This is a genomic window from Streptomyces sp. NPDC047315 (assembly GCF_040643215.1).
GTDB lineage: Bacteria > Actinomycetota > Actinomycetes > Streptomycetales > Streptomycetaceae > Streptomyces.
On sequence record NZ_JBEYTZ010000002.1, the window covers coordinates 280,863 to 334,479 of the forward strand.

The 53,617-nt window shown below is 71.1% G+C and carries 61 protein-coding genes and 3 pseudogenes (2 of these 64 only partly in view); 28 read left to right on the forward strand and 36 right to left on the reverse strand.

What is annotated here, in order from left to right:
* A protein-coding gene (locus ABZ842_RS03190; protein WP_361530695.1) for a MaoC/PaaZ C-terminal domain-containing protein crosses the window boundary here: on the forward strand, positions 1–683 show its 3' portion. The gene continues 229 nt to the left of window position 1, outside the view; the window shows 683 of its 912 coding nt (coding positions 230–912); its start codon lies beyond the left edge, outside the window; its stop codon occupies positions 681–683.
* On the opposite strand, the gene ABZ842_RS03195 is transcribed toward ABZ842_RS03190, so the two are convergent.
* From ABZ842_RS03195 to ABZ842_RS03250, 12 genes and pseudogenes are all read right to left on the reverse strand, one after another.
* On the reverse strand, positions 652–1,251 hold the full coding sequence (locus tag ABZ842_RS03195) for a TetR/AcrR family transcriptional regulator (protein WP_361530978.1): 600 nt from the start codon (positions 1,249–1,251) through the stop codon (positions 652–654). The two genes, ABZ842_RS03190 and ABZ842_RS03195, sit on opposite strands and share 32 nt — an antisense overlap.
* Before the next feature lie 710 nt (positions 1,252–1,961).
* On the reverse strand, positions 1,962–3,326 hold the full coding sequence (locus tag ABZ842_RS03200) for a dicarboxylate/amino acid:cation symporter (protein WP_361530698.1): 1,365 nt from the start codon (positions 3,324–3,326) through the stop codon (positions 1,962–1,964).
* A 411-nt stretch (positions 3,327–3,737) separates the two neighbouring features.
* On the reverse strand, positions 3,738–4,460 hold the full coding sequence (locus tag ABZ842_RS03205; protein WP_361530701.1) for a polysaccharide deacetylase family protein: 723 nt from the start codon (positions 4,458–4,460) through the stop codon (positions 3,738–3,740).
* Positions 4,461–4,698: 238 nt separating this feature from the next.
* Positions 4,699–5,058, reverse strand: coding sequence for a DUF4229 domain-containing protein (locus tag ABZ842_RS03210; protein ID WP_361530704.1), 360 nt, complete (start codon positions 5,056–5,058; stop codon positions 4,699–4,701).
* Between the two features lie 74 nt (positions 5,059–5,132).
* Positions 5,133–5,657: a GNAT family N-acetyltransferase gene (locus ABZ842_RS03215; RefSeq protein ID WP_361530707.1), complete on the reverse strand. Its 525-nt coding sequence runs from the start codon at positions 5,655–5,657 to the stop codon at positions 5,133–5,135.
* 14 nt (positions 5,658–5,671) lie between these two features.
* The gene (gene mqnE, locus ABZ842_RS03220) at positions 5,672–6,835 is read right to left on the reverse strand and encodes an aminofutalosine synthase MqnE (RefSeq protein ID WP_361530710.1); all 1,164 of its coding nucleotides are present in this window, start codon (positions 6,833–6,835) and stop codon (positions 5,672–5,674) included.
* Positions 6,836–6,956: 121 nt separating this feature from the next.
* Positions 6,957–7,412, reverse strand: coding sequence for an Lrp/AsnC family transcriptional regulator (locus tag ABZ842_RS03225; RefSeq protein ID WP_361530713.1), 456 nt, complete (start codon positions 7,410–7,412; stop codon positions 6,957–6,959).
* 189 nt (positions 7,413–7,601) lie between these two features.
* A complete protein-coding gene (locus tag ABZ842_RS03230) occupies positions 7,602–8,285 on the reverse strand; it encodes a UbiX family flavin prenyltransferase (protein WP_361530981.1) in 684 nt (227 codons plus the stop codon).
* Positions 8,286–8,403: 118 nt separating this feature from the next.
* Positions 8,404–8,568: pseudogene (locus ABZ842_RS03235) on the reverse strand (type II toxin-antitoxin system RelE/ParE family toxin); the annotation flags it as partial.
* An 84-nt stretch (positions 8,569–8,652) separates the two neighbouring features.
* Positions 8,653–8,925, reverse strand: a complete 273-nt coding sequence (locus ABZ842_RS03240) for a type II toxin-antitoxin system prevent-host-death family antitoxin (RefSeq protein WP_361530716.1) — start codon at positions 8,923–8,925, stop codon at positions 8,653–8,655.
* A gap of 53 nt (positions 8,926–8,978) precedes the next feature.
* Entirely contained in the window at positions 8,979–9,914 is a 936-nt protein-coding gene (gene mqnP, locus ABZ842_RS03245) for a menaquinone biosynthesis prenyltransferase MqnP (protein ID WP_361530719.1), read from the reverse strand.
* Positions 9,914–11,359, reverse strand: coding sequence for a menaquinone biosynthesis decarboxylase (locus ABZ842_RS03250; protein WP_361530722.1), 1,446 nt, complete (start codon positions 11,357–11,359; stop codon positions 9,914–9,916). The genes mqnP and ABZ842_RS03250 overlap by 1 nt, the downstream gene beginning before the upstream one ends.
* Positions 11,360–11,446: 87 nt before the next feature.
* Here ABZ842_RS03250 and ABZ842_RS03255 point away from each other — a divergent pair, with 87 nt between their 5' ends.
* A complete protein-coding gene (locus ABZ842_RS03255; RefSeq protein WP_361530725.1) occupies positions 11,447–11,815 on the forward strand; it encodes a PLD nuclease N-terminal domain-containing protein in 369 nt (122 codons plus the stop codon).
* 94 nt (positions 11,816–11,909) lie between these two features.
* Here the strand turns inward: ABZ842_RS03255 and ABZ842_RS03260 are convergent, their stop codons facing one another.
* The 8 genes from ABZ842_RS03260 to hemL form a co-directional block, all read right to left on the reverse strand.
* On the reverse strand, positions 11,910–12,035 hold the full coding sequence (locus tag ABZ842_RS03260; RefSeq protein WP_361530728.1) for a hypothetical protein: 126 nt from the start codon (positions 12,033–12,035) through the stop codon (positions 11,910–11,912).
* A gap of 260 nt (positions 12,036–12,295) precedes the next feature.
* Entirely contained in the window at positions 12,296–13,387 is a 1,092-nt protein-coding gene (gene ccsB / locus ABZ842_RS03265) for a c-type cytochrome biogenesis protein CcsB (RefSeq protein WP_361530731.1), read from the reverse strand.
* On the reverse strand, positions 13,384–15,288 hold the full coding sequence (locus tag ABZ842_RS03270) for a cytochrome c biogenesis protein ResB (RefSeq protein ID WP_361530734.1): 1,905 nt from the start codon (positions 15,286–15,288) through the stop codon (positions 13,384–13,386). The genes ccsB and ABZ842_RS03270 overlap by 4 nt, the downstream gene beginning before the upstream one ends.
* A 4-nt stretch (positions 15,289–15,292) precedes the next feature.
* Positions 15,293–16,072, reverse strand: coding sequence for a cytochrome c biogenesis protein CcdA (locus ABZ842_RS03275; RefSeq protein ID WP_361530737.1), 780 nt, complete (start codon positions 16,070–16,072; stop codon positions 15,293–15,295).
* 4 nt (positions 16,073–16,076) lie between these two features.
* On the reverse strand, positions 16,077–16,676 hold the full coding sequence (locus ABZ842_RS03280; RefSeq protein ID WP_361530740.1) for a TlpA disulfide reductase family protein: 600 nt from the start codon (positions 16,674–16,676) through the stop codon (positions 16,077–16,079).
* An 87-nt stretch (positions 16,677–16,763) separates the two neighbouring features.
* Positions 16,764–18,026, reverse strand: coding sequence for a hypothetical protein (locus ABZ842_RS03285; RefSeq protein ID WP_361530743.1), 1,263 nt, complete (start codon positions 18,024–18,026; stop codon positions 16,764–16,766).
* Between the two features lie 384 nt (positions 18,027–18,410).
* Entirely contained in the window at positions 18,411–19,124 is a 714-nt protein-coding gene (locus tag ABZ842_RS03290; protein WP_361530746.1) for a histidine phosphatase family protein, read from the reverse strand.
* The gene (gene hemL, locus ABZ842_RS03295) at positions 19,121–20,437 is read right to left on the reverse strand and encodes a glutamate-1-semialdehyde 2,1-aminomutase (RefSeq protein ID WP_361530749.1); all 1,317 of its coding nucleotides are present in this window, start codon (positions 20,435–20,437) and stop codon (positions 19,121–19,123) included. The genes ABZ842_RS03290 and hemL overlap by 4 nt, the downstream gene beginning before the upstream one ends.
* A gap of 283 nt (positions 20,438–20,720) precedes the next feature.
* On the opposite strand from hemL, the gene ABZ842_RS03300 reads away from it, so the two are divergent.
* Positions 20,721–21,320 (forward strand): hypothetical protein, encoded by a 600-nt coding sequence (locus tag ABZ842_RS03300; RefSeq protein ID WP_361530752.1) that lies wholly within the window; start codon positions 20,721–20,723, stop codon positions 21,318–21,320.
* Between the two features lie 79 nt (positions 21,321–21,399).
* Here the strand turns inward: ABZ842_RS03300 and ABZ842_RS03305 are convergent, their stop codons facing one another.
* Positions 21,400–22,425: a helix-turn-helix domain-containing protein gene (locus ABZ842_RS03305; protein ID WP_361530755.1), complete on the reverse strand. Its 1,026-nt coding sequence runs from the start codon at positions 22,423–22,425 to the stop codon at positions 21,400–21,402.
* 133 nt (positions 22,426–22,558) lie between these two features.
* Between ABZ842_RS03305 and ABZ842_RS03310 the strand changes: the two genes are divergently transcribed.
* The gene (locus tag ABZ842_RS03310; RefSeq protein ID WP_361530758.1) at positions 22,559–23,458 is read left to right on the forward strand and encodes an NAD(P)-binding domain-containing protein; all 900 of its coding nucleotides are present in this window, start codon (positions 22,559–22,561) and stop codon (positions 23,456–23,458) included.
* A 318-nt stretch (positions 23,459–23,776) separates the two neighbouring features.
* Here the strand turns inward: ABZ842_RS03310 and ABZ842_RS03315 are convergent, their stop codons facing one another.
* Positions 23,777–23,992, reverse strand: a complete 216-nt coding sequence (locus ABZ842_RS03315) for a hypothetical protein (protein WP_361530761.1) — start codon at positions 23,990–23,992, stop codon at positions 23,777–23,779.
* Entirely contained in the window at positions 23,989–24,246 is a 258-nt protein-coding gene (locus ABZ842_RS03320; protein WP_361530764.1) for a hypothetical protein, read from the reverse strand. Before ABZ842_RS03320 ends, ABZ842_RS03315 begins: the two co-directional genes overlap by 4 nt.
* Before the next feature lie 179 nt (positions 24,247–24,425).
* Between ABZ842_RS03320 and ABZ842_RS03325 the strand changes: the two genes are divergently transcribed.
* The 4 genes from ABZ842_RS03325 to ABZ842_RS03340 all read left to right on the forward strand — a co-directional run bounded on the left by ABZ842_RS03325 (position 24,426) and on the right by ABZ842_RS03340 (position 27,115).
* The gene (locus ABZ842_RS03325; RefSeq protein ID WP_361530767.1) at positions 24,426–24,959 is read left to right on the forward strand and encodes a GNAT family N-acetyltransferase; all 534 of its coding nucleotides are present in this window, start codon (positions 24,426–24,428) and stop codon (positions 24,957–24,959) included.
* A gap of 73 nt (positions 24,960–25,032) precedes the next feature.
* On the forward strand, positions 25,033–25,770 hold the full coding sequence (locus tag ABZ842_RS03330; protein ID WP_361530770.1) for a Mut7-C RNAse domain-containing protein: 738 nt from the start codon (positions 25,033–25,035) through the stop codon (positions 25,768–25,770).
* Positions 25,771–25,898: 128 nt separating this feature from the next.
* Positions 25,899–26,234: a YnfA family protein gene (locus ABZ842_RS03335; protein WP_361530773.1), complete on the forward strand. Its 336-nt coding sequence runs from the start codon at positions 25,899–25,901 to the stop codon at positions 26,232–26,234.
* A gap of 107 nt (positions 26,235–26,341) precedes the next feature.
* On the forward strand, positions 26,342–27,115 hold the full coding sequence (locus tag ABZ842_RS03340) for an SDR family oxidoreductase (RefSeq protein WP_361530776.1): 774 nt from the start codon (positions 26,342–26,344) through the stop codon (positions 27,113–27,115).
* Between the two features lie 17 nt (positions 27,116–27,132).
* Here the strand turns inward: ABZ842_RS03340 and ABZ842_RS03345 are convergent, their stop codons facing one another.
* Positions 27,133–28,338 (reverse strand): RtcB family protein, encoded by a 1,206-nt coding sequence (locus tag ABZ842_RS03345; RefSeq protein ID WP_361530779.1) that lies wholly within the window; start codon positions 28,336–28,338, stop codon positions 27,133–27,135.
* A gap of 181 nt (positions 28,339–28,519) precedes the next feature.
* Between ABZ842_RS03345 and ABZ842_RS03350 the strand changes: the two genes are divergently transcribed.
* The 3 genes from ABZ842_RS03350 to ABZ842_RS03360 all read left to right on the forward strand — a co-directional run bounded on the left by ABZ842_RS03350 (position 28,520) and on the right by ABZ842_RS03360 (position 31,945).
* Positions 28,520–29,326 carry a DUF3558 domain-containing protein gene (locus tag ABZ842_RS03350; RefSeq protein WP_361530782.1) on the forward strand — a complete coding sequence of 269 codons (807 nt, stop codon included), beginning with the start codon at positions 28,520–28,522 and terminating at the stop codon, positions 29,324–29,326.
* 164 nt (positions 29,327–29,490) lie between these two features.
* Positions 29,491–30,321, forward strand: a complete 831-nt coding sequence (locus tag ABZ842_RS03355) for a DUF3558 domain-containing protein (protein WP_361530785.1) — start codon at positions 29,491–29,493, stop codon at positions 30,319–30,321.
* A gap of 163 nt (positions 30,322–30,484) precedes the next feature.
* On the forward strand, positions 30,485–31,945 hold the full coding sequence (locus ABZ842_RS03360) for a DUF2637 domain-containing protein (RefSeq protein WP_361530788.1): 1,461 nt from the start codon (positions 30,485–30,487) through the stop codon (positions 31,943–31,945).
* A gap of 169 nt (positions 31,946–32,114) precedes the next feature.
* Here ABZ842_RS03360 and ABZ842_RS03365 read toward each other — a convergent pair whose 3' ends face one another.
* Complete coding sequence (locus ABZ842_RS03365; protein WP_361530791.1) at positions 32,115–32,318, reverse strand: hypothetical protein; 204 nt, start codon at positions 32,316–32,318, stop codon at positions 32,115–32,117.
* Between the two features lie 134 nt (positions 32,319–32,452).
* Between ABZ842_RS03365 and yhfZ the strand changes: the two genes are divergently transcribed.
* From yhfZ to ABZ842_RS03405, 8 genes are all read left to right on the forward strand, one after another.
* Entirely contained in the window at positions 32,453–33,400 is a 948-nt protein-coding gene (gene yhfZ / locus ABZ842_RS03370) for a GntR family transcriptional regulator YhfZ (RefSeq protein ID WP_361530794.1), read from the forward strand.
* 92 nt (positions 33,401–33,492) lie between these two features.
* Complete coding sequence (locus tag ABZ842_RS03375) at positions 33,493–33,936, forward strand: transcriptional antiterminator (RefSeq protein ID WP_361530797.1); 444 nt, start codon at positions 33,493–33,495, stop codon at positions 33,934–33,936.
* Positions 33,933–34,292, forward strand: a complete 360-nt coding sequence (locus ABZ842_RS03380; RefSeq protein ID WP_361530800.1) for a DUF2620 domain-containing protein — start codon at positions 33,933–33,935, stop codon at positions 34,290–34,292. The genes ABZ842_RS03375 and ABZ842_RS03380 overlap by 4 nt, the downstream gene beginning before the upstream one ends.
* Before the next feature lie 109 nt (positions 34,293–34,401).
* Complete coding sequence (locus tag ABZ842_RS03385; RefSeq protein WP_361530984.1) at positions 34,402–35,754, forward strand: YhfT family protein; 1,353 nt, start codon at positions 34,402–34,404, stop codon at positions 35,752–35,754.
* Between the two features lie 90 nt (positions 35,755–35,844).
* Positions 35,845–36,930: a phosphotriesterase gene (locus ABZ842_RS03390; RefSeq protein WP_361530803.1), complete on the forward strand. Its 1,086-nt coding sequence runs from the start codon at positions 35,845–35,847 to the stop codon at positions 36,928–36,930.
* A complete protein-coding gene (locus tag ABZ842_RS03395; RefSeq protein WP_361530806.1) occupies positions 36,927–38,084 on the forward strand; it encodes an aminotransferase class V-fold PLP-dependent enzyme in 1,158 nt (385 codons plus the stop codon). The genes ABZ842_RS03390 and ABZ842_RS03395 overlap by 4 nt, the downstream gene beginning before the upstream one ends.
* Positions 38,085–38,087: 3 nt before the next feature.
* A complete protein-coding gene (locus tag ABZ842_RS03400; protein WP_361530809.1) occupies positions 38,088–39,302 on the forward strand; it encodes an alanine racemase in 1,215 nt (404 codons plus the stop codon).
* Positions 39,299–40,477, forward strand: a complete 1,179-nt coding sequence (locus ABZ842_RS03405) for a phosphopentomutase (RefSeq protein WP_361530812.1) — start codon at positions 39,299–39,301, stop codon at positions 40,475–40,477. The genes ABZ842_RS03400 and ABZ842_RS03405 overlap by 4 nt, the downstream gene beginning before the upstream one ends.
* A gap of 11 nt (positions 40,478–40,488) precedes the next feature.
* On the opposite strand, the gene ABZ842_RS03410 is transcribed toward ABZ842_RS03405, so the two are convergent.
* Entirely contained in the window at positions 40,489–40,758 is a 270-nt protein-coding gene (locus tag ABZ842_RS03410; protein ID WP_361530815.1) for a DUF2087 domain-containing protein, read from the reverse strand.
* A 105-nt stretch (positions 40,759–40,863) separates the two neighbouring features.
* Between ABZ842_RS03410 and ABZ842_RS03415 the strand changes: the two are divergent.
* Positions 40,864–41,070 (forward strand): annotated as a pseudogene (locus ABZ842_RS03415) (IS5/IS1182 family transposase); the annotation flags it as partial.
* 90 nt (positions 41,071–41,160) lie between these two features.
* Here the strand turns inward: ABZ842_RS03415 and ABZ842_RS03420 are convergent.
* The gene (locus ABZ842_RS03420; RefSeq protein WP_361530818.1) at positions 41,161–42,294 is read right to left on the reverse strand and encodes a serine hydrolase domain-containing protein; all 1,134 of its coding nucleotides are present in this window, start codon (positions 42,292–42,294) and stop codon (positions 41,161–41,163) included.
* A 266-nt stretch (positions 42,295–42,560) separates the two neighbouring features.
* On the opposite strand from ABZ842_RS03420, the gene ABZ842_RS03425 reads away from it, so the two are divergent.
* From ABZ842_RS03425 to ABZ842_RS03435, 3 genes are all read left to right on the forward strand, one after another.
* Positions 42,561–42,851, forward strand: coding sequence for a hypothetical protein (locus ABZ842_RS03425; RefSeq protein ID WP_361530821.1), 291 nt, complete (start codon positions 42,561–42,563; stop codon positions 42,849–42,851).
* A 78-nt stretch (positions 42,852–42,929) separates the two neighbouring features.
* Positions 42,930–43,769, forward strand: a complete 840-nt coding sequence (locus tag ABZ842_RS03430; RefSeq protein WP_361530824.1) for a protein kinase — start codon at positions 42,930–42,932, stop codon at positions 43,767–43,769.
* A gap of 33 nt (positions 43,770–43,802) precedes the next feature.
* Positions 43,803–44,363: a GNAT family protein gene (locus tag ABZ842_RS03435; RefSeq protein WP_361530827.1), complete on the forward strand. Its 561-nt coding sequence runs from the start codon at positions 43,803–43,805 to the stop codon at positions 44,361–44,363.
* 13 nt (positions 44,364–44,376) lie between these two features.
* On the opposite strand, the gene ABZ842_RS03440 is transcribed toward ABZ842_RS03435, so the two are convergent.
* Positions 44,377–44,691: a hypothetical protein gene (locus tag ABZ842_RS03440; protein ID WP_361530830.1), complete on the reverse strand. Its 315-nt coding sequence runs from the start codon at positions 44,689–44,691 to the stop codon at positions 44,377–44,379.
* 332 nt (positions 44,692–45,023) lie between these two features.
* On the opposite strand from ABZ842_RS03440, the gene ABZ842_RS03445 reads away from it, so the two are divergent.
* The 3 genes and pseudogenes from ABZ842_RS03445 to ABZ842_RS03455 all read left to right on the forward strand — a co-directional run bounded on the left by ABZ842_RS03445 (position 45,024) and on the right by ABZ842_RS03455 (position 46,630).
* Positions 45,024–45,272, forward strand: coding sequence for a hypothetical protein (locus tag ABZ842_RS03445; RefSeq protein WP_361530833.1), 249 nt, complete (start codon positions 45,024–45,026; stop codon positions 45,270–45,272).
* Positions 45,259–45,772: pseudogene (locus ABZ842_RS03450) on the forward strand (DUF6879 family protein). Before ABZ842_RS03445 ends, ABZ842_RS03450 begins: the two are co-directional and overlap by 14 nt.
* Positions 45,773–45,775: 3 nt before the next feature.
* Entirely contained in the window at positions 45,776–46,630 is an 855-nt protein-coding gene (locus ABZ842_RS03455) for a helix-turn-helix transcriptional regulator (protein ID WP_361530836.1), read from the forward strand.
* 14 nt (positions 46,631–46,644) lie between these two features.
* On the opposite strand, the gene ABZ842_RS03460 is transcribed toward ABZ842_RS03455, so the two are convergent.
* From ABZ842_RS03460 to ABZ842_RS03485, 6 genes are all read right to left on the reverse strand, one after another.
* Positions 46,645–46,959, reverse strand: a complete 315-nt coding sequence (locus ABZ842_RS03460; RefSeq protein ID WP_361530839.1) for a hypothetical protein — start codon at positions 46,957–46,959, stop codon at positions 46,645–46,647.
* 127 nt (positions 46,960–47,086) lie between these two features.
* Complete coding sequence (locus ABZ842_RS03465; protein WP_361530842.1) at positions 47,087–47,398, reverse strand: hypothetical protein; 312 nt, start codon at positions 47,396–47,398, stop codon at positions 47,087–47,089.
* Positions 47,399–47,462: 64 nt separating this feature from the next.
* On the reverse strand, positions 47,463–47,792 hold the full coding sequence (locus tag ABZ842_RS03470) for a hypothetical protein (protein ID WP_361530845.1): 330 nt from the start codon (positions 47,790–47,792) through the stop codon (positions 47,463–47,465).
* 81 nt (positions 47,793–47,873) lie between these two features.
* The gene (locus ABZ842_RS03475; RefSeq protein ID WP_361530848.1) at positions 47,874–48,695 is read right to left on the reverse strand and encodes a transcriptional regulator; all 822 of its coding nucleotides are present in this window, start codon (positions 48,693–48,695) and stop codon (positions 47,874–47,876) included.
* A gap of 51 nt (positions 48,696–48,746) precedes the next feature.
* Positions 48,747–49,067, reverse strand: a complete 321-nt coding sequence (locus ABZ842_RS03480; protein WP_361530851.1) for a helix-turn-helix transcriptional regulator — start codon at positions 49,065–49,067, stop codon at positions 48,747–48,749.
* Positions 49,068–49,162: 95 nt separating this feature from the next.
* A complete protein-coding gene (locus ABZ842_RS03485) occupies positions 49,163–49,816 on the reverse strand; it encodes an HAD family hydrolase (RefSeq protein WP_361530854.1) in 654 nt (217 codons plus the stop codon).
* A 113-nt stretch (positions 49,817–49,929) separates the two neighbouring features.
* Here ABZ842_RS03485 and ABZ842_RS03490 point away from each other — a divergent pair, with 113 nt between their 5' ends.
* A complete protein-coding gene (locus ABZ842_RS03490) occupies positions 49,930–50,466 on the forward strand; it encodes a flavoprotein (RefSeq protein WP_361530857.1) in 537 nt (178 codons plus the stop codon).
* Positions 50,467–50,683: 217 nt separating this feature from the next.
* Positions 50,684–51,562, forward strand: a complete 879-nt coding sequence (locus tag ABZ842_RS03495) for a glycosyltransferase (protein WP_361530860.1) — start codon at positions 50,684–50,686, stop codon at positions 51,560–51,562.
* Between the two features lie 183 nt (positions 51,563–51,745).
* Here ABZ842_RS03495 and ABZ842_RS03500 read toward each other — a convergent pair whose 3' ends face one another.
* Positions 51,746–52,252 (reverse strand): hypothetical protein, encoded by a 507-nt coding sequence (locus tag ABZ842_RS03500; protein WP_361530863.1) that lies wholly within the window; start codon positions 52,250–52,252, stop codon positions 51,746–51,748.
* Positions 52,253–52,480: 228 nt separating this feature from the next.
* On the reverse strand, positions 52,481–53,617 hold the 3' portion of the coding sequence (gene lysS, locus ABZ842_RS03505) for a lysine--tRNA ligase (RefSeq protein WP_361530866.1). The gene runs 600 nt beyond the window's last position; the window shows 1,137 of its 1,737 coding nt (coding positions 601–1,737); its start codon lies beyond the right edge, outside the window — the gene reads right to left on this strand; its stop codon occupies positions 52,481–52,483.

Here is a 53,617-nt window from a genome sequence, read left to right on the forward strand (position 1 = left end):
TGCGGATCCTGGCCGCGCGCGACTTCCCGCTGCCGCTGCTGGGGCTGGTCCACACCTGGATCGACGTCCGCGCCCGGCGCGTCCTGCACCGTACGGATTCACCCGAACTGACGGTGTACGCCACGGCGCTGACCCCCCATCGGCGTGGCACGGAGGTCACGGTGGTGACGGAGGCGCGGTTGGACGCCGCGCTCGCCTGGGTCTCCCGCAGCAGGTACCTGTGCCGGCACCGGACCGCCCCGGAGCGCAGCGGCGCGCCCGCGGACCACGCCGTCGGCGCCCCCGACTACCTGCAGGAGCGCGCCGAGTGGCAGCTGCCGGCCGGGCTCGGCCGGCGGTACGGCGCGGTGTCCGGCGACCGGAACCCGATCCACCTCCACCCGCTGACCGCGCGCGCCTTCGGCTTCCGCACCGCGATCGCGCACGGGATGTGGAGCTTCGCGCGCTGCCTGGCGGAGGCGGTGCCCGATCCGTACGCGCTGACGTACGCCCGCGCCGAGTTCCGCGCGCCCGTTCCGCTGCCGGGGGCGGTGACGTACGCCGCGGCGCCGGCCGACGAGCACGGCACGGCGTTCCAACTCCGCCGCGGGGCGCGGATCCACCTCGTCGGCGCGGCGGAAGCCGGCGACGGCGCGGGGGGCGCGGCGGCGGTCAGCGAGGGGACCAGCGCTCCCCGGCCATGAGGTCGCCGAGGCCGACCCAGGCGAAGTTCATCAGCGTCGCGGCGGCTTCCTTCGCGGAGACGGACCCGCCGTCGTTCATCCACCCCGCGAGCGACTCCGCAGCGCCCACCAGCGCCTGCGCGAGCGCGACCACGTCCCGCTCGGCCAGTTCGCCGGGCTCCGGCAGCGGCGCGGCGTCGCCCTCGCGGGCGGCGGCGAGCAGTACGGCCACATAGTCGACGATCTTGTCGCGCATGGCCGCGACTTCGAGGGCGAACGGCTCTCCGTGCGTCCGCGCCTGCCGGTGCAGTACGGCCCAGCCGTCAGGGTGCTCGGCGGCGTGCGTGAAGAACGCGGCGAGCCCGGCCCACAGTTGGCGGTCGGCGGGCAGCTCGGGGGCGACGGCGCGCGCGACGGCGGCCAGCAGGGCGTCTGCCTCGCGGCGGATGCAGGCGGTGAAGAGGTCTTCCTTGGAGTGCAGGTAGAGGTACACCAAGGGCTTGGAGACGCCGGCGAGTTCGGCGATCTCGTCCATGGAGGCGGCGCGGTAGCCGCGCTGGCCGAAGGTGCGGACGGCGGCGTCCATCATGTGGCGCTCGCGTTCGGCGCGGGGAAGGCGCTTGGGTTTGGGGGAGGTTTGCGCTTTTGGTGCCGCTTGCGGCTTCGCCGTGTCTGCGTTCACCGTGTCCGTGTTCACCGCACTCATGCCAGACGTCCCTCCGCTGCGCCGATGTGCAGGCCCCCTCCTACTGCCGGGTAAGCCTACGGCTTACCCGACGCCCCCGTTTCCCCACGACCCCCTGCGGCGTGCGCTGCGGCGTGCGCTGCGCTTGGGGATGTGCGCGCCGTTTCCCTGCGGGTGCGCTGGCCGCTGCGGCCTGGTGGTGGTTGTTCGCTCAGTTCCGCCCCCTGTGCCCTACAGGCACGGGGGGACCCCCAGCGCCCCAACCTCCCGCCGTAGCACCGCAGGAACATTCATCCCCTCGGCCCGGTGGTGGGCTGTTCGCGCAGTTCCCCGCGCCCCTGATTCGCTGCCCCCGTCATTCATCTGCGGGCTGGGGCAGGTTTTTAGGGGCGTGGGGAACTGCGCGAACAGGCCCCACCGGGCCGCAGGGGTACGGCGGGAATGTCAGGGCGCTACGGGTCCCGCGGCAGGGCCCGTGGCCGTGCCGCGCAAGGGGAGGAACCGCGGCAAGGCCACCGCCGGGGTGCGGAGACCTGTTCGGGCCGCAAGGGGAACGGCGGCGGCGCGCCGCGCCCCGAGGGGGGCGGCGCGCCGCAAAGAGGTTGAGGGAAGGGCTACGCCGTCGCGGGGGACGGGACCTTCGGGGCCGGGGCCGACGCGGGCGCGGGCGCGTCCTCGTCGATGTCGATCGGAGAACCGCTCGCCGCGTCGTACTGGTCGCGGTCGAGGATCTTCTCGCGCGCCGCCACGATCACCGGCACCAGCGCCTGACCCGCCACGTTCGTCGCCGTGCGGATCATGTCCAGGATCGGGTCGATCGCCATCAGCAGGCCCACGCCCTCCAGCGGGAGCCCCAGCGTGGACAGGGTCAGCGTGAGCATCACCGTCGCGCCGGTCAGACCCGCCGTCGCCGCCGAGCCGACGACCGAGACGAACGCGATCAGCAGGTAGTCCTGCACGCCGAGCTGCACGTCGAAGATCTGCGCGATGAAGATCGCGGCGAGGGCCGGGTAGATCGCGGCGCAGCCGTCCATCTTCGTCGTCGCGCCGAACGGCACCGCGAAGGACGCGTACTCCTTCGGCACGCCCAGCCGCTCCGTGACCTTCTGGGTGAGCGGCATGGTGCCGACGGAGGAGCGGGAGACGAAGGCGAGCTGGATCGCGGGCCAGGCGCCCTTGAAGAACTGGATCGGGTTGACCTTGGCGACGGTGGCCAGCAGCAGCGGGTAGACGCCGAACAGCACCAGGGCGCAGCCGATGTAGACGTCCGCGGTGAAGGTCGCGTACTTGCTGATCAGGTCCCAGCCGTAGTCGGCGATCGCGTAGCCGATGAGGCCGACGGTGCCCAGCGGCGCGAGGCGGATGACCCACCACAGGGCCTTCTGGAGCAGTTCGAGCACGGACTCGCTGAGGGAGAGGATCGGCTTCGCCTTCTCGCCGAGGGCGAGCGCGGCGATGCCGGCGACGGCGGCGAGGAAGACGATCTGGAGGACCTTCAGCTCGGCGAACGGCGTGATGATGTTCGTCGGGACGATGCCGGTGAGGAAGTCGATCCAGGAGCCGGTGTTCTCCGGGGCCTTGCCGTCCTTCGGGGTCAGGCCGGTGCCCGAGCCCGGGTCGGTGATCAGACCGATCGTGATGCCGATGGCGACCGCGATCAGCGAGGTGATCATGAACCAGAGCAGGGTGCGGGAGGCCAGCCGGGCGGCGTTGTTGACCTTCCGCAGATTGGTGATCGACACCAGGATCGCGAAGAACACGAGCGGCGCGACGGCCAGCTTCAGCAGCCGGATGAAGATGCTGCCGACCTGTTCGAGGGTGTCCTTCAGCCACCCGATGTCCTGGCCTCTGGCGAGCCAGCCGAGGAGCACGCCGAGCACCAGACCGGCGACGATCTGGGCCCAGAACGGGACCTTCGGCAGACGGAGACCGGAGCCGGACGGCTTCTGGTCTACGGGGGACGTCGTGTTCGCGGACACGGACACACTCCAGTGGTGACTGAGGGCGGGGAACGAACGGAAGGCGGCGCCCGTGCGCGAGGAGGTTCAGGGATCGGGGGGCCGCTGTGGTGCCGGGGTCAGGCCGAGCGGGGACAGACCGCGGACATGCAGCGACAGAGGTCGACGTGCAGGCGCGCCACGAGCGGGGGGCTCGCGGCATCGTGGAGGCGCACTGCTGTCTGCATGCCGAATACGTTAACACTGCATCTTTGATGTCCTCAAAGGTCACCTTGGGGTATCGGGGCGCTCCCACCAAGGAATCCTCGACAAAAGCCGCACAAAACCCCATGAAACGCAGAAATCCCGGGCGGAGCTCCGAACGCCCCCACCCGGGATGTGTGACTTATCCGATATTTAGGTGCCGTGCCCCAGGAGTCGGGCCGGGCCGTCTCACCAGGGCGCGGCCTTGGCGTGGTACGTCATGCCGGGCCACGCCTGGACCGGCATGGCCGAGAACACCACCCGGCCCGCGCACATCCCGCGCTGCTCAAGCCCTTCGACGATCTTCGGGATGGCGGCGATCGTCGCCGGCGGCCCCTCGTGGAGCAGGACGATGCCGCCGGCGCGCACCCGGAGCGCGTTCGCCACGATCTCGTCCGTGGGGATGCCCCGCCAGTCGAGCGAGTCCACCGTCCAGAGCACTTCGAGCATCCCGAGCCGGGCCGCGTCCAGCCGTATCCGCGGGTTGGTGCTCCCGTACGGCGGCCGGAACAGCGTCGGCGCCCGGCCCGTCTCGGCCTTGATGGCCCGGCTGGCGTCCCGCAGCTCCTTGAAGGCCGCGTCCGGGGTGAGGGTGTTGAGGTCGGGGTGGCTGTACGAGTGGTTGGCGATCTCGTGCCCGTCGGCGGCGATGCTCCGGGTGTGCTGGGGGTGGGCCTTGACCATGCCGCCGGCCAGGAAGAAGGTCGACCGGACCGAACCCGCGTCGCGCAGCGCCTTCAGCACCTCGGGCGTCGCCTCCGTCGGACCGTCGTCGAACGTGAGCGCCACGTACCCGCCGGGACACCGTTCGCCGGAGTCGGCCTGGGCCACCCCCGGCGCCAGCACCAGGGACATCGCGGTCGCCACCAGCGCGCCGAGCCACGCGCGCGACCTGCTGCGCCTCGTCGTCATGGGGAATTCTCCTCTCGATCGACGTGTGGTGGCCATTGAAACGAGCGGGGCCGGACGGGTCAGTGGTGTTCACACTTTTCGGCTGATCGATACCGGGCGACGGCGCGATAGCGCGCCCCGAGCCGTACGAAAGCACCGCACGCAACGAGGGCACCGCACGCAACGAGGGCCGCACCCGTGACGGGTGCGGCCCTCGTGTCCCAGCCGGCCGTCGGCCGGTACGGCTGGAGCGGAAGCGTTACGCGGAAGCCTGCGGCGCCGCAGCGGACCCCGTGGCGGACCGGCTCGCAGCGGCGGCAGCCGCGGCGTCCACCGCCTCGTCCTCCTGCGACCTGTTCGCCGCCAGCCGCTCCTTCGCCTCGTCGACCTTGCCGGCGATCTGGTCGGACATCGCCTCGCGCTGCTTGCGCAGCAGGACGAAGCTGAGCGGCGCGGAGATCACCAGCGCCAACAGCACGACCCAGACCGAGTTGGACTCGCCGAGGCCCTTGGGCAGGATGCCGAAGTGGACGAGGACCGCCACGACGGCGAGGGAGCCCGCGAAGACCGCGAGACGCATGCCGGTGTACTTGAGCGCGGCGTTCGACTTGGCTGACACGGGTGCCCCTTCTCTCGTCTTTCGTCTTTCGTCGTCCGAGGACGTCACTCCAGTGAAGCACGCACCGGTTTCGATCAGTGCAGCGGTAGCAGCATAAAAACGTCGTCCCGGTCGTCACCGGGCGCGACGCGGATCGCGCCGGGCACCCGACCCACTTCCTTGTAGCCGCAGGAAGCGTAGAAGTCCTCCAGGCCCAGGCCGCCCCGGCAGGTCAGCCGGATCGCCTCGATGCCCTCGAAGCCGCGGGCCGCGTCGGCCGCCGCCGCCAGCAGCCCGCGGCCGTGGCCGCCGCCCTGGAGCCGGGGGTGGACCATGACGGTGTAGAGCCAGACCCAGTGCTTCATCAGCCGGTGGTCGTTGAAGGTGAAGAACGCGGTGGCCGCGACCTCCCCGTCCGGGTCGTGGCCGACGACCAGTCGGGTGCGGCCGTCCACCATCGCGGTGAGGTGCCGCCGCAGCTCCGGGCGGATCTGCTCGGGGGTGGCGGGCGGTACGAAGCCGACCGCGCCGCCCGCGTTGGTGACGTCCGTCCACAGCTTGAGGACGCCGTCGCGCAGCACGGGGTCGACGGGCGGGTCGAGGGTGTACGTGAGGTGCACTGCCGCTGCTTCCCTCACACCCGCATCGGCTGCGGCGACTCGCGCCGGTCCCCGTCCGGGCCCGGGTACTCCCGGATGACCTCGTACCGGGTGTTGCGCTCGACCGGCCGGAAGCCGGCGTCCCGGATCAGCTCCAGCAGGTCGTCCCGGGTGAGCTTGTTGGGGGTGCCGTAGTTGTCCGCGTCGTGGGTGATCTTGTACTCGACGACCGAGCCGTCCATGTCGTCCGCGCCGTGCTGCAGCGCAAGTTGCGCGGTCTGCACGCCGTGCATCACCCAGAAGACCTTGACGTGCGGAACGTTGTCGAAGAGGAGCCGGGAGACCGCGAAGGTCTTCAGCGCCTCCGCGCCGGTGGCCATGGTGGTGCGGGCCTGGAGCCGGTTGCGGACCTTGCCGTCCTGCATGTCGACGAAGTCGTGCTGGTAGCGCAGCGGGATGAAGACCTGGAAGCCGCCGGTCTCGTCCTGGAGTTCGCGCAGCCGCAGCACGTGGTCGACGCGGTGCCGGGGCTCCTCGATGTGCCCGTACAGCATCGTGCAGGGGGTCTTCAGGCCCTTGCTGTGCGCCAGCCGGTGGATGCGCGACCAGTCCTCCCAGTGGGTCTTGTGGTCGACGATGTGCTGGCGGACCTCCCAGTCGAAGATCTCCGCGCCGCCGCCGGTGAGCGATTCGAGGCCGGCCTCGATCAGCTCGTCGAGGATGTCGGATGCCGACATGCCGGAGATCGTCTCGAAGTGGTGGATCTCGGTGGCGGTGAACGCCTTCAGGGAGACGCTCGGCAGGGCTTCCTTGAGGGCGGACAGCGAGCGCGGGTAGTAGCGCCAGGGGAGGTTGGGGTGGAGGCCGTTGACGATGTGCAGCTCGGTGAGGTTGTCGTTCTCCATCGCCTTGGCGAGGCGGACGGCCTCCTCGATGCGCATGGTGTACGCGTCCTTCTCGCCCGGCTTGCGCTGGAAGGAGCAGTAGGCGCACGAAGCGGTGCACACGTTCGTCATGTTGAGGTGACGGTTGACGTTGAAGTGGACGACGTCGCCGTTCTTGCGGGTGCGGACCTCGTGCGCGAGGCCGCCGAGCCAGGCCAGGTCGTCCGAGTCGTAGAGGGCGATGCCGTCCTCGCGGGTCAGCCGTTCGCCGGCCCTGACCTTCTCCTCCAGCTCGCGCTTGAGCCCAGCGTCCATGTGCCCGCCTCCCATTTTTCTCCGTCCATCGGGCTAGGGCGCTTCGCCCTCACCCACGGTACTTCCCCCGCCCGCGGCGGCCCGGGGTGCCCCCGCCCGCCGCACCGGGCGGGGCGTCCGCTCACTCCTCTTCGGGCAGCTCGCCGACCCGGTTCTCCCACTTGGTGGAGAGCACGATCGTGGTGCGGGTGCGGGAGACCCCGCGGGTGCCGCTGAGCCGGCGGATGGTCTTCTCCAGACCGTCGACGTCGCTGGCGCGCACCTTGAGCATGTACGAGTCGTCGCCGGCGATGAACCAGCAGTCCTCGATCTCCGCGAGGTCGCGCAGCCGGCGCGCCACGTCCTCGTGGTCGGCGGCGTCGGAGAGGGAGATCCCGATCAGGGCGGTGACGCCGAGACCGAGGGAGGCCGCGTCGACGGTGGCGCGGTAGCCGGTGATGACGCCCGCGGCCTCCAGTCGGTTGATCCGGTCGGTGACGCTGGGGCCGGAGAGTCCCACGAGCCGTCCCAGCTCGGCGTAGGAGGCCCTGCCGTTCTCCCGGAGGGCCTGGATGAGCTGCCTGTCCACCGCGTCCATAAGCCTGGAGCCTTCCATTGTTCAGCAATCCAGCGAAGTATCAGAAAGAAACTAAGGCACGCAGGGTAGAACCCCTACGATTCCCCGAGAAGTTCTGGTGGTCTGAAGCCGCACGGCGGCACGGGGACGGGACCGAGGCGCGAACCTGGGCCGATGCCTGGGGCCTGGGCCGGGCCTGGGCCGGTGGCACTACGGTGTGCCCCGGTCGGCGCGGTACGCCGCCCCCAATTCCCCCTCCCAGCGGCGGTAGAGGGTGTGCGCCACCCCCACCGCGTCCAGCGCCCGCCCGGCGACGAAGTCCACCAGGTCCTGGATGTGCGTGGCCCCGGCGTAGAAGGCGGGCGACGCGGGCAGCACGACCGCCCCGGCGTCGTCCAGGGCCACCAGGTGTCGCAGCGTCTGTCCGTGCAGCGGCGTCTCGCGCACCGCGACGACCAGGGGCCGCCGCTCCTTGAGCGTCACGCTCGCCACCCGCTGGAGGAGGTCCTTCGAGAGACCGAGCGCAACGCCCGCGACGGCCGCGGTCGACGCGGGGACAATCAGCATCCCCTTCGCCGGGTACGACCCGGACGACGGCCCGGCCGCGAGGTCCCCCGCGCTCCAGTGCCGCACCCCCGACACGTCCACGTCGAAGGTCCCCGGCGCGCCGTCGGCGCCGCGGGCCAGCCACTGCCGCAGGTCGTCGCGCCAGTGCGCGTCCCGGAAGGAGATCCCCGTCTCGTCGAGCAGGGTCAGCCGCGACGCCCGCGACACGACGAGGTCGACGTCCTCGCCGGCGTCGATGAGCCCCCGCAGCACGGCGGCGGCGTACGGCGTCCCCGACGCCCCCGACACCCCCACGACCCAGGGCCGCCGGACGCGCTCGCGCGCCACCTCGGGCGCTTCCCCGCTCGCTTCACTTCGTGCTGACTCCACACCGGGAGCCTATCCGGGCCCACCGAGGGCGTCCCCACCGTCCCGGTCCGTCCCGGTCCTGTCCGGTCAGGGTCCTTCAGCCGACGCGGCCGACCTTGACGACGGTCACCGTGATCGTCTCGTCCTCCGCCTGATAGAGCACTCGCCAAGCTCCCACCCGAAGTCGGTAGAAGCCGGACCCGCCCAGAGGTCGCGCCGCATCAGGATGTGGCGCCTCCGCCAGTCCCGCGATCGCCGCCCAGGCACGCCTTCGCGCCGACGGGGTCGTCGGCGCGAAGGCTCCTGAGTTCCTTGAGAGCGCGTAAGTCCCAGACGATGGTGCGGTTCACAGTCCGGCCTGCCGATCGTCTTCCTCCAGCAGCGCCGCGACCTCTTCGTGGCTGAGCAGTGTCTTGTGAGGGTCAGCCGCACGCCGCCTGGCCTCTTCGAGGTCGGCGGCGTCCCGCAGCCGCTCCAGCTCTTCCAGTTCCTCTATGGGAACGAGCGCCGCGGCGGGCTTCCCGTACTCGCTGATGACGAAGTGTTCTTGCCCGTGGCGGACCCGGCCGACCAACTGGCCCAACTGGTTCCGCGCCTCGACCAACGGAAAAGTCTCCATGCCAAAACTGTACACAGTTGCGGGTCCGTACGGCTTTGGGTTTCGGACGGCGACTACACCGTCAGACCACGCACCACCAGATCCAGCAGCGCGCACACGAAAAGGGTAATTCCGATAAACCCATTGACCGTGAAGAACGCCCGGTTCAGCCGGGACAGGTCGTGCGGGCGCACGATGGTGTGCTCGTAGACGAAGGCGCCGGCCACGATCACCAGGCCCACCCAGAAGAAGGCCCCCGCGTCCGTCGCGAGGCCGAACCAGACCAGCAGGGCCGTGGTCACGACGTGGCAGGCGCGGGCGCCGTGCAGGGCCGCGGGGACGCCGAAGCGGGCGGGGACCGACTTCACGCCCTCCACCCGGTCCGCCTCCACGTCCTGCGCGGCGAAGATCAGGTCGAAGCCGCCGATCCAGACGCCGACCGCGAGCCCGAGGATCACCGCGTCCCACGACCACGCGCCGGTGACCGCGAGCCACGCCCCGATCGGGCCGATCGCCTGCGCCAGGCCCAGGATCGCGTGCGGGTAGTTCGTGAACCGCTTGCCGTACGGATAGACCACCATCGGGACGACGGCGACCGGCGCCAGCGCCAGACAGAGCGGGTTCAGCGCGGCGGCGGCGCCCAGGAAGACCACGAGGGCGATCAGCGCGCCGGTCCAGGCCGAGCGCACGCTCACCGCGCCGGTGACCAGCTCCCGGCCCGCGGTGCGCGGATTGCGGGCGTCGATCTCCCGGTCGATGATCCGGTTGCACGCCATCGCGAAGGTGCGCATCCCCACCATCGCGACCGTGACCAGGCCCAGCTCCGCCCAGTGGACGCTCTCGTCCGCCTGGTACATCGCGGTCAGGGCGGCGATGTACGCGAACGGCAGCGCGAAGACCGAGTGCTCGATCATCACCAGCCGCAGGAACGCCTTGACCTTGCTGCCGCCGGCCGGACGGGCGGGCCCGGCGGGGCCAGCGGCGTCCGCCGCGTCGGCCGCCGCCGCCATCACAGCCCGTATTCCTTCCAGCGCCGGTCCACCAGCGCCGCCGTCGACGGGTCGGACTCCACCATGTTCGGCCAGCCGCGGGTGTAGCCCTCCTCGGGCCACTTCTCCGTGGCGTCGATGCCGGCCTTACCGCCCCAGAACTGCTGGTACGAGGCGTGGTCGAGGTGGTCGACCGGGCCTTCGACGACGCTGAGGTCCCGGGCGTAGTCGGTGTTCCCGAGGGCCCGCCACGCGACCTCGTGCAGATCGTGCACGTCGCAGTCCGAGTCCACGACGATGATCAGCTTCGTCAGGGACATCATGTGCGCGCCCCAGATCGCCGACATCACCTTCTGCGCGTGCTTGGGGTACCTCTTGTCGATCGAGACGATCGCGCAGTTGTGGAAGCCGCCCGCCTCGGGCAGGTGGTAGTCCACGATGTCCGGCACGATGATCTTCAGCAGCGGCAGGAAGAAGCGCTCCGTGGCCCGCCCCAGCGGCCCGTCCTCCGTCGGTGGCCGGCCGACCACGATCGACTGGAGCAGCGGGCGCTTGCGCATCGTCACGCAGTCGATCTTCAGCGCGGGGAACGGCTCCTGCGGGGTGTAGAAACCGGTGTGGTCGCCGAACGGCCCCTCCGGCAGCATCTCCCCCGGCTCCAGCCAGCCCTCGATCACGACCTCCGCCTGCGCCGGCACCTGGAGCGGCACCGTCTTGCAGTCGACCATCTCGATCCGCTTGCCCTGCACGAAACCGGCGAACAGGTACTCGTCGATGTCGCCGGGCAGCGGCGCGGTGGAGGAGTACGTCACCGCCGGCGGGCAGCCGAAGGCGATCGCGACCGGCAGCCGCTCGCCGCGCCTGGCCGCGACCTGGTAGTGGTTCGCGCTGTCCTTGTGGATCTGCCAGTGCATCCCGATGGTGCGCTTGTCGTGGCGCTGGAGCCGGTACAGACCGAGGTTGCGCACCCCGGTCTCCGGGTGCTTGGTGTGGGTCAGCCCCAGGTTGAAGAAGGAGCCGCCGTCCTCGGGCCAGGTGAACAGCGCCGGGAGCTGGTCGAGGTCGACGTCGTCGCCCTGGAGGACCACCTCCTGCACGGGCGCGTCCTTCACCTTCTTCGGCGGCACGTGCACCATCGAGCCGAGCTTGCCGAACGCCTCGCGCACCCCGACGAAGCCGTGCGGCAGCTCCGGCTTCAGCAGCCCGCCGATCTTGTCGCTGATGTCCTCGTACGACTTGAGGCCAAGCGCCTTCAACAGCCGGCGGTCGGTGCCGAAGACGTTCATCGCGAGCGGCATCGAGGCCCCGCGCACGTTCTCGAACAGGAGCGCCGGGCCGCCCGACTTGTTCACCCGGTCGACGATCTCCCCGACCTCCAGGTGCGGATCCACTTCCACCTTGATGCGCTTGAGGTCTCCCTCGCGCTCCAGAGCCCTGAGCAGGGAGCGAAGATCGTCGTAAGCCATGGGCCCAGTATCCGGTACCGGATACCCTGGGGGAGTCACCGGGGCCCTCGCCGGCTCCGCCGCCTCTAGCTGGGGGACCGTTCGGCCATGCTCAGGACTCTTCTGCCCCTCCTGGTCCTGGGGATGTGGATCTACGCCTTCATCGACGTGCTGAACACGCCGGAGAAGGAGGTCCGCAACCTCCCCAAGGTGGCCTGGGTGATCATCGTCCTCCTCTTCATGCCGCTCGGCCCCATCGCCTGGTTCATCGCCGGCCGCCCACGCAGGGCGGTCGCGGGCGGCGGCCTCGCCGCGGCGTTCGGCGGCGGCGGGTCCCGGGGCGGCCGGGGCGGCGGTTGGGTGGCCCCCGACGACAACCCGGACTTCCTGAAGTCGCTGGGCGACGAGGGCAAGGACCGGGGCCGGGAGAAGAAGGACGAGGGCGAGCCGGACGAGGCGAAGGGCGACGAGAAGTAGCGGTCGCGGTCGGAGCCCGGATTCGCGGGCTGACCGACGGGCCCGCCGGTCGCACCGACGGGCCGGTGGCAGAGGGTTGGTACGGCGGCGCAGGTCAGCCGATGTTGACCCAGGGGGACCAGGCGGACAGGGCCCCGCCCCCGTGCAACCGGATCCTGATCTTGCCGGTCTCCCGGAAGTTGTGGTTGCAGGTCTTGACCGTCCCCGCACCGGTGGACACGGTGCACTTCCCGGTCCCGCTGGTGTAGTTGAGGTCGTACTCGACGGCCGCGTAGTGGCCGTCGGCCCTGGTGTCGCCACGGCGTGGGGCTTTCCGCGCCCGTCGGACTTCTCCCGGGCGTTCCGCGCCCGCTACGGCCGACCGCCGAGCGACTTCCGCGCCGCGGCGTTGGCGGCGAGGCGCAGAGCGTGAGGAAAGGCGAACGCCCCGCTCGGTCGTGGTGACCGGGAGGGGCGTTCGGCAACGGGCGTGGGCGGGCGTTACGCGTAGGAGTGGAGGCCCTGGACGAACATGTTCACGCCGTAGTAGTTCCACAGCCAGCACACGAACGCGATCAGACCCAGCACCGCAGCCTTGCGGCCCTTCCAGCCGGCGGTGGCGCGGGCGTGGAGGTAGGCGGCGTAGACGACCCAGGTGATGAAGGACCAGACCTCCTTGGGGTCCCAGCCCCAGTAGCGGCCCCAGGCGGACTCCGCCCAGATCGCGCCGGCGATGATCGCGAACGTCCACAGCGGGAAGACCGCCGCGTTCACCCGGTACGCGAACTTGTCGAGCGTCGCGGCCGACGGCAGGCGCCCCAGCACGGAGACGGCGAAGTTGCTCGGCTTCTCGCCGCGGGCGAGCTTGGCCTCGTGGAAGTCGCGGAAGAGGTACAGCATCGAGCCGACCGCGCCGATGTAGAAGACCGCACCGCAGATGATGGCCGTGGAGACGTGGATGACCAGCCAGTACGAGTCGAGCGCCGGGACGAGCTGGTCGCTCTCGGTGTAGAAGACGGCGACGGCCAGGCCCAGGTCGGCGAGGATCGTCAGGATCAGCGGCAGGCCGAGCCAGCGGACGTTCTTCTTCGCGACGAGGAGCGCGAGGTAGGTGCCGACCGCCACCGCACCGAAGGTGATGGAGAACTCGTACATGTTCCCCCACGGCACCCGCTTCACGGAGATCGCGCGGGTGATGACGCCGCCCGCCTGGAGGATCCAGGCGAGGGCGGTGAGGGAGATGGCGATGCGGCCGTAGAGGTCGCCCTTGAACGTGCCGCCGGCGGCGCCGGGTCCGTCGGGGACGTCACGGTTGCCGGCGGCGGAACGGGTGACCACCTTCGGCTTGTCGAGGACGGCGGTGGAGCCCTGCTGTCCCTGCTTGCCGCGCACCTGGACGGTGACGGCGGAGGCGGCCGGGGCGGCGGCATCCGAGGTCAGGAGCGCGGCGGTACGACCGACCTTGCTGCGGCTGCCGAAGATCCACTCGGCGATGTGCGCGAGGAAGGCGAGGGTGTAGACGGCCATCGCCGAGTAGATCAGGATGTTGCTGATCTCGGCGAAGGTCTCGTTGGTAGCGGCGGCGAGAGTCACTTCTCAGCCCCTTCGGCGGAAACTTCGGTGTGATGAGGGTCGGTGGCGTCGGCGGTGTCTTCTGATGCTGGTGGTGCTTCGGCGTCGGCGGATGCGGATGCGGACGGTGCGTCCGGCGCGGTGTCCGACTCTACGTCCGCACCGCTCCCCGACTCCGCACCGGCCTCGCGCTTCGAGCCGGCTTCGGATTCCTGCTCCGGCTCCGGCTCCGCTGCCGGCGGCGCCTGCTCGTACAACCGCAGGGCCAGCGCGCCCAGCTCCTCCGGCAGCTTCGGCGACTCGCTGCGGCCCAGGCCGGCCATCTCGACGACCGTGACGCCGTCCTTACCGGTGACGACCCGCACCCACACCCGTCGCCGCTGGACGAAGAGGGAGACCGCGAGGCCGACGACCGCGGCGACCGCGCCCGCGAGCGCCCAGCCGGTGCCCGGCTGCTCGGAGATCTGGAAGCTGGCCCACTCCTTGATGTCCTTCTCGAAGGTGATGGAGCCCGCGCCGTTCGGCAGCGTCATCGTCTCGCCGGGCAGCAGCAGTTGCTTGAAGATCTCGCCCTTCTCGTCCTTGAACTGCTCCAGCTTGGCGGTGTCGAGCTGGTAGACGTTCTGCGGGATGCCCGAGCCGCTGCTGATGGTGCCGCGGTAGGCGTTCAGCGCCAGGACGGGGAAGTCCAGCCCGGGGAACTGCGAGAACATCGAGCTGACCTCGTGCCCGCCGAACGTCGGGACGAACCACGCCTTGAAGCCGAGCTGGTCCTTCTTGCCGTTCTTGTCGGTGTAGCCGTCCAGCACCTTGATCGCGCCGGACGAGGTGATCATGCCGTCGACCGGCAGCAGCGGCACCGGCCGCTTGTCGACGACGATCTTCCCCCGGCCGTCCCGGACGGTGACGACCGGCGCGTAGCCGTGGGCGAGCAGATGGACCTTGGTGCCGTCGACTTCCAGCGGCTCGTTGACCTTTATGACGGCGTCCTGCTCCTTGCCGTCGGGCTTGCCCCAGCGCACGGACGCCTCGAAGGTGCGGGCGGTGCCCTTCTGCGGGCCGGTGCGCTCGTACGTCGCGTCGAAGCTCTTGAGGTCGAACCAGAACGGATTCAGGTCGTCCCGGTCGTACAGGGCGCCGGAGCGGAAGTCGTCGTACTGGGTGAGGGTGTTGGCGAAGCCGTCGCCCTCGATGATCAGCTTGCCGCCCTCGGACTTGAAGAGCTGGCCGGCGGCGAACGCCAGCAGCATCACGATCAGCGCGACGTGGAAGATCAGGTTGCCGGCTTCGCGCAGGTAGCCCTTCTCTGCGGCGACCGCGTCACCGACGACGTGCGCGCGGAAGCGGCGACGCTTGAGCATGCCGAGCGCGGCCTCGCGCACCTGCTCGGGGTCGGCGTCGGTGCGCCACGTCGTGTACGCGGGCATCCGGGTCAGCCGGCCGGGCGCACCCGGGGGGCGGCTGCGGAGCTGGCCGACGAACTGCCAGGTGCGCGGCACGATGCAGCCGATGAGGGAGACGAAGAGCAGGATGTAGATCGCGGAGAACCACACCGAGCTGTAGACGTCGAAGAGCTGGAGCTTCTCGAAGATCGGCGCCCAGAACTCGTTGTTCTCCTTCCAGGTCTCGACCTTGAGGTCGTCGACCATGCGCTGGGGGATCAGCGAGCCCGGGATCGAGGCGAGGGAGAGCAGGAAGAGCAGGATCAGGGCGACCCGCATGGAGGTCAGCTGCCGCCAGAACCAGCGGACCCAGCCCACGATGCCGAGGGTGGGGCCGCCGGTGAGTTCCTCGCGGGGGGCGGTGGACAGCTGGGCGCCGGCCGCTTCCTCCCGTCGTGCCTCGGTCTGCTGCGGCTCGTTCCGCTGCGGGTCGTCGTTCTTCGCCGTCTCGGACTGCGCCGGCGTCGTCGTCTTGCTCATCGGGTCAGATCCCTACCGTGAAGCCCGTGGACCAGACCTGCATCTGCTGCATCATGGTGTCCCAGACACCGGTCAGCATGAGGAGTCCGGTCGCGATCATCATGATGCCGCCGGCGCGCATCACCCACACATAGTGCTTCTTCACCCAGGCGAACGCGCCGAGCGCCTTGCGGAAGGCGATCGCGGTCAGCACGAACGGCAGGCCCATGCCGATGCAGTACGCGACCGTGAGCGTGGCCCCGCGGCCCGCGCTGCCCTGGTCGGCGGCGAGCGTCAGCACCGCGGCGAGCGTGGGGCCGATGCACGGGGTCCAGCCGACGCCGAAGAGCGCACCGAGGACGGGCGCGCCGAGCAGGCCGGTGGTCGGCTTGGTGTGGAAGCGGAACTCGCGGCGGGTCATCCACGGCATCGCGCCCATGAAGAAGGCCCCCATGAGCACCATCAGCACCCCGAGGATCTTCGTGAGGATCCCCTTCTCCTCCTGGAGGGTGGCGCCGAAGAAGCCGAAGAGCGCTCCGCCCGAAACGAAGACGACCGTGAAGCCGAGGACGAAGAGGGAGGCGCCGAGGGCCATCCGACCGCGCTTGGCCTCCGCCAGGTCGGTGCCGCCGATTCCGGTGACGTACGAGAGGTAGCCGGGGACGAGCGGCAGGACGCACGGGGAGAAGAAGGAGACCAGTCCGCCGAGGACCGCGATCGGTATGGCGACGACGAGGGCGCCGCCGAGCACGGTCGAGTTGATGTCTGTCGAGGCGAGTAGCACCGCCGGCTCCGCGTACGTCACGGGATCACTTCTCCGCGGCCACGGGGTCGACCATCTTGCGCAGGTCCTTCTCGGAGATCGCCTTCAGCGAGCGCGCCGCCACCTTGCCGTCCCGGTCGACGACGATGGTGGAGGGGATGGCCTGCGGGTGCAGCGTCCCCTTCGGGAAGCCGCTGATGATCAGCTTGCCCGCGGGGTCGTAGAGGCTCGGGTACGGAACGCCGTACTCCTTCTCGAAGTCGATCGCGTCCTTCTTGGTGACGTCGCGGGTGTTGAGCCCCACGAACTCCACGCCCTGGTCCTTGGTCTCCTTGGAGACCTTGGCGAAGGCGGGGGCCTCGGCCCGGCAGGGCTCGCACCACGAGCCCCAGACGTTCAGCACGACCACCTTGCCCTTGAGGTCGGCGACGTCGAGGGACTCGCCTTCGAGGGTGTCGCCCGCGATCTTCCCGATCGCCTTGCGGTCTTCCTTGGCGACGGTGGAGATGCCGCCGGTGTCGGTGACGAAGTTCGTCTGACCGCCGCCCCCGGAGGTTCCTCCGTCGGTGCAGGCGGACAGGGTGAGCGCCCCGGTCACCAGGAAGGCGGCCGTGAGGGCAGCGCGATGCGCACGGCTGAGGCTCATGTGAAAAGTTTCGCATGGCTGATTCAGCGATCTTTGGGACCCCCCTCGATGCCCGCTAGAACCCCATTGGGCGGGTGGCGCCCCTTGTCAAGAAGCCTTAAGGAAAGTGTTCCAGCCGCCTTCGGGCGCACGACCCACGTCGAGGGTGCGGAGCTTGGCGAGGACGGCCGGGTCCTGGGCGTCGAGCCAGTCGCAGAGCTGTCGGAAGGAGACGAGGCGTACGTCCTTCTTCCCCGCCATGCCGCGGATCGCCGCCTCCACGGCGTCCATGTATATCCCGCCGTTCCACTGTTCGAAGTGGTTGCCTATGAACAGCGGTGCGCGATTGGACTCGTACGCGCGACGGAAGCCCGCCAGGTACGCGCCGGCGGCCTGCTCGCGCCAGCCGGCGCGCTTGGCGACCGCGCCCTGGGTGGCGTTCCCCGACTGGTTGACCATGAAGTTGTAGTCCATCGAGAGCACTTCGAAGGAGCGGCCGGGGAAGGGCACCTGCTGGAGCGGGAAGTCCCACAGGCCCTGGCGCTTGCCTGGCCAGACCTGGCGGCCACCGGGCGAGCTGGCGTCGTAGCGCCAGCCGAGCTTCTTCGCGGTGGGCAGCAGCCGGTCCTGGCCGAGCAGGCAGGGGGTGCGGCTGCCGATGAGTTCCTTGGCGTAGTCGAAGGGCAGCGGGTCGACGTCCGAGAACCCGGTGTGCGTGCGCCACTTCGTGACGAACGCCACGGCCTGGTCTATCTCGTTCTCCCAGTCGGCCGGGGTCCAGCGGGCGACGGAACGCGCGCTCTCGCCGCAGAAGTGGCCGTTGAAATGGGTGCCGACCTCATGGCCGGAGAGCCAGGCACGGCGCACTTCGCCGAGCGTCTTCCTTATGTTCTCGTCGGTGAGGTAACCGATGTCGGACGCGCCGACGCGGTTGTTCGGCGGACGGTAGAGGTCCTTCTTGGACTCCGGGAGGAGATAGAGGCCGGAGAGGAAGAACGTCATTCCCGCATTGCACTCGTCGGCGACCTTGAGGAAGCGGGAGAAGAGCCCGCTGCCGGTCTCCCCCGCGCCGTCCCAGGAGAAGACCACGAATTGCGGCGGGGCCTGGCCGGGGGCGAGCGGAGTGGGCGCCGGCGGTTGCTTCGGCTGCTTGCCGGTGTCGGAGGTGGAGCCGTCGCCGATCGGCTTTCCGGGGACGGTGGGCGACGGAGTACGACCGACACCGCCGTCGCCCTTCGCACCGCCGTCCCCTTGGCCGCCGCTGCCGCTGCCGCCGAGGGCGCCGCAGCCGACGAGGCCGGTGGCAGCCGCGGCTGCCAGCCCCGCGCCGATCGCTTTGCGTCGGGTGATTCGCCCGTTGTCGTTGCGCATTGCCGTTCCCGTCCCCGTCCCCGTGGATTTCTCCGTGCATGGGGTGAGAGGTCACAGCCAAGCCATGGGTTCCGCAATTGGGACGCCTTTTGCCCAATGGTGACGAAAGCGCACCTCGCCGTTTCCCTACGGAATCATGACCACTGCGCCCCGGTGGTCGGTTGCTCGCGCAGTTCCGCCCCCCTACGCCCAGAGAGGCGTGGGGGACCCCCAGCGCCCCTAAACCCCCTGCCCCGCAGGTGACTGACAGGGTGAGCGAAACAGGGGCGCGGGGAACTGCGCGAACAGCCCACCACCGGGCCGCAGAGACCAACGCTCCCGCAGGAAAACGGCGCTACGTCCAGCCGCGCAACGTCCAACCGCATAACGTCGCGCCCGCGCGACCTACGCGCCGAACGCCTTCGACTTCCCCTTCACCGGCTTCGCTCCCGCCCGCAGGTGCGCCGGCACGAGGTCGATCGCCGGCTCCGTGTAACCCACGGAGACGATCTTGTCGCCTTCGTAGGTGAACGAGGTCAGCGAGGCGAGGGTGCACTGCCGCCGGCGCGGGTCGTGCCACAGCCGACGCCGCTCGACGTAGCTGCGGACGATCCAGATCGGCAGCTGGTGGCTGACGCAGACCGCCTCGTGGCCGCGGGCCGCGTCCCGGGCCGCGTCCAGCGCGCCCATCATCCGTACGACCTGCTCGATGTACGGCTCGCCCCAGGACGGGCGGAACGGGTTGGTCAGGTGCCGCCAGTTCCCGGGCTTGCGCAGGGCGCCGTCGCCGACGCCGAAGGTCTTGCCCTCGAAGACGTTCGCCGCCTCGATCAGCCGGTCGTCGGTGGCGACGACCAGGCCGTGGTTCTTGGCGACCGGGTCGGCGGTCTCCTGGGCGCGCTCCAGCGGGGAGGCCACGACGTGGGTGACGTCCCGGCCGGCCAGGGCCTCGGCGACCTTGTCGGCCATCTGACGGCCGAGTTCGGACAGGTGGTACCCGGCGCGGCGGCCGTAGAGCACGCCGTCGGGGTTGTGCACCTCGCCGTGGCGCACCAGGTGGACGACGGTCCGCTCCGCTCCCCCGTCCGCGCTCGCGCCCGCGCTCTGCTGCGCGCTCATGCGGTGGCCTCCGCTGCGGCGCGTGCGGCGGCCGGCAGCGCGGCGGCGACCTTCTCGATCGCGCGCTCGTCGTGGGCCGTGGAGACGAACCAGGACTCGAAGGCGGACGGCGGCAGGTAGACGCCGTCGGCCAGCAGGGAGTGGAAGAAGGCGTTGAAGCGGAAAGCTTCCTGCCGCTTCGCGTCCTCGTACGAGCGCACCTCGGCGTCCGTGAAGAAGACGGAGAACATGTTGCTCGCGCTCTGCAGCCGGTGGGCCACGCCCTCCTTGGTCAGGGCGTCCGTGACCAGGGCCTGGATCTGCGCGGAGACCGCGTCCACCCGCTCGTACGCGGCGTCGTCCAGCAGCCGCAGCTGCGCGAGGCCGGCGGCGGTGGCGATCGGGTTCCCGGAGAGGGTGCCGGCCTGGTAGACGGGGCCGGCGGGGGCGAGGTGGCCCATCACGTCCGCCCGGCCGCCGAAGGCCGCCGCGGGGAAGCCGCCGCCCATCACCTTGCCGAAGGTCATCAGGTCCGGCGCGACGCCCTCGACGCCGTACCAGCCGGCCTTGCTGGTGCGGAAGCCGGTCATGACCTCGTCGGAGACGAAGAGCGCACCGTGCTCGCGGCACAGGTCCTTCAGCCCCTGGTTGAAGCCGGGCAGCGGCGGGACCACGCCCATGTTGCCGGGGGACGCCTCCGTGATCACGCAGGCGATCTCGCCGGGGTGCGCGGCGAACGCGGCGCGCACCGCCTCCAGGTCGTTGTACGGCAGCACGACGGTCTCCCCCGCCTGCGCACCGGTGACGCCCGGGGTGTCCGGCAGCCCGAACGTGGCGACGCCCGACCCGGCCGCGGCAAGCAGCGCGTCCACGTGCCCGTGGTAGCAGCCGGCGAACTTGACCACCTTCGCCCGGCCGGTGAAACCGCGCGCCAGCCGGATGGCGGACATGGTGGCCTCGGTGCCGCTGGAGACGAGCCGCACCTGCTCGACGGGGGCGATCCGGGCCACGATCTCCTCGGCGAGGGCCACCTCGCCCTCGCCCGGCGTGCCGAAGGACGTGCCGCGGGCCACGGCCGCCTGCACGGCCGCCAGGACCTCCGGGTGCGAGTGGCCGAGAATCATCGGTCCCCACGAGCAGACGAGGTCGACGTACTCGCGGCCGTCGGCGTCGGTGAGGTAGGGGCCGCTGCCGGAGACCATGAACCGGGGCGTGCCGCCGACGGCTCGGAAGGCGCGTACGGGAGAGTTGACGCCGCCGGGCGTCACGACGGAGGCGCGGTCGAACAGCGCCTGCGAAACTGGGGCTTCGTATGGATACGACACTTTGGCCACTCTGTCCTGATCTGCGATTCGAGGGTGGGGCGGCCGGGGCCCGACGGACGGTGGATCTCGGCCACTGATGAGTGAGGAGCGGGGACCGCTCCGTATTACGAAACGGCGTCAGCCTCCTCGCATCTGCGAAACTGGGGCCATACAGGGAAGACTCATGCAATCCATGGTGTCAGAGGCCCGGAGCGTTCCACGCGGACAGGTGTTTCACCCGTCGCTCGTGGGGGAGGTCACTGTCACGATGATCGGGTTGCGCGGCGGGGGCTGCGAGTGGTCGGGTGGAGATATGTATCGCGGTGGCGGACTGGGCGAAGGGACCGACGACCTGGGTCCTGAGCCCACCGGGCGGGGCAGGCACCGGCGGGGCGACGCGGACGCGAACGCACGCGCACACGCGCATGCGAACGCGGAAGCGAACGCGAGCGCCTCGGGAGGCAGGAGCGCCCGCGTGGGGGTGACGTACAAGTACTTCGGCGCACCGGACGGCGCCACCGCGGCGAGAGTGCCGATCTCGATGCGCCCGGAGGAGCTGGGCGGCGACGAGCTGGGCATGGGCGGCCTCTTCACCAAGATCAAGCCCGAGACCATAGCCGCGATGGTCCTCACCGGCATAGAAGGCATGCCCCTGCACAAGGTCCCGCCGCTTGAGCTGGTCGTCCTCCACCCCGACTACGCCGTCGTGAAGCTGCCGACGACCGTGGTCGACCCGCTGCGCGGCGTGGGCGAGGAGTCCGTCGGCGCCGCCGCCTTCATCTGGTCGACGGTCCCCGACCGCGGGGGCCCGCGCGACGCGTTCAACGTCTACCAACTGCTCCACGAGTGGCAGGACTTCTCCCACCGACTGCACGAGGCGGGGCACCAGCCGTACTGCCTGGTGTGGCCGTGAGCTGCCGTCCCGTCGGCTGAGCCGTACGGGATCGTCGCTGGAGTCCCCCGTCCCGGGCGCCAGATCCGGCCATGGGCCGTCAGGGGGTGCGCACGGGGTCGGTCGGGCAGGTGCGGGGGAAGGCCCGGCGGTAGTCGCCGGGGGTGACGCCGACGTGTCGCAGGAAGTGGTGGCGCAAGTTGTTCGCCGTGCCGAGGCCGCTGAGTTCGCCGACCTTGTCGACGGGCAGGTCCGTGCTCTCCAACAACTCCCTCGCCCGGCCCAGGCGTTGGGCGAGCAGCCACTGGAGGGGCGTGGTGCCGGTGGCGGCCTGGAGGCGGCGGTAGAAGGTGCGGGGGCTCATCGCGGCCCGGCGGGCCAGGTCGTGCACCGTCAGGGGGCGGTCCAGATGGGCGCGGGCCCAGTCGAGGACGGGTGCCAGGCCCTCGTCGTCCCGCTCGGGCACGGACTCGTCGATGAACTGCGCCTGGCCGCCCGGCCGGTGGGCGGGCACCACCATCCGGCGGGCGAGTTGGTTGGCGACGCGGGCGCCGAGGTCGCGGCGGACCAGGTGGAGGCAGAGGTCGAGGCCGGCGGTGAGGCCCGCGCTGGTCAGGACGGAGCCGTCGTCGACGTACAGCACGGAGTCGTCGACCTCGACCTTCGGGTAGCGGCTGGCGAGTTGGGCGGTGTGCATCCAGTGGGCGGTGGCGCGGCGGCCGTCGAGCAGGCCGGCCTCGGCGAGTGCGAAGGCGCCGGTGCAGAGGGAGACCATGCGGGCGCCGGAGTCGTACGCGCGGCGCAGCGCGGCGATCAGTTCGGGCGGCAGCGGCCGGCCCTCCTCAACGCAGGCGTCGGGCACGGAGGGGACGATGACGGTGTCCGCGCCCTCCAGGCCGTCGAGTCCGTACGGGGTGCGCAGGGTCAGGCCGACGGCGCCGGTGTCCGCGGCGTCGGGTTGGCCGACGCCGTCCCGGGTGCCGCACAGCCGCATCTCGTACCAGGGGTCGGCGAGGTCGGGCTGGGGCTTTCCGAAGACCGTGCAGGGGATGCTCAGCTCGTACAGGTCCCAGGAGGGGAGTCCGATCTCCTCGGTGGCTACGACGGCGACCGTTCCAGCGCTCATGGTCGAAGGCTAGGGGGCCGCGGCGGCGTGGCAGGAATTTGGTGGTCGACGGCACTGGCGTCACTGTCGGCGCCGCTGCCCCGCTGCGATCTTGGTGTGCAGACGAAGCACACCCAACGGAGGAGCAGGGCCGATGAGTTCCAAGACGACGAGTTCCGAGGCGGCGGCTGGGCGCGGGGCGGTGACCGTGCTGGGCCTGGGTTCGATGGGTACGGCGCTGGCCACGGCGCTGCTGGCGGCGGGCCACCCGACCACCGTGTGGAACCGCTCCCCCGAGAAGGCAGCGCCGCTGGTGGCGCGGGGCGCGGTGCTCGCCGGGAGCGTACGGGAGGCGATCGAGGCGAGCCCGTTGGTGATCTCCGTGGTGCTGGACTACCCGGCGCTGTACTCGGTGGTCGACCCCGAGCTCGACGCGCTGAAGGGCAGGTCGCTGATCAATCTGACCTCCGGCTCGCCGGAACAGGCCCTGGCGGCGGTGGAGTGGGCGCGCGGGGCCGGCGTCGACTACCTCGACGGCGCGATCATGACGACCCCGCCCGGCGTGGGCCGCCCTGATGTCATGTTCCTGTTCAGCGGCGACCGTACGGTCTTCGACGCGCACGGCCGGACCCTGGAGGTCCTGGGCGACCCCCTCTACCTGGGCGCCGAACCGGGGCTCGCCTCGCTGTACGACACGTCCCTGCTCGGCCTGATGTGGGCGACGATGACCGGTTGGCTGCACGGCACCGCGGTGGTCACGGCCGAGGGCACGAAGGCGACGGACTTCACCGCGGTTGCGCTGCGCTGGCTGGGCACGGTGGGCAACTTCGTCACCCGCTACGCCGAGCAGGTCGACCGCGGCGAGTACCCCGGTGACGACGCCACCGTGGACGTCCAGATCGCGGTGATCGACCACCTGCTGCACGCGGCGCAGGCGCGGGGCGTCGACAACGCGTTGCCGCGGTTGTTGAAGACCTTGATGGAGCGGGCGTCGGCGGCGGGCCACGGCGCGGACAGCTACGGCAGCCTCATCGAGGTGCTGCGCACGAAGTGACGCGACGGCGCCCGCTCGCCGTCGCCGCGCGGACATGGCCGCCGTTTCCCTGCGGGAGCGTTGGTCCCTGCGGCCCGGTGGGTGGCTTGTCGCGCAGTTCCCCGCGCCCCTAAACACCTCCGCCCTAGCCCGCAGGCGAACGACGGGGCAGCGAATCAGGTGGCGCTGGGGGTCCCCCCATGCCCTCTGGGCATAGGGGGCGGAACTGCGCGAACAGCCCACCACCGGGCCGCGGAGACCAACGCTCCCGCGAGGGAACGGCGGATATGTCCAGGCCGCAGCGAAGGAACCCGCGGCGGACGGGGACGCAGCCGGAGGCTAGTCCGTCGCGACCAGCCTCGTCACGCCCGCATCCACCCGCAGGCTCGTGCAGATCTCGTACAGCCCCGCCTCCCGCACGCCCTCGGGGACCTCGAACGTGCCCACCGCCGTGCCGTCCTTCGTCGCCACGGGTACGGGGTGGTCGTACCGCCCCGTCTCCTCCACGGCCGCCAGGATCTTTCCGTCTGCGTCGTACAGTGCGGTCAGCTTCATGTGCCACTCACCCAAATCGCGCTGAAGCGGTAGATGTTGCCGGACGACACGCTGATGTCGAAGTGGTCCGTCTCCTGGAGGTTGTTGTCGGACGTCGTGAAGTGTCTGAGGATCTCCGTGCCGGCCTCGTTCGCCTGGAACGGGCGCCACGAGAACGCCCAGAAGTGCTCGCGTTCGCCGATCGTCCAGGTCCAGGGTTGCGTTCCGGGAGTCTGGAACACGTCGGACCAGCGGTGATCGATACCCGGGGACATGTCTTCACCCGACCTTCGTCAAGCCGTTCGCGTCTCGACCCGGCGGCGCCGGGCGCGGCGCGCGGCGATGGATTCGGCCCCTCGTTCATCGTCACCCCGCCGCGGCCGTGATCGCGACTCGGGCCGCGGACGCCCGCGCGGACCGCGCGTTGTCAGAGGGCGGCCGTAGCCTGCGGAGCATGGAGAGCAGAGCAACGGCGGTGCTGATCGAACCCTGGTCCGAGGACGACCTCGATCTGCTGCGCGCTATCAACGCACCGGAGCTGATGGCGCACTTGGGCGGCCCCGAAACGGAAGAGAAGCTGCTGGACCGGCACCGGCGCTACGTCGCGCTCAGCGCGGCCGGCGCCGACGCCAGCGCCGGGCAGATGTACCGGATCGTGGTCGCGGCCACCGGCGAAGCCGCCGGTGGGATCGGCTTCTGGGAGCACGTCTCGACCTCCGACGGCCTGCCGATGTACGAGACGGGATGGACGGTCCTGGCCGGCTTCCAGGGCCGCGGCCTGGCGTCCCGGGCGACGGCCCTCGTGATCGGGGCCGCCCGCGCCGCCGGTCGGCACCGCTATCTCTTCGCGTACCCGAAGGTGTCGAACGGCGCGTCCAACGCCGTCTGCCGCAAGGTGGGCTTCGAACTCCTCGGGCAGGTCGCCATGGAGTACCCGCCGGGGCACCCGATCACGTCGAACGAGTGGCGGCTGGACCTTCGGCCGTAACGCATCGTCGGGTGGGGCCGCGCCGCGGACAATCCGGATGCCGCGCGCGTCCCTCCGGTGACATGCTGACGGCGTGAACGGACCGCAGATCCATGTCAGCGTCGCCCCTGAGCTGCGCCTCTTCGTCCCGTCCGAGCGCCGCCGGGGCCGTACGGCGCTGGTGACCGACGGCTCCTCCACGCTCGGGCACGTCGTCGAGTCCCTGGGCGTGCCCCTCACCGAGGCCGGTCGGCTGGTGGTGGACGGGCGCGAGGTCGCGGTCTCGCACGTGCCGAGCGCCGGCGAGAGCGTCGAGGTGTACGGGGTGGAGCGCCCGCAGCACGTGCCGGGGGCGCCGCTGCGGTTCCTGCTCGACGTGCACCTCGGGACGCTGGCGCGGCGGCTGCGGCTGCTCGGCGTGGACGCGGCGTACGAGAGCGCGGACATCGGCGATCCGGCGCTGGCCGCGCTCTCGGCCCGGGAGCGGCGGGTGCTGCTCTCCCGGGACCGCGGGCTGCTGCGGCGGCGGGAGATCTGGGCGGGGGCGTACGTCTACAGCGACCGCCCCGACGACCAGCTCCGCGACGTGCTCGGGCGCTTCGCCCCGCGGCTCGCGCCGTGGACCCGCTGCACCGCGTGCAACGGGCCGCTGCGGGACGCCGACAAGGACTCGGTGCGCGGCCAACTGGAGCACGGCACCGAGCGGACGTACGACGTGTTCGCGCAGTGCACGCAGTGCGAGCGGGTGTACTGGCGCGGGGCGCACCACGCGCGGCTCGTGAAGATCGTGGAGGACGCGGTGCGGGAGTTCGGCGGCGCACCCGCGCAGTGACCGACGGCGTAGGGAACACCAGCGGCAGCGGCCACCGACAGTGCGTCGCGCACCATATGCACACCTTTGCCCGCCTGTGCCCATGAATGCCTGACAGTTGGGCGCGTCCCCCGTGGCACCCTGTCACCATGCTGATCGCCCGTTCCGTCGCCCTGTTCGCCGTCGCCGCGCTCTTCGAGATCGGCGGCGCCTGGCTGGTCTGGCAGGGCGTCCGCGAACACCGCGGCTGGATCTGGATCGGCGCCGGCGTGATCGCGCTGGGCGCGTACGGGTTCTTCGCCACGCTCCAGCCCGACGGCGAGTTCGGCCGCATCCTCGCCGCGTACGGCGGCGTCTTCGTCGCCGGCTCCATCGCCTGGGGCATGGTCGCGGACGGCTACCGCCCCGACCGCTGGGACGTGATCGGCGCGCTGATCTGCCTGGTGGGCATGGCCGTGATCATGTACGCGCCCCGGGCCCGCTGACCCCGCCGGAGGGAACCGCGGGCCGGGGCCCGCCTGCCGCCCCCTTCGCGCACCCGCCTATCCTGGCCGCGCCGGACGACCGCCGCCGCCCCCGAGGAGCGCCCCGCATGCCCACCCCCGCCGACAGCACCACCCCCGTCGCCGTCGTCACCGGGGCCAGCAGCGGCATCGGCGCCGCCACCGCCCGCCGGCTGGCCGCCGAGGGGTACCGCGTCGTGCTCGCCGCCCGCCGCGGCGAGCGCATCGACGCCCTCGCGGCGGAGCTGACTGCCGCGGGCCACGGCGCCGTCGCCCACCCCCTGGACGTCACCGACCGGGCCGCCGTGGACGCCCTGGCCGCCTCGCTCGACCGCTGCGACGTCCTCGTCAACAACGCCGGCGGCGCGCTCGGCGCCGACCCGGTGTCCGCCGGCGACCCGGCCGAGTGGCGCTGGATGTACGAGGTGAACGTGCTCGGCACCCTCAACACCACCCAGGCCCTGCTGCCCGCCCTGACCGCCAGCGGCAACGGGACCGTCGTCGTGCTGACCTCCACCGCCGGCCACGCCACCTACGAGGGCGGCGCCGGCTACGTCGCCGCCAAGCACGCCGAACACGTGCTCGCCGAGACGCTGCGGCTGGAGATCGTCGGCACCCCGGTCCGCGTGATCGAGGTCGCCCCCGGCATGGTCCGCACGGACGAGTTCGCCACCACCCGCTTCCGCGGCGACGCGACGAAGGCCGCCAGCGTGTACGACGGCGTCGCCGCCCCGCTGACGGCGGACGACGTCGCCGACACCGTCGCCTGGGCGGTCACCCGCCCGCCGCACGTCAACGTCGACCTGCTGGTCGTCCGCCCGCGCGCCCAGGCGTCCAACACCAAGGTCCACCGCGAGCGGTGACCCCGGCCGCCGGTGCGTCAGCCCTTCACGCAGACGACCTGCTTCAGCTTGGCGACCACCTGCACCAGGTCCGTCTGCCGCTCGATGACCTGCTCGATCGGCTTGTACGCGGCGGGGATCTCGTCCACCACCCCGCTGTCCTTGCGGCACTCCACGCCCCGCGTCTGCTCCGCAAGGTCCCGCTCCGAGAAGCGCTTCTTCGCCTGGTTCCGGCTCATCCGGCGGCCGGCGCCGTGGGAGGCGGAGTTGAAGGACTTCTCGTTGCCCAGTCCGCGCACGATGTAGGAGCCGGTGCCCATGGACCCCGGGATGATCCCCAGGTCCCCCGAGCCGGCCCGGATCGCGCCCTTGCGGGTGACCAGCAGCTCGACGCCGTCGTACGTCTCCTCCGCCACGTAGTTGTGGTGGCAGGAGATCACCGGGTCGAAGCCGACCTTGGCGCGCCGGAACTCCCCGCGCAGCACCTCCTGGAGCAGGCCCATCATCACGGCGCGGTTGTAGCGCGCGTACTCCTGGGCCCAGAACAGGTCGTTGCGGTACGCCGCCATCTCGGGCGTCCCGGCGAGGAAGACCGCGAGGTCCCGGTCGACCAGGCCCTGGTTGTGCGCGAGCTGCTGCGCCGCGCCGATGTGGTGGTCGGCCAGCTCCTTGCCGATGTTCCGCGAGCCGGAGTGCAGCATCAGCCAGACCGCACCCTCGTCGTCCAGGCACACCTCGACGAAGTGGTTGCCCGAGCCGAGGGTCCCCAGCTGCTGGAGCGCCCGCTCGCGGCGGAACTTCACCTCGTCGGCCACCAGGTCGAAGCGGTCCCAGAAGTCGCGCAGGCGCGCCGGCGACGCGGTGTCGCCGAAGCCGTACACCCGGTCGGTGTCCACCGGCTCGTCGTGCATTCCGCGGCCGACCGGGATGGCCTGCTCGATCCGGCTGCGCAGCCGGGACAGGTCGCCGGGGAGGTCGTTCGCGGTGAGCGTGGTGCGCACCGCGGACATCCCGCAGCCGATGTCGACGCCGACCGCGGCCGGGCAGACGGCGTCCTTCATCGCGATCACGGAACCGACCGTGGCGCCCTTGCCGTAATGGACGTCGGGCATCACCGCGAGCCCCTTGATCCACGGGAGGGTGGCGACGTTCTGGAGCTGGCGCATCGCGACGTCCTCGACGCCGGCGGGCTCCGCCCACATGCGGATGGGCACCTTCGCGCCCGGTACCTCTACATACGACATGGTTCCCCATTCCCCCGAAAGGCCCTCAAGATCAGTGAAGCGCAAAACTGGAACAAATGCCCGCGAAAGCCCCAGCGGGCCGGCGTTCCCTGCTGCGCGTGCGATACACATTGTTTCCGTCGGCCGTCGTGGTGCGGCAATTGTTTTTCCCGTTGACCCCGTCCGGAAGGAGCCCGGAACCGTGCGACGCAGGACGTACGCCGCCCGCCTCACGGCGGTGACCACCGCGGTGGCGGCGCTCTTCGCGGCCGGCTGCACCAGCGACGGAGCGGGGGCGAGCGGCGCCGTGAACACCAAGGCGGGCGCGGGCACGACGCCCGCCGCCCAGCCGGGGAAGTACCGCACCCTGCCGGAGCCGTGCGGCTCCGTCGCGGGCTCCACGCTGAAGGACCTGCTGCCGGGCGTGACCGAGCTGGCCGACGAGCAGCAGAAGCAACTGCTGCGCGGCCAGCCCGTGAGCACGTACGACACCGACCGCCGGGTGGGCTGCAGCTGGGAGGCGAAGTCGCCGGACGCCGCGCACTCGCTGAGCCTGGACTTCGAGCGCGTCGTCTCCTACGACCGGGCCGTCAGCGACGACGACCGGGCGCAGCAGGTCTTCGAGAAGAAGCAGACGGCGGCCGGGGTGCCGCTGGAGTCCACGGCCGGCGGGCCGGCGTCGAAGCCGACCACGACGTCGTCGGCCCCTCCGACGAGCACGGCTGGCACTGCGGGCGCGGCCGGTGCGACGGACGCCGAGGAGCTGGAGCCGCGGGTGCTCGACGGCATCGGCGACGCCGCGTTCCTCAACGACGTCGTCACCACCGCGGGCGCCGGATCGAACGCCCAGCGCCGCACCGTCAGCGTGGTGTTCCGCACATCGAACGTCGTCGTCACGGTCGTCTACGTGGCACAGCCGGGCGGCGCCGCCGAGCCCCCCGACGGCAAGGAACTGCAGGAAAAGGCCCAGAGCGTGGCGCGCGACCTGGTCGACGAGTTCCGTGAGTGAGGCCGCCGGCGCACCGGCCCCGCCCGCCCCGCGGCATCTCGGGAGCGACCCCTCGCCCCTCCGGTTGCGCGTACGGTGGCCTGGTCGGCCGCTGGAGCGCGCGACCGTACGTCGGCCGCGTGCCCGCCGTACGACACGAACGTTGCCCGACCACTGAAGGAACCATGCACCGAACTAGCCCCCGCCTCACCCGCATACTCGCCTGCGCAGCCCTTCCGCTCGCCCTCGTCCTCGCCGGCTGCTCGTCGGACTCCGGCGACGACGACAAGAAGGCCAAGGACGACAAGGAGAAGGGCGCGTCGTCGTCCGCCTCGCCCGGCGGCGACTCGGCGGGCTCCGGCTCGGGCGTGGAGCAGCCGCAGAACGTGGAGGCTGCCAGGTTCGCGAAGCTGCCGACCGCCTGCGGGTCGATCTCGAAGCGGACGGTGGGGAACCTGCTGCCCGCCGCCAAGCCGAAGGAAGGCACCGCCGGGAAGTCCTCCGACCTGCTGGCCCGGGCCAACTGCTCGTGGAACAGCCTGGACGACAACGGCGTGAAGGGCTCGCAGTACCGCTGGATGGACGTCTCGTACCTGCGGTTCGACTCCGAGCAGGCGCTGAACCTCAGCGGCGAGCAGCGCGCCAAGGACGGCTTCGGCAAGGAGCTCGCCAAGGCGCAGGGGACCAAGGGCGCCACGGACCTGAAGACCTCGGCGGCGAGCGGCGTCGGCGACGAGGCGCAGGCGGTGGTCTACAAACTGCGCAAGACGGACGCGGACTTCTCGTACGCCACGATCGTCGCCCGCACCGGGAACGTCGTGATCACGCTGACGTACAACGGCACCGGCTACGCGGGCGCACAGAACCCGAAGGCCGAGGACATCACCAAGGGCGCGATCGGCGCCGCGAAGGACGCCGTGGCGTCGGTGGCCGCGATCAACAAGGACGCCGGCGCCCCGCCGAGCAAGGGCGCGAGCCCCAAGCCGTCAACGGCGCCGGACACAAAGGCGAGTTGACCGGTCCGCCCGGTCGCCGTGGCCGGTGACCGGTGCCTCCAGCGGAGCCCGTGGTCCCCCGAGGGACACGGGCTCCGCGGGCATGTGCCACGCTGTGCCCCTGGCCCAACCGGTAGTCGTGTTCAGGCCAGTGTGCCTTCGGCACGAGGGAAGGAGACCGCGGGTGGCCGCGATGCAGCTGACACGGACGCACCGCATACTCATCGGCATGGTCGTGGCCGGTGCGGTCGTCATCGCCGGCATCGGTTTCGCCGGCTCGTACGCCGCGGTGCGCGACCTGGCTGAGCGCAAGGGCTTCGGCGACTTCGCGCTGGTCTTCCCGATCGGCATCGACGCGGGCATCTGTGTGCTGCTGGCGCTCGACCTGCTGTTGACGTGGATGCGCATCCCCTTCCCGATGCTGCGTCAGACGGCGTGGCTGCTCACCGTCGCCACCATCGCCTTCAACGGCGCCGCGTCCTGGCCGGATCCGCTCGGTGTCGGGATGCACGCGGTGATCCCGGTGCTGTTCGTGGTGACGGTGGAGGCGGCGCGGCACGCCATCGGGCGGATCGCGGACATCACCGCCGACAAGCACATGGAGGGCGTGCGGCTGACGCGTTGGCTGCTGTCCCCGGTGCCGACGTTCAAGCTGTGGCGGCGGATGAAGCTGTGGGAGCTGCGCAGCTACGAGCAGGTCATCAAGTTGGAGCAGGAGCGCCTGATCTATCAGGCGCGGCTCCAGGCCCGGTACGGGCGCAGCTGGCGGCGCAAGGCGCCGGTGGAGTCGCTGATGCCGCTGCGGCTGGCGAAGTACGGCGTGCCGCTGGCGGAGACCGCGCCGGCGGGGCTCGCCGCGGCCGGGGTCGATCCGGTGCTGCTGCCGCCGGCGCCGAAGGTCGAGGTGGAGGTCGAGGCGGTGGCGCCCGCTCCGGCCGCGGTGCCGGCTGCGGTGCCGGTGGCGTTGGAGAAGCGGCAGTTGACGCGGGCTCCGGAGCCGGAGGCGCAGACGCGGGCTCCGGAACAACCCGAGGAGAAGTCCGAGGAGAAGCCTGCTGCGTCTGCGGAGTTGGCCGAACCTCCGTCGTACGAGCCCGAGTACGAGGCGGACGAGCGGCTGCGCTACGAGGAGTACCAGCGCTTCCTGGAGTACCAGCGGCACGCGCAGGAGGGCCCGGAGACGAACCCCTGGTTCCGGCAGGGCGTGCAGCGCGGGGCGTATGAGGGCGGGTACGACCCGCAGCAGAACGCCCGGCAGCAGCCGGAGGTGGAAGTGGAAGCGGAGGCGGAGCCGATCCGGATTCCCGCCGGCCCCGGCGGCCGTACGCGCATCCTCGGCGACCCGGACCACGAGCACGAGCGTCCGGAGGAGGCGCCCGTTGACCGGCCCCGCGCGGTGGACCCGTTGGTCGAACAGCCGGTGGACGACTCCTCGGACGTGGACGCCTTCTACGACGCGGCCTACCCCGTCTTCGTCGCGTACGCGCACGAGCACGGCGACTACCCGAAGGCCGACGTCCTCGACATACACCTCGGCGACGTCCACGGCATCACGCACCCTCGCAGCGCGACCCTGCTGCGCCAGGTCATGCCGGCGTTCCGCCAGCGCATGGAAGCGGAGCTGGAAGCGGAACACATCGCGTAACGCCCCCGCCTCGACCTTGGGGCGTGTCCGCGGTGCCCCGCGTGCCTCTTCAGCAGTGCGGCTGCCTCGGGCCGCGGGCGCGATAGCGCCGTGCCACGCGCGATGACGGCGTCTGCGACCCGTCTGTGGCTTGTCGCGCAGACCGCCGCACCCCGCAGGGAAACCGCGGTCAGAGCTTGCCGCGTTTGCGTGCCTCCACGGGGAGCGCGATCGCGAGGCCGACGACCATGATCGCGACGTACGCCGGCACCGACAGGTCCCACCACTTGTGGAGCAGCCCCCAGGGCTCCTCACCCCAGATCAGGCCGCCCGCCCCCACGCCGCCCTGGACCGCGGTGACCCATCCGACGATCAACAGCACTTCGTTCTTCATGCTCCAACGCTCCCGCGCGCCGGGGCCGCATGCGTCGTGCCCACGACGGAACCGCGGGTCCGTCGAAAGATGCAGTGCCGTTCTCCCGCACATCGACCCTTGTCAGTATCCAGAATCCTGGTTACTGTCCAAGCGTGAACCGTTTTGACGAGCGCTTCCTCACCCGGAACGGCCTCGCCGCCCGCCAGCTCGCCGTCCTACTGCTCCACCAGGAGGCGGACGCCCGGCTGCCGCGCGTGCGCGACTTCGCCGAGAAGCTGGGATGCGGGAACGGCACCGTGCAGGCGGCCCTCCAGCTCCTGGAGGAGGCCGGTGCGATCGAGACGACCGCCCGCGGTCACCTCGGCACGTTCCTGGTGCGCTCGGACCGCGCCGCGCTCTGGCGCCTGTCCGGCCTCGGCACGCTGCTGGCCGCGATGCCGCTGCCGTACTCGCGGCGGTACGAGGGCCTGGCGACCGGGCTGCGCGGCGCCTTCGAGGCAGCCGGCGCGCCCTTCGCCATCACGTTCATGCGGGGCGCCGGCGCCCGGACCGCGGCGCTCCTGGAGGGGAAGGTGGACCTGGTGGTGCTGTCGCGGTTCGCCGCCGACCGGCTGCTGGAGGACCACCCCGCCGGCTCCGTCGAACTGGTGGCCGACTTCGGCCCCGCGACGTACGTCGGCGCCCACGGCGTCCTGCTGCGCAAGGGCGCGTCGCTGACGGCGCCCGGGCTGCGCGTCGCGGTCGACCCCTCCTCGGACGACCAGCGGATACTCACCGAGCGGGCGTTCGCCGGCCGGGACGACGTCCGGTGGGTGGAGTCCTCGTACATGCAGCTGCGCGATCTGCTCGCCCAGGACCGGGCGGACGCGACCGTGTGGAACCTCGACGAGGTGGAGGGTCTGATCGGGCCCGACGTCGAGGTGCTGCCGCTGGGCGACGAGGTCACCCGCGACCTGGCCCTGCGCAACTCCAGCGCCGCGCTCATCGGCCGTGCCGGCGGCGCCACCGCGCTGGACGCGGTGCGCGACCGGCTGGACCTGTCGCTGGTGACCGCCCGACAAGCCGAGGTGGTACGGGGCGAACGCCTGCCGTCGTACTAGCCCCCCTGATCGACCGTCAGCGGCCGTGCGCAGCAGGCCAACTGACGGTCTGAAAATACAGAATCCTGTTTACTGTCGAATGAGAGGACCGCATGGACGACCAACTCGCCCGGCGCATCGCCCTCTTCCGGGAGGGCGGTTCCGTACGGCCCGAGGTCGCCGACTTCGTCACCGTCGAGCTGGCCGCGCTCGCCGCCGAGGGCCGGACCGTCACCGAGGACACCGCCGGCATGCTGACCAGCCATCTGATCATGGCGCTCACCCGGCTCCTGGACGGCGAGGCGATCGCCGCGTCCCCGACGGACGCCCAGGTCGCCGCCGAACTCGCCGACCACCCCGAGGCCGTGGGCCGCGCCCGCGCCGTCGCCGCCCGCGCCCACCGCGAACTCGGCGCCGCACTCCCCGACTCCGAGGTCAACTTCCTCGGCATGCACCTGGCCGTCCTCGCCAGCAGGCCCACAGCGGCACAGAACGCAGCAGCACAGAACGCGGCAGCACAGAACGCGGCAGCACACGACAAGGAGCACCAGTCATGAGCAAGATCCTCACCGGCGGCGTCGGCAAGATCGAGGTTGCCGACACGGTCAAGCAGCTCGCGCTCGACGGCGTCGAGGTCATCGTCTCCAGCGACATGGACGCGGCGATGAAGCTCCGCGCCGGCCAGGCCGACTACTACCTCGGCACCTGCCACACCGGCGCCGGCGCCTCCCTCGGCGTCCTCGTCGGACTGCTGGGCAAGGACGCCTGCCACACCTTCGGCCGCTCCGTGCCGAGCCCCGAAGCCGTGGCCGCGCTGCTCGACGACGGCAAGAAGGTCTTCGGCTTCGCGCTCGACCAGATCGACGCCGTCGCCCCCGTGCTCGCCCGCGCGATCGCCGCCCGCGCCGCCTGACCGCGCGCCCGCCCGCCCCCGTACGCGCCCCCCTGCGTGCCGCACCCGCCGCCGTACGGACCGGGCCGAACTCTCCCCCCGGGCACGAAGGAGTGACCCCGTGAGCACCATCCTCGCCGCCGCTCCGGCGAACGCCGGCAGCCTGGACTTCTCGCTGGCGCAGCAGCTGACCGTCATCGCGCTCTGTGCGCTGACGGCCTTCATCTCCCACCTGGCCCTCGCCGTCTTCAACGACGGCGTGCGCCCCTTCCTCCTCGACTTCATCCAGGGGCGCACCAACCGCAGCGCCACCACCGCCGTCTCCTTCGGGCTCTCCGCCGGCTTCATCTTCGGCCTGGGCGCCCCGATGGCGCTGTCCACCGGGGTGCTCAACCCCTGGCTGCTCTTCCTGCCCACCGACATCCTCGGGCTGCTGTCGCCGAAGAAGTGGCTCGCGCCGATCCTGGGCGGCGCGTGGGGCGCGGTCGTCGTCTTCGGGCTGAACGGCGCGAACGACGTCGCCGGCGACCTGCCCGTGGACTTCCTCACGGCGATGCAGCAGATGTCGACGCCGATCCTCTTCCTCTTCACGCTCTTCCCGGTGCTCGCGATCACCAAGCAGTTCGGGCGGGCGTGGGGCGCCACCGCGGGCGCCCTGGAACTCGCCCTCGTCGTGCTGACGATGAAGGTCTGGCCGAACATGTTCGCCGGGGCGCTGGCGATGGCGGTCGGCGTGCTGATGCTGATCGCGCTCGCCGTCTCCAAGGACCTCAAGCAGCGCAAGCTCGACAAGGAAGCGTCCGCCCACACCCCGCCCGTCGATCCGGCAGTCGCGGCCGACGACCCGATGGCGTCCCTGTTCAGCGCCAGCGCGGCCCGGCTCCGCCGCCACCTGCCGCTGTTCATGCTGCTGGGCGCGGGCGTCGCCGTCCTCGCGCAGGGCCACATATTCGGCGGCGGCGAGGCCACCAGCTTCCTGATCGCCAAGGGCGACTACGCGGAGGCGGCGCAGGTCGACTTCTACCGGGTGTTCGGCTTCATCCCGCTGATCGCGACGACGGCGCTGGCGTCTGGGGCGTACGGCATCGCCGGCTTCACCTTCGTGTACCCCATCGGCTATCTGATGCCGAACCCGTACGTCGCAGCGCTCGCCGGGGCCGCGGTCTTCGCGATCGAGGTGCTGGCGCTGTCGTACATCGGCCGGCTCCTCGGCCGGCTGCCGACCGTGCGCGACTCCTCCGAGCACCTGCGGAGCGCGATCACCGACACGCTCCAACTCGCCATCCTCTTCGGCTCGTTGATGGCCGCCAACGCCATGGGCGGCGGCCTCGGGATCCTCGTCGTCGGCGGGCTGTACCTGCTGAACGAGGCGATGGGGCGGCCGGTGGTCCGGATGGCCGCGGCGCCGGCCGCGGTGCTCGTCGGCGGCGTCGTGCTGAACGTCCTGTACTGGCTGGACCTGTTCACCCCGATCAAGAGCTGACGGACGACGGCGCGGCGCACCCCGCCCGCGCGCGCCGCGCCCGCCCCGTACCGGCCAAAGCGGAAGCGGAACAGGAAGGACCCCCACGCAATGCGGCCCCGACCCACGCGGCCCCCTCGGACCGAGCAGTACGCACCCCTCCCCCACCTCCAGACCGTCACCGGCCCGCTCCCCCACCACGCGGTGACGGGCCCCGTCCTCCCCCACGAACACCTCGTCCTCGACCTCGACCGGGCCGGCGACCGCGCCGCCGTCCTCGACGCCGAGTGCCACGGCCCGGCCGTCGTCACCGAACTCACGCAACTGCGCGAGGAGTACGGCCTCGGCCTGGTCGTCGAGCTGACCTGCCGCGGCATGGGCCGGGACGCCGCCGCCCTGGCCCGCATCTCGCGCGCCGCCGGCGTCCCCGTCATCGCGGCCACCGGCTGGTACTACGAGCCCTTCCACACCCCCGACGTCGTCGGCAGCAGCGTGGAACACCTGACCGCCGTCCTCGTCCGGGAGATCACCGAGGGGATCGCGGGCACGGGCGTGCGCCCCGGCGTCATCGGCGAGGTCGGCAGCCACGGCGAGCGCCCCAGCGAACCGGAGGCCCGGGTGCTGCGCGCGGCGGCCCGCGCCGCGCTCACCACCGGCCTGTCCGTTGCCACCCACGCCCACCTCGGGCGCGGCGGCGCGGCGCAGCTCGACGTCCTCACCCGCGAGGGCCTGCCGCCGGAGCGGATCAGCATCGGCCACCAGGACCTGTTGGACGACCCGCGCGCCCACCGGGAGTTGGCGGCCAGCGGCGCGTACGTCGCATTCGACACCGTCGGCAAGGAGGGCTACCAGCCGGACGCGACCCGGCTGCGCCTGCTGCTCGCCCTCTTGGAGGCCGGCCACGCCGATCGGGCGCTGCTGAGCTGCGACGTCTCCCGGCACGGCTATCTGCGCACCGAGGGCGGCCAGGGGTACGGCCACCTCTTCGGCGGCTTCCTGCCCGCGCTGCGGGCCGCCGGCGCCGACGACGACCTGCTGGACCTGCTGCTGCGCCGCAACCCCGTGCGCTTCCTCACGGGCGGCGCCGAGCTCCCGCCGGAGCCGTACGGCGACGCCCAGCCCTCGCCGGGACCGCACGGCGACGCCCAAACCCCGCCGGGACCGTACGCCCCACTCCCCACGGAGACCACGCCATGACCGCCGCCCCCGCGCCCACCCCCGCGCCTTCCCCCGCCCCCGCCCTCCCCCGTACCCATCCGCTCCCGACCGTCGCGCTGCCCGACGCCGTCGAGCGCCAGTTCCGGCTGCTGGAGTGCACCGCCGTCCACTTCCGGGGTACGGATCTGTTCCGCGCCGACGCCGGCGTCGTGCCCGGGCTCGGCCGGCCGCGCACCACCGCCCGCGTCGAGGCCGTCCTCGCCCGCTTCTTCGGCGCCGAGGACGCCGCCCTGGTGCAGGGCGCCGGCACCGGCGCCATCCGCTGCGCGCTCCAGGCCGCCGACCTGGGCGCCGGCCCGCTGCTGATCCACCGCGCGCCGGTGTACCGCACCACCGCCGTCACGCTGCGCGCGCTGCGCGTCGAAACCGTCGAGGTGGACTTCAACGACCCGGCAGCGCTCGGCGCCGCGCTCGCCACCGGCCGGTTCCGCTGGGCGTACGTCCAGCACACCCGCCAGCGGCTGGCCGACTCGTACGACCCCGCCGAAGTGATCGCCGCCTGCGCCGCGGCCGGGGTCCGCACCATCGTCGACGACAACTACGCCGTGCTGCGCGTGCCCGCCTGCGGCGTCGAACTCGGCGCCGACGCCTCCGCGTTCTCCCTCTTCAAGCTGCACGGCCCGGAAGGCGTCGGGGTCGTCGTCGGCACCCGCGACCTGGTGGAACGCATCCGCGAGGACAACTACTCCGGCGGCGGCCAGGTCCAGGGCCACCAGGCGCTCGACGCCTTGCGCGCCCTCACCCACGTGCCCGTCATGTGGGCCATCCAGTCGCAGGTCGGCACCGAGGTCGCCGAACGCCTCACGGCCGGCGAGGTCCCCGGCGTCGCCGAGGTGCGGATCGCGAACGCGCAGGACCGCTGCCTGCTGGTGCGCCTGGACCGACCCGTGGCCCGCGAACTCCCCTCCGCAGCCGCCAGATTGGGCGCCGCGCCCTACCCCGTCGGTTCGAACTCCCGGTACGAGATCGCGCCGCTGGTGTACCGGATGTCCAGCTCAGCCCTGGACGACGCGCCCGAGCTCGCCGACTGGACCGTGCGCGTGAACCCCATGCGCGCGGGCGCGGACCAGGTGATCGACCTGCTGCGACGCGCCATCGGCCAGCTGAACGACCCCCCGCACCCCAAGGACTGACCCGTGTTCCTCGACACCGTCATCGCCCGCAACCCCGAGCTCGTCGACGTCGCGGCGACCCTCCACGAGCAGGGCGCGATCCCGCCCGACACGTACGTCGTCGACCGCGACGCCGTCGCGGCGAACGCCGCGCTGCTGGCCGCCGAGGCGGACCGGCTCGGCCTGACCCTGTGGTTCGTCGTCAAGCAGCTCGGCCGCAACCCGGAGCTGATCCGCGCCGTCGCCGACCACATCCCCGCGTACGCCGCCATCGACGCCGGCGAGGCCCGCACCCTGCACGCCACCGGCGCCGCCCGCCCCGGCAACCTCGGCCACCTGGTGCAGATCCCGCGCCGCGCCCTGCCCGAACTGCTGGCCTGGCGCCCGGAGACGGTCACCGTGTACGACGCGGCCAACGCGCGCGCCGTCTCCGACGCCGCCGTGGACCTCGGGCTCGTCCAAGACGTCCTCGTACGCATCGAGAGCGCGCCCGGCGCCGGCTACCCCGGACAGGACGGCGGCGTACCGCTCGACGGCTTGGACGCCTTCGCCCACGCGGTGGAGGCCCTGCCCGGCATCCGCATCGCGGGCGTCACCGCCTTCCCCTGCCTGCTGTGCGACCCGACGACCGGCGCCCCGCACCCCACCCCCAACCTCACGCTCGCCATCCGGGCGCGTCAGGCGCTGGCCGCCCGCGGCCACACCGGGCTGAACGACCGCACCGGGCAGGACGGCCGCACCGGGCTGAAGCTGAGCGCCCCCAGCGCCACGTCCGTCGCCGCCCTGCCGCTGCTCGCCGAACACGGCGTCACGCACGCCGAACCCGGCCACGCGCTGACCGGCACCACCCCGCTGCACGCCGTCGATCCGCACCAGCCGGAGAAGCCGGCGTACGTGTACGTCACCGAGGTCGCCCACACCCTCGCCGACGGCCGCCCCGCGGTCTTCGGCGGCGGCTTCTACCCGCGGGCCCGCATCGACAGCGCGCTGCTGCCGCGCACCGGCCAACGGCTGCGGGTCGCCGACGCGCCCGCCGAGAACATCGACTACTACCGGCTGCTTGACGCCCCGCCGCCCGGGGCGCCCGCGCCGCGGATCGGCGACACCGCGGTGCTCTCCTTCCGCACCCAGATCTTCGTCACCCGCTCGACGGTCGCCGTCGTCGCCGGCCTGTCGTCCGGCGCACCACGCCTGACCGGCCTTTACGACGCACAGGGCCGCGCCCTGGAGACGACATGACCGTCATCGTGCTGGTCATCGACGGCTTCGGCATCGGCGCGATGCCGGACGCCGGCGCCCTGCGCCCCGGCGACGTCCACGCCGACACCTGCGGCCACGTCCTGGACTCCCGCCCGCTGTGGCTCCCGGCGCTCGGCGCCCTCGGCCTCGGCCTGCTGTGTCCGCACCCCTCGCTGGCGTCGGCCACCCCGCTCGGCGTGCGCGTCGGCCGCGCCGCCCTCGGCTACGCCGGCGCCGACACGTACGCCGGCCACCAGACCATGATGGGCGCGGACTTCGGCCGTGTCGCCCTCGCCCGCCTCGCGGACCACGCACCCCAGGTCACCGCGGCGCTCACGGCCGCCGGCCACCAGGTCGCCGAGCCCCGCCCCGGCGTCCTCCTCGTCGACGACCGCGTCCTAGTCCACGACAACCTGGAAGCGGACCCGGGCGTGAACTGGAACGCGTCCGGCCGGCTCGTGGACGTCTCCTTCGACGGCGTGCTCTCGGTGGCCCGCACGGTGCGCGCGATCGCCCCCGTCGCCCGCGTCATCGCCGTCGCCGGCCACTCCCCCGAGCCGCTGACCGCGTACGTACGCGACGGCGACGGCGGCACCGTCGGCCTGGACACCCCCGCGTCCGGCTTCTACCGCGGCGACGACCTCGCCGTACGCCACCTCGGCGCCCCCCTCGACCACACCCGCCAACTCCCCGACGTCGCCGCCCGCGCCGGCGTCCCCGTCACCCTGATCGGCAAGGCCGCGGACATCCTGGCCTGCGACGCGGCCGTACGACGCCCCGCGGTGGCGACCGCGGACGTCCTCGCCCACACGGCGAAGGCCGCCCGCGAAGGCGGCCTCGTCATCACCAACGTCCAAGAAACCGACCTCGCCGGCCACCAACAGGACACCGCCCGCTACGCCCGCCTGCTCGAACAGATCGACGCGGGCCTCGCCGAACTCATCCCCACCCTGACCCCCGGCGACCGACTGATCGTCACCGGTGACCACGGCAACGACCCCACGATCGGCCACGCGTACCACACGCGCGAGTACGTTCCCGTCCTCGTCCACCACCCGGAGTCCCGGGACGTCGAACTCCTTCCGGACGCTTCGACGCTGGCGGACGTGGGCGCGACGGCGGCGGTCGCCCTGGGCCTGAACCCCGCGTCTTTGGCAGCGGGCCGCGCGCTGTGAGGAGGCGTGCCTCAGGCCGCCCGCCAGTACGTGCACCCGTCCCGATGCCGCCGCAACTTCCCGGCCTCCACCAGGTCGCGCCGCAGCAACGCGTAGTCGTCGTACACGGCCGCCAGCCGTTCGTTGACCTCCGGTTCGCCGTACTCGGCGTCCGCCTCGAACAACGTCTCCGCGAGATGCGTCAGCAACTGCTCCCGCCGCGCCGCCTTCCGCGGCACGCTGACCAGCCGCCCGCGGGAGAAGAGGTCCTGTACGTCGCGCTGTCGTGTTGTCTCGTCCATGCGGGGACGATCCCCCGCGTGATGTGGTCAGGGCAACGCGTTTTCCGAGCCGCGGGCTCATGGGCCGCACCGATTGCGACCCTGCTACGTAGAGCACTGCCCGGCCAGCAGGCCAACCGACGACGGCGCTGGAGCCGCGGCGGCCGACCGGCCGGTTTCGACCGTGCCCGGTACGCCCGGTGCAACGAGGTGGAGCGCACTGAGAGTGCCCTCAAACGGCACCGGGCGGTTGCGACCCGGTTCGACAATCGGGCTTACATCTCTCATGGCACCGTGACGGTCGCGTCCCTCCGCCTCCGGCTACGTCCGTGACCCGTGGTGCAGCCATTCGTGAAGCCGCACTCGGCGAGACAGGGAAGCCGCAGAGAGCAGCCGACCGCAGCGTCTGGCCAGCAGGGTCGTTCAGCTGCAGAGGGCTGAGGCGGCGGTCTTCTGGAGGTGTTCCACGGCTTGGTTGGTCGTGATCTCCAGGGTCATCGTGACGCTCGCGGCGCGGCCGTCATCGGTGGCCGCGGTCCAGGTCCCGTAGCCTGGGATGGTGCCGCTGTGGGCCCAGGCGACGCGCTTGCGGCCCTGGGCGTCGGTGCACGGCAGGGGCATCGTGATGATGCCCAGCCCGGCGTTGTGGTCGGGGTCGTTCTCCCGCATCGGCACGGTGCTGCGCATCGCGTCGAGTTCCGGCTGGTTGAGGAGGCTGCCGCCGAGCAGGGCGGAGAAGAAGGCGTTCAGGTCAGAATTGGTGGAGATCATCGCGCCAGCCGCCCAGGACGCGGACGGGTCGATCTCGGTGACGTTGCGCAGTGCCGCGCCCGGTTCCTGACGGTAGCCCTGGGGGTGGCGTTCGCGGATGGTTGTCTCGCCGGGGGCGGGGAAGTAGGTGTGGCGCAGTCCGACCTTCTGGATGACGCGCCGGTCGACCTCCTCGGCGAAGGGGCGTCCGGTGACCCTCTCCACGATCAGCCCGGCCAGCAGGTAGTTCGTGCTGCTGTACCCCCACTTCCCTTTCTCCCCGGGTTCGAAGACGGCTTCGTGCTGGAGGGCGATGTCCAGGGCGTCACGGGGAGAGACGTAGCGGCGCTCCAGGATGTCGCCGGTGACGTCCTGTTCGTAGTCGGGAAGTCCGCTGGTGTGCTGGAGGAGGTGACGCACCGTGATGTTGTTTCCGTCGATGTTCTTCCCGCGCACGAGCCCCGGCAGGTGCTTTTCCACCGTGTCGTCCAGGCCGATCCTGCCTTCGCCGACCAGTTGCAGCACGACTACCGCGGTGAACGTCTTGGTCACGCTGCCGATCCGCACCTGCCCGTCCCGGGGCACCTTCGCCTGCGTGTCGCGATCCCCCACTCCCGCGGTATAGGAGCGGACGTGCCCGGAACCGTCCCGCACACTCGCCAGCGCGCCAGGCGCGTGGTCGTCGCGCACCAACGTCTCCAATCCCCGTCGCACCGGGTCCGGACCGGCGGCAGTCGCGGGTGCCGCCATCCCGGCGGTGACGGCGGTGGCCAGGGCAAATGTGGTCAGGGCGAGGTGTTTACGCATCGAGGCTCCTCCAGAGCAGCGTTGACGGGCCTTGGAAACAAGATCAACTCTGCGGTGTGCCCATACCGTTGCCCATCAGTAATCCCCCCTACCAAACCCCTACTTCATCCCTACGGCATGGCCGACCGCACGTGGCACTGCAGGAGGAGCCCCCATCGAATCGCGACTCACCGGACACGCCCTGGGCTCCCGTGCACCTGCTCCACGCAGTGGCCACGCGGGGATGGCACACGCAGTGCACCACTCCAACCCAGGAGGCACAGCACATGACCACAACGGCCAACGCAATCAGGACGGGTCGTGACCTCGTCCCACCCGACCTGGTCGACAGCATCGTTCATTTCGTCGTCGCCCACTTCGGCCAGCAGCCAGAGCGGGCCGAGCGCCAAGCCGACCGGGCCCTCGCGTTCGTCGCAACGCTCGAAGCGGTCACCACGTCCGCCCCTGCGATCAAGGCCGCCGGGTTCACCGTCCACGATGACCGGTGGACGGTGGACGACGAGAACGCCGCGCAGTGTGATTCCGACTGCGGACGACCGTACGGGCGCTCGGAGTAGCCTCCGGTCGGCGACGTGAGCAAGGGGCGATCCTCGCCAGGCTGAGGGTCGACCCACGCTCCGGAAGGACCGGACCTCATGGCAGACGCAACCCCTTACGAGATCCCCGCCGACGTCGTGCCACCCTCCACGGAGGGACGACTCGTGCTCCACAGGCGTGGATCGACGGTTTGGCAGGTCGAGACCGAACGGGGCCCGTACGCCGTCAAACTGGGCTACCCCGTCGAAGCGACCGACGGATGGGACGCGCAGGAGTGGACGGCTCTGGCTCCCGCTCGCGAGGGCGCCGTCCTGCAGCACCTCGACGTGGAAGGCGTCAGCTTGGGCGAGTGGACCCACGGCACGTGGAACGTTCAGCCCTGGCACCACGGCGACAGCCTCTACGACCTGTGGCAGCCACACCGCGCCGAAGGAGCCTCCACCGAGCCCGACCCGAGCGAAGCTCTGTCGTGCGCGGAAGCCGTGGCCGCACTGCACGCCGCGGGGTGGGTGCACGGCGACATCCAACCCTCCCACCTGATCACCAGCCCGGTAGGAACGAACCTGATCGACCTGGCGCTCGCGCACGGCGGCACCGTCCCCGCCGCGTACGACTTCAGCTACCGCGGATGCCTTGTCCACTACGAGAGCCCCGAAATCTCCCGAAGCGTGCTGGAAACCGGCACGGCCACGCCAACCGAAGCATCGGACGTCTACGCCCTGGGCGCGTCCCTCTTCATCAGCGCCACCGGACTCCGACACGTCGCCTACCCCGACGACGCCAGCCGCCGAGACCAGCGGCAGGCCATCGTGGACGGACCACATCGACCGGTCATCGTGCCGGGCACACTCGGCAAGATCATCGAGGCCACGCTCTCCCCCACCCCGACCGACAGGCCCACAAGCCGCGAAGTCTGCGACGAACTGGCCAACGTCTGAACGGTGCCGCGCTCCGTGAGTAAGGTCCCGAGCATGCGTCCTGCTCACCGCACCGGACCGCGCCTCGCCCTCCGCGAACTCGAACCCGGCGACGTGGACGGCTTGTTCGCGATCTACGGCAGCCCCGAGGCGACCCACCACCTCAGCTTCGAGCCCCGCACCCACGGCCAGGTCGCGGCAATCGTGGAACGCTCCATCGCGTCCGCCCTCGCGGACCCGCGCTCCGAATACGCGCTCGCCGTCGTCGAGCGGGAGGGCGGCAGCCTCGTCGGCTTCGGCCGGCTCGCCACCGACCCGCACCTACAGCGGGCCGCGACCTTCGGCTTCGCCCTGCGCCCGGACGTCTGGGGCAGGGGATACGGAGTGGAGACCGTACGGCTCCTCCTCGGCTTCGGGTTCGAGGAGCTGGAGCTGCACCGGGTCTGGGGTGCCCGTTCACCACGGAACGAAGCGTCCGCCGCGACCATGGCCGCCGCGGGGATGGTGGAGGAGGGCCGCATCCGCGAACACGTACGGAAGGCCGGCCGCTGGCGGGACTCCGTCGTCCACGCGATGCTCGACCGCGAATGGCAGGCCACGGGTCGGGGTCGGTGAGCGCGCCCGCCCTCTACACAGGTGGTACGCCGGGAGTGGGCGTCGGCGCCGGCCGCGGCGGATGCGGACCAGGGTCCGGCGGCATCTGCGGCGTGGGCTTCCCGTGCTTCCCCGCCTCCACCGTCCGCTCAGTGAGGCGGTAGATCCCGAACGGCGGGAACAGCAGGACGCGCACCGGATTGCCCTCCGCGGCGCAGACGTCGCACAAAAGGTCACGAGCCCCGGGTGCGCTGCGGATCACGGTCACGGGCCGGCGCCAGCACGCCTCACACGTGGTGACGTCGGTCGCGGCCACCTTCGCGTGGCCGATGGGGATCAGGGTCAGCATGTGGTGCTCCTCTTTGAGTGGGAGGCCCCGGCCCCGTCCCGGGGGATTCGGAGAACGGGCTGCCCACACGTGCCTGACGGCCACTGCTGCGCCCCCCGGGCGCACGTCGGCTTCCGCGGAGAGGGGGATGAGCTTCATCGCGGCTCCCAGGCGGTGGGCTGAAGCAGTCCCCGGACCGTAGGAAGAGCAGGCAGACGGCCGCCACAAAGTTGCATGCTTTTGCAGAGGCCGTACCTCCTTCTCGTCACACCTCAGCATGGCTATTGACACCTCCACCAGGATGGACCTACCAAGTCTGCAAACAGGCGCAACTTCGTGATTTCGGAGGCGACATGGACCTAAGGTTCATCGGGATCGACCCCGAGACGGACGAGGACGGCTGCCCCACCGTGTGGGTGGACCATGCAGCAGAAGACCTGCTGATCCAGAGCTACACAGCAGACAGCGAGACGGCCGAGAAGTGTCATTCCCTCTCCCCGGCAAAGGCCCCGATCCCGCCCGGCGAGACCGTCATCAGGTTCCCCCGCCGCATGGTGCCGCTGATCAGGAAGGCGTGCGATGAACTCGATGAACTCGACTGACTTCGGCGAGCTGATCGCCGCCACGCAGCGCACCGCCGTCCACCTGGAGACCCGGGACGCGTACTTCAGCAACCCCCGGTTCGAAGCCTGGCAGCAGGGCGAGAAGGACCGACTGGAATGACCGGGCCTCGTGGTGGCGGCCCTTCCACCAGCAGATCGCCGACGCCGTCGCCCGAGGCGTCACCGTACGCCGGGCCCGAATCGTCTCCGAGCCGGTGACCGAGTACATCCGGTGGGAGCACTACGTCACCCAAGCCAACGTCACAGCCGGGGAAGACGTGCGCTGGCTGCCCCGCCGCCGTGCACTCGACGTGCTGGTGCCCGTGAACGACTTCTGGGTCTTCGACGAACGCGCCGTCCGCGTACACCACTTCACCGGCCCAGGCGACTGGTCGGACAAGGCACTGAGCACCGAGCCGCAGCTCGTCACGACGTACACCGACGCGTTCGAGCAGGTGTGGGCGAAGGCGATCCCGCACGCCGAGTACGACATCATCTGACCCATGACCGGATCCCCGACGACCAGCGTGCAGGACGCCCGCGCAGCACTCGCCGAGCGCCTGCGGAACCTGCGGCTGGACGCGGGGATCACCGGCAAGGAACTCGCGGCGGCCTGCGGCTGGTCCATGGCGAAGTCGTCGCGGATCGCGGCGGGCCGTACGAATCCCTCGGACGACGACATCCGGGCCTGGTGCCGAGCGTGCGGCGCCGAGGGCCAGATAGCCGACCTGATCGCTGCCCGACGCCAAGCGGACGCCATGTACGTGGAGTGGAAACGGCTCCAGCGCACCGGAATGCGGCACCTCCAAGAGGCGTCGAGACCGCTGTACGAACGCACCCGCGTCTTCCGCGTCTACGCCTCCCACGTCATCCCCGGCTACCTCCAGACCCCCGGCTACGCCACCGCCCTCATGGGCACCATCGCTGAGTTCCGTGGCACCCCCGACGACGTCTCCGACGCGGTGGACGCCCGGATGCGACGGACCCAGGCCGTCCTCCACGGGAACCACCGGTTCGCCACGCTGATCGAAGAGAAGGTCCTCCACCACCGAGTCGGTGACCCCGAGGTGATGGCCGGCCAGTTGGGTCACCTGCTCGCCTCGATGGCGCTTCCCTCGATGTCCCTCGGGGTCATCCCGTCCACGGTCGACCGCGAGCACGTGATGTGGCCCGTCGAGCAGTTCACCGCCTTCGACACGACCCGGGTGCACGTCGAACTGCTGGCCGCCAAGGTCACCGTGACAGCACCGAGCGAACTGGAGCTCTACCACCGCGCGTTCGCCCGACTGAAGACCCTCGCCGTGCACGGAGCGGAGGCACGGGCGCTGATCGTGAAGGCGATCGACGCGCAGACGTAGCAGCAGGGGCGGGTCTATACCGGTGGTACGCCGGGTGTGGGTGTCGGTGCGGGTCGTGGTGGGTGTGGGCCGGGGTCGGGTGGCATCTGTGGAGTGGGCTTGCCGTGTTTGCCGGCTTCGAGTCGGCGTTCGGTGAGGCGGTAGATCCCGAGCGGTGGGAAGAGTTCGACGCGTACGGGGTTGCCCTCGGTGGCGCAGGCGTCGCACAAAAGGTCCCGGACGCCGGGTGCGCTGCGGATCGTGGTGACGGGTTGGCGCCAGCACGCCTCGCACGTGGTGACGTCGGTCGGGGTCGGCTTGGCGGCGCTGACGGGGGTGAGGGTGAGCATGTGGTGCTCCTCTGTGTGGGAGGCCCCGGCCCTGTCGCGGGGGATTCGGAGATACAGGGCCGGGGCCGGTCTGACCCGTGCACCGACACATGCGGCCCCTTGCCCGGGTTGCGTCGGCACACGGAGATCACGCGCTGTGCCGCGGCTTGCGCCCCGTGTACATGAGCAGCGTCTTCACGTACTCCGCCAACAGCAACCGCTCTTCGTCGATCCGTATGCCGGGCTCGACGCCGGTCGCGGCCTTCCGCGCGCTCGCGACACAGGCCAGGACATGCTGCCCGTACCAACCGCCGCTGAGACTGCGCCCGTACGCCTCAGCAGGCTCCGCCAACATGGCGATGTGCCCCCGCAGCCGATCCCGCAACGCTTCGACGGCGCTGCTCGGCGGCTGACTCAAGCCCACAGCGCCCGCGAGGCGCACGTCCCGCGTGACGTCCACCAAGCTCACACTCGCGGTCACCGAGCCCCCCGCACACAACGCGGGCACGAGCACGGCGGAAACTTCATCGGCTCCGGCACAACTCATCCGTCGCCCGAACGCTCACCTCCCGCTCCACCGGCCACCGCGTCCCGTCCACACCCACCCGATACACCCGCATCGTCATCGCAGGCCGCTCGGGCACGGGCTGCTCGACCGCCTTGAGCCCGGGGAGGCATCCGCAGGTGCGCACCTGCCACTCGCGCTGCTCGGCTTCGAATCGCACGATGCCGGCCGGTTTCAGGGGGCGGGATGCCGCGCCGCAGTGCCAGCACGCAGCGCCGTGCAGTCGGGCCAGGCTGACGGTGCCCTGGATCACCAGCACCTGCGGTTCGATCGGCGGTGAGTGCGCCATGGTTGTCTCCCAACCTTTCGCGGTTGGAGAGATGATGAAGCCGCAGCGAGTCCACAAGTGACCCACGTCGGGTCACCCGTGTCAGGCGTCTCCCGCGTGGCACCACTCGGCGAACGACGACAGGTCCTCGACGTCCGCCCGGCGGATGCGTCGGAGCTTCGCGACGTCCTCGCGCACCCACGGATGCTCGCGGGCGTGTAGCGGCGCAATGCGACGGGCGACCTTCAGCGACTCGTACGCGTCCTCCGACCGCCCGGACCAGAGTTGAGCGCGCGCCAGCTCGATGTAGAAGCCCGAGCGACGCTCCTTCGGGAGGTCGTCAGGAGGCAGCCATCCTCGCGCGACGTCCAGCGCAGCGGCGATGTGGTCCCCGCCGAGGCTCACTGCTACGGACACCTCGTGGATGCGCACGGATGCCGGACCGAACGCCGTACCCCCGTAGGTGCCCTCCTCCAGCCCTTCGGCCAACCGCCTGGCCTCGCCGAGGTGGTGGCGTGCTGCGGCAGCGCATCGAGTGCGCCCGGCGATCACCGCGGCGCGCATGTGGAGCGCACCTCGTGCGGCCGACGCTGCGGGTGTACACGGCTCCGGTAGTCGGTCCACGGCCGCCTCCAGCGCGCGTAGCCCTGCCGCGTGAGCGCGAGCGGCGAAGAACGTCTCCGTCCTCACGTACGCGACCGCCGCTTCCACCAGGGGATCTTCTGCGGACGGCACGGCCCACCGCATCAGGTCGACGAGACGCGCGGACAGATCACGCGCACCGTGCTTGTACGCGACCGCGTCAGCGGTCCGCAGGGCGGACACGAGCAGGTTCGCGACCGCAGGGCGGTCCTGGTCAGCGGTCGTGTCGAAGGCACGGAACAACTCGGCGAGAAGGGGTGGGATCGACTCGGCAATGGACACGTACTGGGCGTTCAGGCGCTTCTGCTCAGCACCACCGACCGCGGTCCGCAGCTACGAGAGCGGCCGTACGGGGCCGTCGTCGGGCAAGTCGTACGCGGCGAGCACCGCTGACAGCCCCGGTAGCGCGGCCCGGACCCGGCCGGCGCTGCGGTCGTGCGCGCCGAGCAGTACGGAGATGTCGATCCCGAGGGCGTCAGCGATGGCGGAGAGCACGGCATCGCTGGCGCCCCTGGCGCCGCGCTCGATCTTTCGAAGCGTCCCGACGTGGACACCGGCCCGGTCGGCGAGTTGCTGTTGCGTCATCCGAGGTCGGGACAGACCACGCTGGTAGGCCACACGAAGGCCCACCTCGCGCGCGTTGGGCGCGGGCATCACGGTCTCCATTCGACGTCGGCGCGTCGAAACGTACTCGCGCCGTCATCGCCCGGGGGCGTGAACAGGACCATCAGCACCCGTTGGTGGCGCTGTCAGCGGCCCCGTTCCGCCGACACGATCGGCAGGAGGTCGTGCAGACCGTCGATGGACCAGTCGGCGGACGAGCGGACTTCCGGGTCGTCCGCCCAGTAGTGCCCCCACGGCCCGCGCCGCAGATGCGCGGTACGCAGTCCGCACGCGGCAGCGGGCCCGACGTCGTTCGCCGGATGGTCACCCACGTAGACCGTCTCCGCCGCTGGTGCCTCCGCCAGTGCCGCGGCCCGTTCGAAGAACCCGCGGGACGGCTTGGCGACGCCCCACTCACCGGACACCGCGACCTTGTCGACCGGCAGGTCGAGAGCGCGCAGCAACTCACCAGCGCGGGCTGTCTGGTTACCGGCAACAACCACGCGAACACCCAGCTCGCGCAAGGCAGCGAGCGCGGACCGCACGTCGTCGTAGAGGTCCGCCTCACCGACGACCTCCCCCCGGCCAGCCGCCTCACGCGCCGCGTACTCCGCGGGCAGATCGAGGCCCGGCCGAACGAGCCTGAGCGCGTCCGCGTTGTCCCGCCCCTGCACCACCACCGCGCCGACCAGGGCAGAAAGGGTGTGGCGAGGCACCCCGAGCCAGTCCGCCCAACGGGCCCAGTACCGGTCATCGCGCACCAGCGTCTCGCCGATGTCGAACACCACCGCTCGGATCATGGCTGCCAGGGTACGAGGACGAGAATCGCGACCGGGGTCGGTGCCGCACCACAACGGGAGTGGGACAAGGTCGGCGCGGCTCGGAGCCCTCTAGGATGTGGTCGGATGGGTGCATGGCGAAGACGCTGTACCTGTTCGGGTCCGCCGCGCCGCCCGTCCTCCAGGCGTCCGAGGTCGTCCGGTCCGCGCAGGCACGCGGGTGGGACGTGTGCCTCGGACTGACACCGACGGCCGCGGACTGGCTCCGGGACGAGCTACCGGCGCTGGAGGAACTGACCGGACACCCGGTGCGGTCACGCTACAAACGGCCGGGGGAACCCGACGCGTGGCCCAAGGCCGACGCGATCCTCTTCGCCCCCGTCACCGCGAACTCCCTCAATAGCTGGGCGCTCTGCCTCACCGGGACCTTCGTCATCGGAGTGGCCGCCGAAGCCGTCGGCAAGGGCATCCCGATCGTCGCAATGCCCTGCGTGAACAGCGCGTACGCCGCACACCCCAGGGTGGACCAAAGCGTCAACGAGCTATGCGACATGGGCGTGACGGTCCTCTACGGCAACGGCGGCTTCACCCCCAACCCACCCGGCGAGTGCCGCCCGTACCCCTGGCACACCGCCCTGACCACCGTCGAGCACGCGGCGGCCACGGCATAGGAAGACCCGCCGGCGCGCAGATCGATTCCGTGGCCTCAGTGCTCGCTCTCGTGAGGACTGACGTGGACCGACGGAGCTTCCTGACCGTCTCGGGCGGCGCCCTCGCCTTCCTCGGAGTGCAGGCGCGCAGACACAACTCCACCAAGCACAGCGCGGGCCGGGCGGCTACTCGCCCTGCCGTGACAGCTCGACGACGGACGGCCGACGCAAGGAAGACATGAACCCCCTGACCCTGGGCGTCGTCGTGCTGACCATGGGCGACCGCGAACCTGAACTGCGCACCCTCCTGAAGTCCGTGGCCGCGCAGGAAGGCGACGCCCCGGCAGTCGTCGTACTGGGGCAGGGTGCCGAGCTGCCCGAACTCCCGAACGGAGTGACGGGCGTCGAGCTCCCGGAAAACCTCGGGATCCCCGGCGGCCGGAACGCCGGCGTCACATGGCTACGGGAACACGGCGGCGGCGTGGACGTCGTCGTGATCCTGGACGACGACGGACTCCTGCCCCGAACCGACACCCTGCAACTGGTACAGGAAGCGTTCACCGCTGACCCCGGGCTGGGGATCGTGAGCTTCCGCATCGCCGACGAGCAGGGACTGACCCAGCGCCGACACGTCCCCCGCCTCGGCTCCTCCGACCCACTCAAGTCCGGCCCCGTCACCACCTACCTCGGCGGCGGACACGCCATCCGCATGAACGTCATCGACGAAGTCGGCGACTTCCCCACCCCGTTCTTCTACGCACACGAAGAAACCGACTTCGCCTGGCGCGCCCTCGACGCCGGACGGAACATCCACTACCGCGCCGACCTCGTCCTCCAACACCCCCGCACCGCGCCCTCCCGCCACGCCGTCTACTACCGCAACACCGGCCGCAACCGCGTCTGGCTCGCCAAACGCCACCTCCCCGCAGCCCTGATGCCCGTCTACCTGACGACCTGGGCGGCATACACCATCAAACAGAAGCCACCGCGCGACGGCCTCAAGGCATGGTGGGCCGGCTTCTTCGAAGGACTACGAGTCCCATGCCCACCACGGAAACCCATGCGCTGGCGCACGGTATGGCGCATGACACGCCTCGGACGACCCCCAGTGATCTGACTACCCGACACCAAAAGGATGTCCGAGGACCATCCGCCCTGGCATCATGCACCCGTCTCCCAGATCTACCGCAGGCAAAGGACGAGCAAAGCCCTCCTCGCGTCGCAGGCCAGGAAGGGGTGGTCTCCGCGCACGCGGAGCTGCCTGACGGTCCGCACCGGCGACCGGTCAGGTCAGGTCAGGTCAGGTCAGCCGCGGCGAACCCGTCAGCGCCCACGTGTAACCGCCCGCGCCGTCCGCGTCCAGGTCGTAGAGGACCTTTCCGTCGGCGCTCAGGCCCTTCTGGTTCTCGGTCTTGTGGACCTTCGTCTGGCACTGGATCCGCCCGGAGTCGGCCCGGTTGATCTCCGCGGTGATGTCGCACAAGGACACCAGGACGTCCTTGTCGTTGCGCTCCAGCCGGACCTGGATGTCGAAGTTGTCGAACTTCCGCACCCCGCCCCCGTCGGTCCAACCGCCGTCCGCGCTCACGAGCCAGCCGCCGGTGCGGGGCACCACGCAGAGCTTGAGATGCACGTCGGTGTCGTACCCGGAGGTGGCGAACTCCTTCTTCTGCGTCGCGGAGCACGCGTTGATCGGACCCGCCGCGCTCTCCGCCGCCGTCGCCGGGTTGCCCGCGACCAGGATTCCACCCGCGGCCAGCGCCGTGACGAGCATGCCCCTGGAGAGAGTCGTAACCGTCTTCTTCACGTGATTCCCCGTTCCTTCGGAACTCCGCCGCCAAGGCGCGCGGATCGAGCTGATGGTCCGGCCGGAACGCCACGGGCGGCCCGACCGGTCAGTGACGCTATTCAGCGGCCAAGGCGCCACCACCAGGCACGATGCTCAACTCCGGCGACCGGAGGATGCACACTGCTCACACGCGAAGGGGGCCGGTCGACGCGAAGTCAACCGGCCCCTTCAAAAGCCCGACCGCTGCTACCCGGTCACCAGCTTGCGCACCCGCTCCGCGCCCACCGCCAGCAGCAGCGTCGGCAGGCGCGGGCCCGTCTCGCGCGTCACCAGCAGGCGGTACAGGAGGGCGAAGAACTGGCGCTGGGCCACCTTCAGCTCAGGCGTCGGCTTGGCCTCGGGGTCCAGGCCGGCCATGACCTTCGGGACGCCGTACACCAGGGTCGTCAGACCCTCCAGGGACCAGTGGGTGTCCAGGCCCTCCAGGAGCAGGCGCAGCGATTCGCGGGCGCCCTCGTCCAGGGACGACAGCAGCTCCACGTCCGGCTCGTCGCGGACGACGGTGCGGGCGTCCGCCGGGACCTGGGTAGTGATCCAGTTCTCCGCACGGTCCAGCCGCGGGCGGACCTCGTCCAGAGACGCGACCGGGTTCGCCGGGTCCAGCTCGCTGAGGATGCGAATGGTCTGCTCGTCGTGGCCGGCGGTGATGTCGACGACGGAGGCGAGCGTCCGGTACGGCATCGGCCGCGGCGTCGTCGGCAGGTCACCGGCCGCGGTGCGCACCGCGCGCCCGTACGCCGCCGCGTCCGCCGGCAGCACGGACCCGTCGGCCACCTTCGCGCCGAGCTTGTCCCACTCGTCGTACAGCCGCTGGATCTCCTGGTCGAAGGCGATCTTGAACGCCTGGTTCGGGCGGCGCCGCGCGTACAGCCAGCGCAGCAGCGGCGCCTCCATGATCTTCAGGGCGTCCGCCGGGGTCGGCACGCCGCCCTTGGAGGACGACATCTTCGCCATGCCGCTGATGCCCACGAAGGCGTACATCGGGCCGATGGGGCGCTCGCCGCCGAAGATCGGGCAGATGAACTCGCCGACCTGGAAGGAGGAGCCGGGCGAGGAGTGGTCGACGCCGGACGGCTCGAAGACGACGCCCTCGTACGCCCAGCGCATCGGCCAGTCGACCTTCCACACCAGCTTGCCGCGGTCGAACTCGTTCAGCCGCACCGTTTCGGCGAAGCCGCACGCGCCGCACTGGTACGTCAGCTCGGTGGTCTCGTCGTCGTAGCCGGTGACCACGGTCAGGTCGCGCCCGCAGCCGCCGCAGTACGGCTTGTACGGGAAGTAGCCGGCCGAACCCGTTCCGTCGTCCTCGCTCGCCGCGCCGGA

What these genes read in the sequence shown, in the direction of transcription:
- ABZ842_RS03305 (WP_361530755.1), bottom strand. Translation starts at nt 22,425, where the DNA reads ATGAGCGCTGGAACGGTCGCCGTCGTAGCCACCGAGGAGATCGGACTC.
- ABZ842_RS03345 (WP_361530779.1), bottom strand. Translation starts at nt 28,338, where the DNA reads ATGTCGTATGTAGAGGTACCGGGCGCGAAGGTGCCCATCCGCATGTGG.
- ABZ842_RS03255 (WP_361530725.1), top strand. Translation starts at nt 11,447, where the DNA reads ATGCTCAGGACTCTTCTGCCCCTCCTGGTCCTGGGGATGTGGATCTAC.
- ABZ842_RS03300 (WP_361530752.1), top strand. Translation starts at nt 20,721, where the DNA reads ATGTATCGCGGTGGCGGACTGGGCGAAGGGACCGACGACCTGGGTCCT.
- ABZ842_RS03425 (WP_361530821.1), top strand. Translation starts at nt 42,561, where the DNA reads ATGACCACAACGGCCAACGCAATCAGGACGGGTCGTGACCTCGTCCCA.
- ABZ842_RS03325 (WP_361530767.1), top strand. Translation starts at nt 24,426, where the DNA reads ATGGAGAGCAGAGCAACGGCGGTGCTGATCGAACCCTGGTCCGAGGAC.
- ABZ842_RS03395 (WP_361530806.1), top strand. Translation starts at nt 36,927, where the DNA reads ATGACCGCCGCCCCCGCGCCCACCCCCGCGCCTTCCCCCGCCCCCGCC.
- ABZ842_RS03355 (WP_361530785.1), top strand. Translation starts at nt 29,491, where the DNA reads ATGCACCGAACTAGCCCCCGCCTCACCCGCATACTCGCCTGCGCAGCC.
- ABZ842_RS03205 (WP_361530701.1), bottom strand. Translation starts at nt 4,460, where the DNA reads ATGACGACGAGGCGCAGCAGGTCGCGCGCGTGGCTCGGCGCGCTGGTG.
- ABZ842_RS03365 (WP_361530791.1), bottom strand. Translation starts at nt 32,318, where the DNA reads ATGAAGAACGAAGTGCTGTTGATCGTCGGATGGGTCACCGCGGTCCAG.
- ABZ842_RS03495 (WP_361530860.1), top strand. Translation starts at nt 50,684, where the DNA reads ATGAACCCCCTGACCCTGGGCGTCGTCGTGCTGACCATGGGCGACCGC.
- ABZ842_RS03410 (WP_361530815.1), bottom strand. Translation starts at nt 40,758, where the DNA reads ATGGACGAGACAACACGACAGCGCGACGTACAGGACCTCTTCTCCCGC.
- ABZ842_RS03310 (WP_361530758.1), top strand. Translation starts at nt 22,559, where the DNA reads ATGAGTTCCAAGACGACGAGTTCCGAGGCGGCGGCTGGGCGCGGGGCG.
- ABZ842_RS03455 (WP_361530836.1), top strand. Translation starts at nt 45,776, where the DNA reads ATGACCGGATCCCCGACGACCAGCGTGCAGGACGCCCGCGCAGCACTC.
- ABZ842_RS03420 (WP_361530818.1), bottom strand. Translation starts at nt 42,294, where the DNA reads ATGCGTAAACACCTCGCCCTGACCACATTTGCCCTGGCCACCGCCGTC.
- ABZ842_RS03250 (WP_361530722.1), bottom strand. Translation starts at nt 11,359, where the DNA reads ATGGCTTACGACGATCTTCGCTCCCTGCTCAGGGCTCTGGAGCGCGAG.
- ABZ842_RS03225 (WP_361530713.1), bottom strand. Translation starts at nt 7,412, where the DNA reads ATGGACGCGGTGGACAGGCAGCTCATCCAGGCCCTCCGGGAGAACGGC.
- ABZ842_RS03285 (WP_361530743.1), bottom strand. Translation starts at nt 18,026, where the DNA reads ATGCGCAACGACAACGGGCGAATCACCCGACGCAAAGCGATCGGCGCG.
- ABZ842_RS03195 (WP_361530978.1), bottom strand. Translation starts at nt 1,251, where the DNA reads ATGATGGACGCCGCCGTCCGCACCTTCGGCCAGCGCGGCTACCGCGCC.
- mqnP (WP_361530719.1), bottom strand. Translation starts at nt 9,914, where the DNA reads ATGGCGGCGGCGGCCGACGCGGCGGACGCCGCTGGCCCCGCCGGGCCC.
- ABZ842_RS03375 (WP_361530797.1), top strand. Translation starts at nt 33,493, where the DNA reads ATGGACGACCAACTCGCCCGGCGCATCGCCCTCTTCCGGGAGGGCGGT.
- ABZ842_RS03340 (WP_361530776.1), top strand. Translation starts at nt 26,342, where the DNA reads ATGCCCACCCCCGCCGACAGCACCACCCCCGTCGCCGTCGTCACCGGG.
- ABZ842_RS03470 (WP_361530845.1), bottom strand. Translation starts at nt 47,792, where the DNA reads ATGGCGCACTCACCGCCGATCGAACCGCAGGTGCTGGTGATCCAGGGC.
- ABZ842_RS03335 (WP_361530773.1), top strand. Translation starts at nt 25,899, where the DNA reads ATGCTGATCGCCCGTTCCGTCGCCCTGTTCGCCGTCGCCGCGCTCTTC.
- ABZ842_RS03320 (WP_361530764.1), bottom strand. Translation starts at nt 24,246, where the DNA reads ATGTCCCCGGGTATCGATCACCGCTGGTCCGACGTGTTCCAGACTCCC.
- ABZ842_RS03430 (WP_361530824.1), top strand. Translation starts at nt 42,930, where the DNA reads ATGGCAGACGCAACCCCTTACGAGATCCCCGCCGACGTCGTGCCACCC.
- mqnE (WP_361530710.1), bottom strand. Translation starts at nt 6,835, where the DNA reads ATGGACGCTGGGCTCAAGCGCGAGCTGGAGGAGAAGGTCAGGGCCGGC.
- ABZ842_RS03240 (WP_361530716.1), bottom strand. Translation starts at nt 8,925, where the DNA reads ATGGAGACTTTTCCGTTGGTCGAGGCGCGGAACCAGTTGGGCCAGTTG.
- ABZ842_RS03315 (WP_361530761.1), bottom strand. Translation starts at nt 23,992, where the DNA reads ATGAAGCTGACCGCACTGTACGACGCAGACGGAAAGATCCTGGCGGCC.
- ABZ842_RS03480 (WP_361530851.1), bottom strand. Translation starts at nt 49,067, where the DNA reads ATGCCCGCGCCCAACGCGCGCGAGGTGGGCCTTCGTGTGGCCTACCAG.
- ABZ842_RS03485 (WP_361530854.1), bottom strand. Translation starts at nt 49,816, where the DNA reads ATGATCCGAGCGGTGGTGTTCGACATCGGCGAGACGCTGGTGCGCGAT.
- ABZ842_RS03270 (WP_361530734.1), bottom strand. Translation starts at nt 15,288, where the DNA reads ATGAGCAAGACGACGACGCCGGCGCAGTCCGAGACGGCGAAGAACGAC.
- ABZ842_RS03405 (WP_361530812.1), top strand. Translation starts at nt 39,299, where the DNA reads ATGACCGTCATCGTGCTGGTCATCGACGGCTTCGGCATCGGCGCGATG.
- ABZ842_RS03490 (WP_361530857.1), top strand. Translation starts at nt 49,930, where the DNA reads ATGGCGAAGACGCTGTACCTGTTCGGGTCCGCCGCGCCGCCCGTCCTC.
- ABZ842_RS03435 (WP_361530827.1), top strand. Translation starts at nt 43,803, where the DNA reads ATGCGTCCTGCTCACCGCACCGGACCGCGCCTCGCCCTCCGCGAACTC.
- ABZ842_RS03460 (WP_361530839.1), bottom strand. Translation starts at nt 46,959, where the DNA reads ATGCTCACCCTCACCCCCGTCAGCGCCGCCAAGCCGACCCCGACCGAC.
- ABZ842_RS03445 (WP_361530833.1), top strand. Translation starts at nt 45,024, where the DNA reads ATGGACCTAAGGTTCATCGGGATCGACCCCGAGACGGACGAGGACGGC.
- ABZ842_RS03280 (WP_361530740.1), bottom strand. Translation starts at nt 16,676, where the DNA reads ATGAGCCTCAGCCGTGCGCATCGCGCTGCCCTCACGGCCGCCTTCCTG.
- ABZ842_RS03290 (WP_361530746.1), bottom strand. Translation starts at nt 19,124, where the DNA reads ATGAGCGCGCAGCAGAGCGCGGGCGCGAGCGCGGACGGGGGAGCGGAG.
- ABZ842_RS03440 (WP_361530830.1), bottom strand. Translation starts at nt 44,691, where the DNA reads ATGCTGACCCTGATCCCCATCGGCCACGCGAAGGTGGCCGCGACCGAC.
- ABZ842_RS03380 (WP_361530800.1), top strand. Translation starts at nt 33,933, where the DNA reads ATGAGCAAGATCCTCACCGGCGGCGTCGGCAAGATCGAGGTTGCCGAC.
- ABZ842_RS03390 (WP_361530803.1), top strand. Translation starts at nt 35,845, where the DNA reads ATGCGGCCCCGACCCACGCGGCCCCCTCGGACCGAGCAGTACGCACCC.